Below are 57671 nucleotides of genomic sequence, written 5' to 3'. Positions count from 1 at the left end.
CGCAAGCGCCTCGACCTGGAGCGACCTGTTCCGATCGAGGTCGTCCGTGAAGCGCTCGAGGTTGCGATTCAGGCCCCGACGGGGTCGAACGCGCAGGGCTGGCATTGGATCGTCATCACCGACGCCGACCTCAAGCGCAAGGTGGCTGATTACTACGCGCGCTCGTTCGCCGACTACTCGGCGCAGCGCACATTGTCGACCGAGTCCGCCCGCCGCGTCGCCGCCAGCGCCCAGTACCTCGCCGACGTGATGGGCGAGGTGCCCGTGTTGATATTGGGTGCGATCAAGACGGGCGCTGACCTGCCGACGGGCAACCAGGCCGGGGTGTGGGGATCGTTGCTTCCGGGGGCTTGGAATCTGATGCTCGCCCTGCGCGCACGCGGGTTGGGTTCGGCGTGGACCACCTTGCACCTCGTGTACGAGCAGGAAGTGGCCGACCTGCTCGGGATTCCCGACGGCGTGCACCAGGGAGTGCTGCTGCCTGTCGCCTACACGCAGGGCACCGACTTCACCCCGGCACAACGCAAGCCGCTCGACGACGTCCTACACATCAACGGTTGGTGAATTAACGGCGCGAGCACCGCCGTACCGGCGGTAGATTCGATGACACCATGACGCCAGCAGACCCCGTTGAGACCGCGACGCTCGCCGCGTCTGTCACGCCGCCGCTCACCAAGCGAGGCGAGGCGAAAGCCGCTCGACGTCGAGAAATGCTCGACGCCGCCGCCCGGCAAATGGCCGCACGGGGATTCGCGGGCGTACGCCTCGAGGACATCGGCGGCGCCGTCGGCGTGAGTGGCCCCGCGATGTATCGACACTTCGCGTCGAAGACCGACCTGCTCGATCAGATGCTGCTCGACATCAGCCGCCGACTCCGCGACGGCGGTGCCGAGGTCGTCGACCGCGGCCTCGCGCCAGCGGAGACCCTCGAGGCGCTGATCCACTTCCACATCGACGTGCTCGTCACCAAGCCGGACCTGATCGTCGTGCAGGATCGCGACCTGCACAACCTGACTCCCGAGGCCAACCACGAGGTGCGCTCGCTGCAGCGCCGATACGTCGAGCAATGGGTCGACGTGCTGCTCGCACTGATGACCGAACGCGGCGCGACCCTCGCGCGGCCGGAAGCCCGCGTCCGGGTGCACGCGATGTTCGGCCTGCTCAACTCCTCGCCGCGACTGCCCTCACTCGACAGCGCCCGCCTCCGGACCGTCCTGACCGCCATGGCCACCGCCGCGCTGGAGTGCGCGGGGGTGTGACGGGGGCTCGGCGGCGTCGGGCCGTGCGGGGCGTGCAGCCCACGGGGCGTCGGGCCGTCGGGCCGTGCAGAAACTAGGGGAAGGGTTCTTTTCTCGGGTTGTGTGCGTTTCCGTGGGTTGTTTCGCGGGGAACGGTCGGAACCACGGGGAAGAGTTCGGCCGGCCCGGTGCGGGGCGGTCGGAGCGCTACGCAGAAAGTGGGCGAAGAACCCTTCCCCCGCTTTCCGCGTACCCAGTCTGGACGGCCGTCAGATCCCGAGCTCGGCGCGGCGGCGTGCGACCTCGGCGCGATACCGTGCGACGTTGTCCATCTTGATCTGCTCGTAGCCGCGGACCATGTCGGGCAGCGCCGCCAACTCGGCCAGCGCCGACAGACGTCCCGGATCGTGAGCGCCCGGATCGGTAGACCCTGAGCCGACGGTGCCGAGGATCGCGTCGACGAGTTCCCGATACTCGACGATGAGCTCGCGCTCGGTGCGTCGAATCTCGGTGTAGCCGAACGGATCGAGGCGCGTACCGCGCAACTTCTTCATCTTCGCGAGGCCGGCGAGCATCGGGGCTGTCCGCGCACCGAACGACATCTTCTCCTTGCGGCCAAGTGCGCGCAGCAGCGGGGGATGCAGTCGCACAGCGACTTTGGCGTCGTCGCCGTACTCGCCGGTGATCTGCGCGGCGAAGGTCGGATCGGCGGTGAGTCGCGCCACCTCGTACTCGTCCTTGTACGCCATGAGCTTGTACAGGTTGCGTGCCACCGCGTCGACGAGTTCGGGGCTGCCCGATTCGCGCGACACACGGTCGACGACGTCCAGATACTCAGCGGCATAACGCTCGTCGGCGTAGGCGACCAGTTCGTCGACGCGGATGCCGACGCTGTGGGCGAGATCGTCGTCGAGGTGTAGTCGCGCAACCTGCTCACGCGCATACGAACTCGGCTCCACCGCAACCGATTCGACGCCGGTCAGCTCTCGCGACACGGCATCCGGATCTGCGATCATCTGACGACCACGCCGGAACGCCTGCAGGTTTGCCGACACTGCGACGCCGTTGAGTTCGACGGCGCGCTCGATCGACTCGGCCGAGATCGGCAGTGCCCCGGTCTGATACGCCGCGCCGACCATCAGCATGTTGGCGAACTGCTCGTCGTCGAACAACTCCGTCGCGAGCGCGCCCGCGTCGAGGTATGCGGCTCGTGCGACACGCGCGTCGATCGAATCATGGACGGCGGTATCGGCGGGGAAGCCGACCGAGGTGTCGATGACCATGGCGCCGGTGGGAATCCGGGTCGTCGACACCACCGCGACGGTCCGATCCGGCGCGGTGACCTTGAGGTTCACCGGGTCGGTGCCGACGAGCGAATCGCACGCGAGGTACAGGTCGCACGTGTCGGCCGCTGCCTTGGCCGCCTGCTCGACGGGGCTGGGGAGGTGGTCTCGACAAGCTCGACCAGCGGAGTCAGCTCGACCAGCGGGATTAGCTCGACCAGCGGTGGGGTGGTCTCGACAAGCTCGACCAGCGGTGGAATCAGCTCGACCAGCGGGATCAGCTCGACTAGCGGAATCGGCTTGACCAGCGGCGTCAGCGGAGTGCAGCGCCGAGACCTTGATGTCGCTGACGACGGCGCCGCCCTTTTGGGCGAGGCCGGTCATGTCGACCGTGCGGGCAGCGTGGCCGTCCAAAAACGCTGCGGTGGCGAGGATCTGGGAGACGGTGACGACGCCGGTCCCGCCGATGCCCGTGATGCGCATCGTGAAGTCGGTGTCGGCTGTGACGGGTCGAGTGGTCGGGGGAGTGGGGACGGCGGCGGCGTCGATCTCGGTTGCACGTCGCGTCGCGGGTGTGTGGCCCGGCGTGACGGTGACAAACGACGGACAATCGCCCTTCAGGCACGAGAAGTCGAGGTTGCACGAGCTCTGGTCGATGCGTGTCTTGCGGCCGAACTCGGTCGAGACCGGGTGCACCGAAAGGCAATTCGACTTCTCGCCGCAGTCGCCGCAGCCCTCGCAGATGCGTTCGTTGATCACGACGCGCTGTGTGGGCGTGGGCATCTGGCCGCGCTTGCGCTTGCGGCGCTTCTCCGCGGCACAGTGCTGATCGTGGATGAGGACCGTGACCCCGGGGATCTCGGCGAGTTCACGCTGTACCTCGGCGAGGTCGCCGCGATCGCGCACGACGACGCCGTCGGCGAGGTCGGCGGAACGTGTGCGCGACGGGTCATCGGAGGTGACGACGATGCGCGAGACCCCTTCCGCGGCAAGCAGACGCGTCAACTGAGCGAGACTGAACTCGCCGACGGGGTCTTGTCCGCCGGTCATCGCCACCGTGCCGTTGTAGAGCAGCTTGTAGGTGATGTTCTCGCCCGAGGCGACCGCAGCGCGGAGGGCGAGAGATCCCGAATGCGTGAACGTGCCGTCGCCGATGTTCTGCACGAAGTGGTCCGCGGGTACGAACGGTGCCATGCCGAGCCACTGCGCGCCCTCGCCGCCCATCTGGGTGACCCCGGCGATGTCGCCGACCTGATCCGGGTCCATCAGCAACACCATTGCGTGACAGCCGATTCCGCCGCCGACGAGCGTGCCGGGGCTCACCTTGGTCGAGCTGTTGTGCGGACATCCCGAACAGAAATACGGCGTGCGCACGGCGAGGGGAAGGTCGATCCGGGTACTCGACCGGCGCGCGTTGTGCTCGTCGAGCCATGCCTGCGCGGCGTCGAGGTGATGGTGTCTTGCCAGGCGTGTCGCCAGGCCGAGAGTGACTGCGTCGACGTCGAGTTCGCCGAAACGCGAGAACAACGTCGAACCGTCTTCGTGGACCTTTCCGACGATGCGCGGGGCGCGCGGATGGCGATACAGCATGTCGCGCATCATGGTTTCGATGAAGTCGCGCTTCTCCTCGACGACTATCACCTCGTCGAGTCGACCGGCGGCGGCGTCGGTGATGAAGCGTTCGAGGATCTCGCGGTCGAGGGGGTACACCATGCCGAGTTTGAGGATGCGAATACCGGCCCGTTGCAGATCGGCGTCGTCGAGCCCCATGAGCCGCAACGCATTCCGGAGGTCGAGGTAGGTCTTTCCCGCGGCAACCAGACCGATCCTGTCGTCGCCACTGCGTACCGCGATCCGGTTGATGCCGTTGTGTCGTGCATATGCCAGCGCGCGGGGGATGCGCGTCGTCAACTGATTCTGTTCGAGTTCCATGAGGTTGGCGCCGAGCAGTTTGCCGCTGGGTACGTGCGGGCTGCGCCCCAGATCGCCGTAGACGGGCACGACTCGATCGGGATGCACCACCGCGGTCGACGACCCGTCTGCCACGTGTGCGGAGATCTTGAGCGAGGTCCACAGACCGCTGACCCGGCTCATCACTGCGGCATGCACGCCGAGGTCGAGGATGTCCTGGGAATCGGCCGGGTAGAGCGTCGGAATGTAGAGGTCGGCGAGCGCCATCTCCGACGTGCAGGGGACAGTCGAGCTCTTGGCGGCGGGATCGTCGCCGACGAGCGCCACGGCACCGCCGTCGGGATGCGTGCCGATCAGGTTGGCGTGCCGTATGGCGTCGGATGCGCGGTCGAGACCGGGTGCCTTGCCGTACCAGTAGCCGACGACTCCGTTGCGCTGCTGCCCGTCGTCGTCGGCCGCGAGTGGGCCGAGCGTCGGGGCGAGTTGCGAACCCATGACCGACGTCGCGGCGAGTTCTTCGTTGAGACCTGGGCGGTGTACGACGTCGAAGGGTGCGAGGAGCGACTGGCGTCGCATGAGTTCGAGGTCGAAGCCTGCGAGCGGCGAGCCCTCGTAGCCGGAGATGAACGACGCCGTGCGCAGATTCTGTCTCCGGTCGACGCGGGCGCGATCGGCGATCATCCGGACGAGCGCTGTGATCCCGCCGAGGAAGATCGGACCTTCTTCGCGGGTGTATCGGTCGTCGAGCGTGAAATCGGTGGGGCGTGTCGACGCACGCGCTCCTGCCTGCGTCGATGCTGAATTCTTCGCGGTTGCGTCGCGCCGGAATCGGTCGGCTCGATCATCTGCGAGGGTCACGGGTTCACCTGGCCTTCGTGGTGTGTCGGCGTCGGCACGGGGTACGGCCGACGACGTGTGGGCTGGGTCCGGGGGTGGTGGACCTCATCACCCACACTACGAAATTGCGTGACGCCCGTCACGTCAGAGACAGCAATGACAAGTAGATGACAGCCGCGCCGCGATCCGCTAGAGTCGCTTTCAGTTAATTGCAGCTAACTGAAAGCGCGTGGCTGCACGCATTCCCGCGAAGCGAAAGGTCTGCCTGTGACGAGGGTGGTCTCGACAAGCTCGACCAGCGATGACGGCTCGACCAGCGATGACGGCTCGACCAGGGTGGTCTCGACAAGCTCGACCGGCGGGAAGGGCTCGACCGGCGGTAAGGGCTCGACCAGCGAGAAGGGCTCGACGGCCCGGGAGGTGCACGAGGCCAACGTCGCGACGCTGAGGGAGCGCCTTGCGCGGGTCGCGGTCGGCGGCGGCGAGCGCGCTCGTGAGCGGCACATCTCCCGCGGCAAGCTGCTCCCGCGCGATCGCGTCGACGGCCTGCTCGACGTCGGGTCGCCGTTCCTCGAGGTCGGATCGCTCGCGGCGTTCGGGATGTACGACGACAAGGCGCCGTCGGCCGGTGTGATCGCCGGCGTCGGACGGGTGGCCGGGCGCGAGTGCATGATCGTCGCCAACGACGCCACGGTGTCGGGTGGCACCTACTACCCGATGACGGTCAAGAAGCATCTGCGCGCGCAGGAGATCGCCGCCGCCAACCGGCTGCCCTGCATCTACCTCGTCGATTCCGGTGGCGCGATGCTCCTCGCGCAGGACGAGGTCTTCCCCGACCGCGAACACTTCGGACGCATCTTCTACAACCAGGCGACGATGAGCGCGGCGGGTATTCCGCAGATCGCGGCGGTGCTGGGATCGTCGACGGCAGGCGGCGCCTATGTGCCGGCGATGAGCGACGAGACCGTCATCGTCCGCAATCAGGGCACCATCTTCCTCGCGGGACCCCCGCTGGTGAAGGCCGCGACCGGCGAGGACGTCAGCGCAGAGGACCTCGGCGGTGGTGCCATGCACTCGTCGGTCTCAGGGGTCACCGACCACCTCGTCGACAACGACCAGCAGGCACTGGCCAAGGTTCGCGAGATCATCGCGACCCTCGGACCGCGCGAACAACCGCAGTGGGACACGATCGCCCCGCGTGAACCCGCGCGCAGCCAGACCGACATCTACGACGTCGTGCCCACCGATCCGCGCACTCCCTACGACGTTCGACAGGTCATCGAGATCATCAGCGATGCAGGCGAATTCACCGAGTTCAAGGCGAACTACGGCACCACGCTGGTCACGGCGTTCGCGCACGTGCACGGCCATCCGGTCGGCTTCGTCGCCAACAATGGCGTGCTGTTCAGCGAATCAGCGCTTAAGGGAGCACATTTCATCGAACTGTGCGACCAGCGTCGAATTCCATTGGTGTTCTTGCAGAACATCACCGGATTCATGGTCGGGCGTGCCTACGAGGAAGGCGGTATCGCCAAGAACGGCGCCAAGATGGTCAATGCCGTTGCGTGCGCCCGCGTTCCGAAATTCACCGTGATGATCGGCGGCTCGTTCGGCGCGGGTAATTATTCGATGTGCGGCCGCGCGTACTCGCCGCGGTTCCTGTGGTCGTGGCCCAACGCGCGCATCTCCGTGATGGGCGGACCACAGGCCGCCGACACTCTTGCGACGGTGCGCCGCAACCAGATCGAACGATCCGGCAAGGAATGGTCGGCCGACGACGAGGAGGCGTTCAAGACGCCGATTCGAGAGCAATTCGACGAACAGTCCGATGCGTATTACTCGACGGCGCGCCTGTGGGACGACGGCATCGTCGATCCGGCGCACACTCGCACGTTGCTGGGGCTTGCGCTCGAAACGGCCCGTTACGCGCCGCTTGCCGATCAGCGCTACGGCGTCTTCCGGATGTGACACGAGACCGATGCGACATGAGATGGATGAGAACGTCATGACGACACCGACAGCCCGCCCGATTCGCAGCGTGCTCGTGGCCAACCGAGGCGAGATCGCGTGCCGCGTCATCGAGACGTTGCGCCGCATGGGGATTCGGAGCATCGCCGTCTACTCCGACGCTGACGCCGACGCACTGCATGTGCGGATGGCCGACGTCGCGGTACGTCTCGGGCCTGCATCCGCCGCACGCAGCTACCTCGACATCGACGCGGTGGTGCGCGCGGCTCAGCAGACCGGCGCCGACGCGGTGCACCCCGGTTACGGATTCCTCTCGGAGAACCAGAAATTCGCGGCCGCGCTCGACGCCGCGGGGATTGCCTTCATCGGACCTCCGGCGGACGCGATCGCGACGATGGGCGACAAGATCACCGCGCGCGCCGCCGTCGTCGAACGTGACGTCCCGGTGGTGCCCGGTCTGTCGCGGCCTGGGCTGACCGACGAGGATCTGATCGCGGCTGCGCCCGAGATCGGATTCCCGGTGCTGATCAAGCCGAGCGCCGGTGGCGGCGGCAAGGGTATGCATCGCGTCGAGAACGCCGACGAACTCCCGGCGGCGCTCCAGCGTGCACGACGAGAGGCCGGATCGGCATTCGGCGACGACTCGTTGTTCCTCGAGCACTTCGTCGACACCCCGCGCCATATCGAGGTGCAGGTCCTAGCCGACCAGTACGGCAACGTGATTCATCTCGGCGAGCGCGAGTGCTCGCTGCAGCGTCGACACCAGAAGGTCATCGAGGAGGCGCCCTCGGCGCTCCTCGACGAGGCGACGCGCGCACGTATCGGTGAGGCTGCCTGCGACGCCGCACGCAGTGTCGGCTACACCGGTGCGGGCACAGTCGAATTCATCGTCTCGGCCAAGCGTCCCGATCAGTTCTTCTTCATGGAGATGAACACCCGGCTGCAGGTCGAGCATCCCGTCACCGAGCTCGTCACCGGAGTCGACCTCGTCGAGCAGCAGATCCGGGTTGCGCGCGGTGAGAAGCTCGCGCTCACCCAGTCCGACATCGTCTTGTCGGGCCACGCGATCGAGGCGCGGGTGTACGCAGAAGATCCGGCACGGGGATTCCTGCCGACGGGCGGCACGATCGTCGCGCTCGAACAACCGGGTGGACACGGAGCGGATGCCGAATACAGCGGCATCCGTGTCGATTCCGCGATGTTCGAGGGCATGGTCGTCGGCAGTGACTACGACCCGATGCTCGCCAAGGTCATCGCGTACGGCAGCGATCGCGACGAGGCGATCGAACGTCTCGACCAGGCACTCGCGCACACCAGGGTGCTCGGTGTGGTGACCAACATCGACTTCTGTCGCTTCGTGTTGGCGCAGGATCGCGTACGCGACGCCGAACTCGACACCGAACTGCTCGACAGGCTTGTCGTCGACTATGCTGCGCCGCAACCGGTTCCGGAAGCATTGGTGCTCCTGGGGGCTGCCCGCACCGGGTTTCGGCAGACCGGCGACGTCTGGAATACCGAAGTCGGTTGGCGCATCGGCGTACCCGCACCGGTGGTGACCCGCATCGTCGACGGCGACAACAGGCACTGGACGGTCTCGTTCTGTGTCGACGCCGCCACCGACGATATTCTGCGCGGACGTGCGACGGTCTCCGGCGACGATGTCGACTCCTGGGAAGCCGACGTCGAGTACCGTCGAATCGACCAGGGCGGCAACGGAGATCACGTCGACCGTTTGATCGTCGACGGCGTCAGTCAGTCGTGGTCTCACTCCGAGATCGACGGATCGTGGTGGGTCGCGGGTCCCACGGGATCGTGGACTCTTGAACTCGCGCGACCGATCCTCGACGAGGCCGCAGACGAGAAGGCCGGAGAGATCACCTCGCCCATGCCCGGGACCATCGTTGCCGTGTCGGTCGACGACGGCGACGCCGTCGAGGCAGGCGTACCCGTGATCGTCGTCGAGGCGATGAAGATGGAGCACACGCTGACGGCGCCGACTGCAGGAGTCGTTGCGCTCGCGGCGAAGGTCGGCGACAAGGTCGCGGCCGGTCAGACACTTGCACACGTAACCGACGAGAACTCGATGGAGCAGGCCAACTGATGGAATTGACACAGGACTACACCGACCTGATCGACACCGTGCGCGACTTCGCGCAGTCGGTGGTGGCGCCGGTCGCTGCGAAACACGATGCGGAACACAGCTTTCCGTACGAGGTTGTCTCGCAGATGGGAAAGATGGGCCTCTTCGGGCTTCCGTTCTCCGAAGAGTACGGCGGCATGGGTGGCGACTACTTCGCACTGTCGCTCGCGCTCGAGGAACTCGGCAAGGTCGACCAGTCGGTCGCGATCACGCTCGAGGCGGGTGTGTCGCTGGGAGCGATGCCCATCTACAAGTTCGGCACCGAGGAACAGAAGCAGCGCTACCTGCCCGACCTGACATCTGGTGTCGCACTGGCCGGATTCGGCCTCACCGAGCCGGGAGCCGGCTCCGATGCCGGGGCAACCGCCACAACTGCGCGCGACGACGGCGACAGCTGGATCATCAACGGCGCGAAGCAGTTCATCACCAACTCCGGCACCGACATCACGTCGCTGGTGACGGTGACCGCGGTGACCGGTGTCAAAGACAATGGGCGCAAGGAGATCTCGACAATCATCGTGCCGTCGGACACGGTCGGGTTCACCGCGGAGCCGGCGTACAACAAGGTCGGCTGGAACGCTTCCGACACCCATCCGCTGACCTTCACCGACGCGCGGGTGCCGACCGAGAATCTCCTCGGAGAGCGCGGCCGCGGTTACGCGAACTTCCTGTCGATCCTCGACGAGGGGCGCATCGCCATCGCGGCACTCGCGACGGGCGTGGCGCAGGGGTGCGTCGACGAGAGCGTGAAGTACGCCAAGGAGCGGCAGTCCTTCGGGCAGCCCATCGGCAACTACCAATCGGTGTCGTTCGCTATCGCCCGCATGGAGGCGCGAGCGCACGTCGCTCGCACCGCGTACTACGACGCCGCGGCGAAGATGTTGGCGGGCAAGCCCTTCAAGAAGGAGGCGTCGATCGCCAAGATGATCGCCAGCGAAGCCGCGATGGACAACGCGCGGATGGCAACACAGATCCACGGCGGCTACGGGTTCATGAACGAGTACCCGGTGGCACGCCACTACCGGGACTCGAAGATCCTGGAGATCGGGGAGGGCACCACCGAGGTGCAACTCATGCTCATCGCACGAGAGCTGGGGTTCTCATGAGTGAGGGAGCCCAATCGCCCACATCGACGGCCCGCAGGGTGATACAACGCGGATTGTGGTTCGAGGAGTTCGTCGAGGGCACGGTGTACGAGCACCGGCCGGGACGGACCGTGACCGAGGCCGACAACGTGCTGTTCACCACGCTCACCATGAACACCCAGGCACTCCATCTCGACGCGGCGTGGTCGGCCCAGCAACCCGGCTTCGGCGGTCAGCGACTCATCAATTCGATGTTCACGCTGTCGACGATCGTCGGATTGTCGGTGTCGCAACTGACCCAGGGGACGCTCGTCGCAAACCTGGGTTTCAGCGAGGTCTCCTTTCCCGCACCGTTGTTCGCGGGCGACACGCTGTACGCGGAGACGGAGTGCACCGGCATCCGCGAGTCCCGGTCGCGGCCCGGCGAAGGGGTTGTCAACCTGCTCCACGTCGGTCGCAATCAGGACGGGGTGGTTGTCGCCCGAGCCGCGAGGGCCACACTGGTACGGAAGCGACCCGACGACTGACACCGCCGGAGACAACTCCGGCGACGTCTGAACGAACAGGAGTGAGAATCGTGACCACCGGCCCGATCGTGCCGCCCAATCAGTTCGGTATTTCCAGCCAGATCGGCAATGAACCGCAGATGTTGGTCAACGCCTGGCTGCCCTCGGGGCCGGCGATGCTGTTCTGTCCGGCGGACCGTCCCGATCGCTACCAGAAGGCGCTCGAGCGAGCCGACGTCGTCATCCTCGACCTCGAGGACGCCGTCGCACCGGAGAATCGCGTGGCAGCGCGGGAAGCGTTGATCGCCAACCCGATCGACCCCGACCGAACCGTCGTGCGTATCAACCCGGCAGGTACCGGCGACTATCGGCGTGATCTCGCAGCCTTGAGTGACACCAACTATCGGGTGGTCATGCAGGCGAAGGCCGAAACCGCGACGTCGATCATCGAGACGGCGTTTCAGACGATCGCACTCATCGAGACACCACTCGGGGTCGTCAACGTCAATGAGATCGCCCAAGCCGTCAACTGCATCGGATTGATGTGGGGCGCAGAGGATCTCGTTGCCGGTCTCGGCGGCAAGTCGAGCAGGTTCGGTCAGGGCGAGCGAGGTGCGGGTACCTATCGTGACGTTGCCCGCTACGCGCGCGCGATGGTGCGGATCTCCTCGGCAGCCGCCGGGATCTTCGCCGTCGACTCGGTGCACATCGACATTCCCGACACCGACGGTCTTGTTGCAGAGGTCCGCGACGCCGTCGCACTCGGATACGCCGCGACAGCATGTATCCACCCCTCGCAGGTGGAGATCATCCGCGCTGGCTACAGCCCGGATGCCGACGAGATCGACTGGGCCAAGCAGGTTCTCGAGAAGTCGGAGGAGTATCACGGTGGCGTCTTCAGCCTCGACGGGCAGATGATCGACGGCCCCGTGCTTCGTCAGGCCGAGGCTGTGCTGGCGCGTGCCGCCGCAGCCGAGAACCTCGACACCTAAATGACCGCATGATCAGGATATGAGTCCACGAGAAGAGAGTGATCCGAATGGCCGAGCCGACGGTCGAATTGGCCTATGCCCGTGGTGAAGACAACCCGCCGCTGCTGACGGAGACGATCGGGCAGACGCTCGCGCGAACGACCGAGGCGTACGGGGAGAACCTCGCACTGGTCGACGCGCCGAGCGGGCGCACCTGGACGTACCGAGAGTTCCGCACCGAGGTCCTCGCGCTCGCCGCCGGACTGCTGCGGCACGGCGTTCAGGCAGGCGATCGGGTCGGGCTGTGGGCCCCCAACCGACCCGAATGGGTGATGGTGCAATACGCGACCGCCGAGATCGGTGCCATTCTGGTCAATCTCAATCCCGCCTATCGCCAGAACGAACTCGACTACGCGCTCACGCAGTCGGGCACGAGCGTCGTGCTCGCCGCCGACCGCTACAAGGACTCCGACTACCGGGGAATGCTCGACGCCGCTCGGCCTTCGGCGCCGGAACTGCGTGAGGTGATCCTGTTCGAGACGCCCGAGTGGGATGAACTGCTCACCCGGCCGTCGGACGACGAGTTGGCTGCGGTGGCGCAACGTGCGTCGACGCTGCGGCCGGACGACTCGATCAATATCCAATACACCTCGGGTACAACGGGTTTCCCGAAGGGTGCGACACTCACGCACGCAAATATCAGCAACAACGGTTATCTCGTCGGTGAACTCCTCGCCTATACCGACGCAGACCGCATCTGCATCCCGGTGCCGTTCTACCACTGCTTCGGCATGGTGATGGGAAACCTGGCCGCGACGAGTCATGGTGCGGCCATGGTCATTCCGTCGCCGACATTCGATCCCGAAGCCGCGCTGCGCGCCGTCGCCGACTATCGCTGCACGAGCCTCTACGGTGTGCCGACGATGTTCATCGCCGAGCTGGCGCTCCTCGATCACGTCGAGCCCGGCCAGATCGATCTGTCGAGTCTGCGGACCGGGATCATGGCGGGTTCACCGTGCCCCGAACACGTGATGCGCCAGGTCGTTGATCGCATGCACATGGGCGAGGTCTCGATCTGTTACGGGATGACCGAGACATCGCCGGTGTCGTGTCAGACGAGAGTCGACGATCCGCTGGAACTGCGGGTCGGCACGGTCGGGCGCGTCGGCCCGCATCTGGAGATCAAGGTGATCGACCCGATTACGGGAGAGACACTGCCGCGCGGCGAGACCGGCGAATTCTGTACCCGCGGCTACAGCGTGATGAGTGGGTACTGGAACGAACCCGAGAAGACCGATGAGGCGCTCGACGCCGACGGCTGGATGCACACCGGCGATCTGGCCGTCATGGATCCGAACTCGTACGTACGGATCACGGGGCGCATCAAGGACATGGTGATCCGCGGGGGAGAGAACATCTATCCGCGTGAGATCGAGGAGTTCCTCTACACCCACCCGGACATCCTCGACGCACAGGTGATCGGAGTGCCCGACGAGCGCTACGGCGAAGAGCTGATGGCGTGGATTCAGTTGCGCGACGGCGTCGCCGACCTCACGGCCGACGACGTGCGCGAGTTCGCGACGGGCAAGATTGCACGCCACAAGATCCCGAGATACGTCCACGTGGTCAAGGAATTCCCGATGACCGTCACCGGCAAGGTGCGCAAGGTGGCGATGCGCGCTGAGTCCGTCGACCTTCTCGGGTTGGCGTAATGGCGTCGTCGACCGTCTCCGGATCGTCGGAGCGAGGCGAAACGACTACGCGTATCGATGATTTCGCGCGACAGGTCGCCGAGCGCTACGACGTCGATACGTCGTCATACGAGGCGCTGTGGTCGTGGTCGGTGGACAGTCCGGCGCAGTTCTGGCGTGCGGTGTGGGACTTCTACGATCTCGATGCCATTGCCGGTCCGCTCGCCGAGGGAGATGACGCCGTCCTCGCGTCGACGGAAATGCCGGGCGCGCAATGGTTTCCCGACGTCACCCTGAACTACGTCGATCAGGTCTTCCGGCATGCCGACGATCCCGACGCCGCTGCGCGGACCGCGATCGTCGGAGTCGACGAGAGCGGTACCCGTGTGTCGTTGACCTGGGCACAATTGCGTGACCAGTCGTTGTCGTTCGCGCACACGCTTCGCCGGCTCGGGGTCGGTGTCGGCGATGTGGTCGCTGCTTACCTGCCCGACATTCCCGAGGCGTTGGTGGCGTTCCTCGGAACCGCTGCGGTCGGTGCGATCTGGTCGGGTTGCGGACAGGACTACGCCCCGTCGGGCGCCGCGGGCCGCCTCGCCCAACTCGAGCCCAAGGTGCTGGTCACCGCCGACGGCTACCGATACAACGGCAAGGACATCGACAAGGCGGTCGACAGCGCGGAACTGGCAGGCCTTCTCGAAGGGCTGGGCTCCCACATCGTCGTAGGAGATCCGTCGCGACAGCCCGCGCGTGGCATCGAAATTCTGAGCTACGAGAGCGCCATTGCGTCGAGTTCGGAGACTCAGCCCGACGTTCCCGACGCCGACATCCCGGTGCGGGTCGGGTTCGACCATCCGCTGTGGGTGCTGTTCAGCTCGGGAACAACGGGGCGCCCCAAGGGAATTGTGCACGGGCACGGCGGCGTCGTCGTCGAACACCTGAAAGCCGCTGGGCTGCATGCCGATCTGTCGCGTGACGACGTTTTCTTCTGGCACACCGCACTGAGTTGGATGATGTGGAACTTTCAGGCAGCAGGATTGCTGGTCGGTGCCGAGATCGTCTGTTACAGCGGCTCACCGCTCTACCCCGACGCCGATCGACCCTGGGCACTCGTCGCCGACGAACGCGTCACCTACTTCGGCACCAGTCCCGGACAGTTGCAGGCAAGCCGCAAGGCAGGTCTGCGACCGGGCCGCGACCACGACCTGGCGGCGCTACGGGGAATCGGGAGTACCGGTTCGGCGTTGTCGGCAGACCTGTTCGACTGGATCGACGAAAACGTGCGCCCCGGAATCCCGGTGTCGTCGATCAGTGGCGGTACGGACGTGGTGACCGCGTTCGCGGGCGGATCGTCGGGGCAGCCGGTGGTGCCCGGTGAATTGTCGGTGCGGTACCTCGGTGTGGCGCTTGCCAGTTGGGCTCCGGACACCACGCCGCTGATCGGTGAGGTCGGCGAGATGGTCGTCACCGCACCGATGCCCTCGATGCCGGTGGGCTTTTGGAATGACCCGGACGGTGCTCGCTATCGGGCGGCATACTTTGCGCACGAGTGGTCGGGCACCGAGACCGACTCGGAACCCGTATGGCGACACGGCGATTGGGTCACGGTCACCGATCGGGGGTCGCTCATCATCCACGGCCGCAGCGACGCGACGCTCAACAAGCAGGGTGTGCGGATGGGCTCGGCCGACATCTATAAGGTCGTCGAAAGCCTCCCCGAGATCGCAGAGGGTTTCGTGCTCGGCGTCGACGGTCCCGACGGCAAGTACTGGATGCCGCTGTTTGTGACCCTGGTGCCCGGCGCCACGCTCGACGACGATCTGCGCTCGACGATCGCGTCGTCGATCCGCACACGACTGTCGCCACGACATGTGCCGGACGAGGTGATCGAGGCGCCCGGCATCCCGCACACCCGCACGGGCAAGAAGCTCGAGGTGCCGGTGACGGCGATCCTCGCGGGCCGCAGCGGCGTCGACGTCGACCCTCGGTCGATAGACGATCCGGGCCTCATCGACTGGTACTCGGAGCGCGGTCGCGAACATCAGTGGTGAGGGATCCGTCTCACACCGATGTACTAGCGTGGTCGGGGAACTGCCGTGCCATGTGTGCATGTGGGTGCGGCTCGCACGCTTCGACCAGGAGATATGACGTATGAGCTATCAGCCGGGAAGCTCCGGTTACGGCGCTTCCGACTCGGGCCAGGGTTATGGACAACAGGCCGGATATCCGCAGGCCGGGAGCGGGCAGCGCAGCTCTGACCAGCAGGGATCGTCGCAGCAGGGATCGTCCCTACAAGGATCGTCACAGCAGGGCTACGGACAGCAGGCGCCCGGTCAGTACGGCTACGGACAGCCTTCCGGCTATGGCCAGCAGGGTGCCGGGGGCTACGGACAAGCTCAGGGCTACGGGCAGCAGGGATATGGGCAACAGTCCGGATATCCCCAGTCCGGGTACTCGCAGCCGGGATACGGTCAGTCCGATTACAACCAATACGGGCAGGGGCAATACGGCTACGGTGCCGCGCCGAAGCCTGCGAGCCAGGGGCTTCCGGCGAACATTTCGTTCATCCTCGCCATCGCTCTGTGCGCGCTCGCGGCGCTGAACCTGTTCATCGGCTTCTGGAGCTATGGCTCCGGGCTGTCGTCCGGCATCATCGTGATCGCTCTGTCGCTGCTCGCGGCTTTGTTCCCGAACAAAGTCGCTGTCAACGCGCTCGTTCCGGTCTTGGCGGCTTGGACCAGCGCCGAAGCGGTGACTCGGATCTACTCGATCATTCGCTCCGCAGTGTCGGACGCTCAGAACTACGCGAACTACGGCGGCTACGTGCCCGCCTCCACCTCGTGGCAGGACTACGTGCAGTTGGTCCTGGCGTTGCTGATCGCGGGACTCGCGATCCTCTGGCTGCTCGTCGTGCTCGATGCGGTCAAGGTGGCACCAGCGCCGGGCGCTGCCGCGACGACAGGTTCGGTGCCCACCGGCGCGACCGTGACAGCCGTCGAGCAGACGACCATCGTGGCCGAGTCGACGCCCGCTACGCAGGCATACGGTCAGGCAACAACGACCGGCTACGGCGATGCACAGGCATCGGGCAAGGCGCAGGCGCCTGTCGCTTCGAGTCCCGCTGGCTCTCATTCCCCTGCGTCGGGTTCCTCTGCCGGTAGCTACGGACAGTCGGCGTACACCTACGGCCAGTCGCCCTCTCATCAGGCGGGCAGCTCAACCGCGTACGGCGCGGGCGCAGCGTCGGCACCGGAGTCGTCGCCCCAGGAATCGTCGCCCCACTCGTCGTCGTACTCGCCCTACTCGGCCTCGTCGTATTCGCAGTCGCAGCCGTCGGCGAGTCCGTCGGCCCAGCCCGGATACCCGGGCGGCACCGGAGCGTCAGAGTCGACAGGGCCGGGCTCGAAGGGAGGTTCGGGGTCCTCGCCGACCGCCGCGCCGTCGGCCGAGAGTGGATACGGGGAGCGCACCACGGCGTTCCACCGGCCCGAAGATCAGTCGGGTAGGGGCGGTTCGTCGTCGAGCTGACGACGCGGCCGACGCCCCTGGGCGGTGAATCCCCGGGGGAGCCATCCAGATAATTCGATATGCGCAGGGCCCCGCCACGTTGCGGGGCCCTGCGTGTATGCCGTGAGCGTCGTCTCTCGGCGCGTCTCCGACTCAACTGCAGTCACTCGTGTCACGCTCGTAACGATGTCGTCGATCAGGTCTGTGCCCAGAGAGAATCTTTCCGCGCGTCTGCGTCAGGTGCGGCGGGCGACCCGTGCCCAGCGTCTCGGCACCGAGGGCAGCGCGCGCGAGTTGATCCTCGTCGCGTTCGGGGTTCCGGTCATCACGCTGATGGTCCTCGTGGTCTGTGTGCTGGCAGTGCTCCTCATGTCCGGCGGAGATATGTCGGGCATCGCGAACGTGATTTCGGCGTGCTGGCTCGCGATCCACCAGGTGCCGTTGACGATGAACGGCGTCACGCTCGGCGTACTTCCCATGCTTCCGACCCTGCTCGTCGCAGCGGGAACCGCCGGATTCGCATCGTCGGCGAGCCGCGTCGGACGGTCTCCGTCAGAACTCGCGGCGATCGCGGCGGCTGCTATCGGCGGACCACTCGTGATCACCGCGATGGCATTGGCCGTGCTCATGGACGGATCGTCGGATATGCCCGTTGCCGCACCGAATGCGTTGTTGGCCTTCGGTTGCACGATCGCTCTGCACGGGCTGGCGACAGCCGCAGGTGTGGTCTGGAGACGACGTCGCGACCTCGCAGCACTGACCTCGGTGACCGCAGCCGACCGTCGAGGGTTTCGCTTCGGTCTCCTTGCCGCGGTTGCGCTCCTCGCGGCCGGGTCGGTGCTCGTTCTGGTGCGACTTCTACTGAGCTTCTCCGACGTCGGGCAGCTCCTCAGCGGCGGCTACCGCTTCGACGGTTACCTGGGGCTGACAGTGCTGTCGATCCTTTACCTTCCCAACGTGATCGTGGGCGCGACGGCAGTTCTCGTGGGCGCCGACGTCCACGTCGGGGCGATGTCGGTGGACCTGCTGTCCGTGCGCAGCGGCCCGCTGCCGCCCGTGCCGCTGCTCGCGGCGCTCCCCGATGCCGATTACGGCACGCTCGGCGTCGTCGGCTTCGTTGTCCCCGCTGCCATCGCCGGCTACGTCGGCTGGCGATGCCGATCGCTCGACCCGATCGCACACGTCCGCGCTGTCGGCGTGGCCGGAGCGGTCGCGGCGTCGATCATCGTGCTGCTTGCCTGGCCCGCGGGCGGCCAACTCGGCGAGATCGGCGCGACGGGCGTCAATGTCGCAGCGGCGGGAGTGTTCACGCTCGGTTGGGTTGTCGTCGTCGGCCTGATCGTCGCGCTCATCTACGGCTGCCTGCCATCGACTCGGCGCGCCAGGCTGCAGATCGAGTCCGGCGGTGAGGATTCCGACGATCTCGACACCTGGCTCGACGACTCCGGATACGACGACGACTACGTCGTCGACTCGCGGGACGAGGACGGCTCGTGGGACGACAACGACTCCTGGGACGAGGACGACTCCTGGGATGAGAACGACGACGCCGGCGGCGGCGCGGACTTGGACAGTGCTTCGGAGTACGAGGACAGCGACGTCGACGTGACCGACGACGTGAGTGCCGAGTCCGAAGGTGGCGCGGATGACAGCGCCACGGTGTTCGACGACGCCACGGTGTTCGACGACGCCACCGGGCTCGACGACGCCACTGGGTTCGACGACGCCACAGTGCTCGACGACGGCGCCGGGTTTGACGATGACGGAAGCGGCGTCGACTCCGTCAGCACCGCGGACGCAGCGACTCGCTCACGGGGCGCGAACAGCGATCCACTAGGCTCGCAGATGTGAACAGAACCCCCGTAGACGCTGCCGGTAGCCCGGTACGCGTCCCGATCGTCGTGATGGCGTCGGGTACGGGAACACTGCTCGAGTCACTCATCGACCGTGCCGACGGCCCCGATGCCGCCTTCGAGGTGACGGCAGTCGTCGTCGACCGTGATTGCCGCGCAGCGTCGATCGCGCAACGCCATGAGATCCCCGTCATCGTGTGTCGTGTCTCCGACCACGCCGACCGCGCCCGCTGGGACGAAGCGCTGGCCGAGCAGGTGGCAGCAGTTGCGCCCGCGTGGGTGGTGACCGCAGGTTTCATGAAGATCCTGGGCCCGGCGTTCCTGTCGCGATTCGGTGGCCGCATCGTCAACTCTCACCCAGCGTTGTTGCCGTCGTTTCCCGGCGCGCACGGCGTCGCCGACGCTCTCGAGCACGGCGTCAAGGTGACCGGCGCGACGATCCACCTCGTTGACGACGGTGTCGATACCGGCCCGATCCTCACGCAGGCGCCGGTGATGATCTCACCGAGCGACACGGAGGAGACCCTGCACGAACGCATCAAGTCGGTCGAGCGATTCCTGCTCGCCGACGTTGTGGCGAAACTCGTCACCCGAGGAGTTGTCATCGACGGACGAAAGGCCCGGATTCCGTGAACGCAGCCACCCCCGCAGACACAGGTCGACGCCCCATCAAGCGCGCGTTGGTCAGTGTGTACGACAAGACCGACCTCGCCGATCTCGCGTCGTCGTTGCACGAGGCGGGCGTCGAACTGGTCTCGACCGGGTCGACTGCGAAAACCATTGCGGCAGCAGGTATTCCGGTGACCGAGGTGTCGGAGGTTACGGGATTCCCAGAATGCCTCGACGGACGAGTCAAGACACTCCATCCCAAGGTGCACGCGGGCATCCTCGCCGATAGTCGCAAGGAATCGCACGTCGCGCAGCTCGAGGAATTGGGTGTCGCACCTTTCGATCTCGTCGTGGTCAACCTGTACCCGTTCACCGAGACCGTCGCGTCGGGTGCCACCCCCGACGAGTGCATCGAACAGATCGACATCGGCGGACCGTCGATGGTGCGCGGCGCGGCCAAGAACCATCCCACCGTTGCCGTCGTCGTCGACCCGATGGACTACGAGCAGGTCTCCGCTGCCGTTGCCGAGGGCGGATTCACGCTGACGCAGCGACGTGAGTTGGCCGCCAAGGCATTTCGGCACACCGCTGACTACGACGTCGCCGTCGCCTCCTGGATGTCGCAGGAGGTGGCGCCGGCAGCGGACGGTTCGACGTTCCCCGAATGGTCCGGATTCACCTGGGAGCGTTCCGCTGTGCTGCGCTACGGCGAGAATCCTCACCAGGCCGCGGCGCTCTACCTCTCCACCGCGGCTCCTGAGGGGCTCGCGTCGGCAGAACAGTTGCACGGCAAGGAGATGAGCTACAACAACTACACCGACTCCGACGCCGCCTGGCGCAGCGCCCATGACTTCGACGCACCCGCCGTCGCAATCATCAAGCACGCCAACCCCTGTGGCATCGCAATCGGCGAGACGATCGGCGAGGCACACCGTCTCGCCCACGCGTGCGACCCCGTCAGTGCATACGGCGGCGTGATCGCGGCCAATCGTGAGATCACCGTCGAGATGGCCGAACAGGTCGCCGAGATCTTCACCGAGGTGATCATCGCTCCGGGCTTCGCCGACGGCGCGCTCTCGGTGTTGCAGCGCAAGAAGAACATTCGCATCCTGCGCGCCGTCCCGCCGGTGCGTGCAGGACTCGAATTCCGTCCGGTGTCCGGTGGCCTGCTCATGCAGGATCGCGACATCCTCGACGCCGAGGGCGACAACCCGGAGAACTGGACACTCGTCGCAGGACCCCCCGCCGACCCCGACACCCTCGCCGACCTCGAATTCGCCTGGCGCGCATGCCGCTCGGTGAAGTCCAATGCCATCCTGCTCGCCAAGGACGGCGCCTCTGTCGGCGTCGGCATGGGGCAGGTCAACCGGGTCGACTCGGCGCACCTCGCCGTCACCCGCGCAGGCGAGCGGGCCAACGGGAGTGTCGGCGCATCGGACGCCTTCTTCCCGTTCCCCGACGGGCTGCAGGTCCTGATCAACGGTGGAGTATCGGCCGTCGTGCAGCCGGGCGGGTCGATCCGCGACAAAGAGGTCATCGAGGCCGCCGCCGAGGCCGGCATCACCCTGTACCTCACCGGTGCACGGCATTTCGCGCACTGACCTGATCTCGTCGACTGTGCGCTCCGTCGGGCCGAGTGGGCGTCGCGTTCTGCCGACTGGGCGCTCCGTCGCGCTGAGTGGGCGTGACCGATGAGCGTGCTCGACCTCGTGCTGCTGTTCGTCGCGGGGTTCGGCGCCGGGCTGATCGGATACGTCACCGGCTTGGCGTCGGTGGTCAGCTATCCCGCCCTTCTGGCAGTGGGACTCAGCCCGATCGCGGCGAACGTCACCAACACCGTGTCGCTCGTCGCGGTGGGGGCGGGGAGCCTCGGCCAGTCCGGCAAAGTACTGCTCGCGGGTGATCGTCGGCCGCTGTACGCCGGTGTGGTCGCATCGCTGATCGGCGGCACGATCGGCGCGATCATTCTCTTGATCACGCCCCCTGACAGCTTCAAGGTGATCGTGCCGTACCTCGTCGGTTTTGCGGCGATCGCTCTGCTCGTTCAACCACAGCTTCGACGACTCGCCTCACGCCATGCCGACCGTCCGTGGCTCTTCGTCGTCGGACTCGGCCTGATCTCCATCTACGGCGGCTACTTCGGTGCGGGCGCGGGCATCGTGCTTCTCGCCCTGACTCTCGTCGTGACGAGCGAACCACTTTGGCGCGCAACGCTGTTGAAGTCTCTGTTTCTGGGCGTCGCCAATCTTGTTGCGGCCGTGGGCTTCATCATCTGGGGCCCGGTTCATTGGCCGGCGGCGATCGCGATGGCGATCGGTTGCTTGATCGGCGGTTGGTTCGGTCCGCCTGTGGTCAAACGACTGCCCGCCGGGCCCCTGCGTATCGCGGTGGGACTCGGCGGGCTCGGTCTTGCTGTGTGGTTGGCGTTCAGCTGATACGCGTCGTCGAGTCGAGATCCCTTGCGCGAACGTACGCTTGGCGCACATAATCGTCGACGTCCCTAAAGAAGAGGCGACCACCGCGCCAATTCAGGGCGGCTTTTTCTCACGCTGAGGAAAAAGATGGTCGCGCGCTGCCCGGACCGGTACACATAGCCGGTGACTTTGTTCGTCGACATCTCGCCCGAAGAGCAGCAGGGCGGGCAACCAGGGGTCGAGAAGACCTCGACCGGCAGCAGGCTTCGTTCTGTTGCACTGCAATTCGGTCTCCCCGTGCTCTCCGTGGTTCTGTTCCTCGCTGTCTACCAAGCCGTCGCCGTCAGCGGCGTCTGGAGCGAGACATTCGTGCCGCGTCTCGGCACCGTATGGCACGCCTTCGTCGAAATGTCGACGACGCACAACGGTGTCGTCGGATATGCCGGTTACTACTGGTGGGAACACCTCTACATGACGCTGCGTCGTGTGTTCGTCGGTGTCGTGATCGGCGTTGCGGCGGGTGTTGTCCTCGGGCTGATCATGGGGTCGATCCCGTGGGTCCGTCGACTTCTCGAGCCGTGGCTGACATTCCTGCGCGCGCTGCCTCCGCTGGCGTACTTCTTCCTCCTGGTCATCTGGCTGGGAATCGACGAGGCGCCGAAGATCACGCTTCTCGCGTTGGCTGCTCTTCCACCGGCAGCGGTGGCGACCACCACCGCCGTCAGCGCCACCCCGGTGTCGCTGATCGAGGCCGCACGCGCGCTGGGAGCAAGCAGGCGTGAGGTGATCTCCGACGTCGTGATTCCGGCCGCACTGCCCGAAACATTCACGGGCATCAGGCTTTCGGTCGGCATCGCCTATTCGTCGGTGGTCGCGGCGGAGCTCTTCAACGGTATTCCCGGCATCGGAGGCGTCGTCAAGGACGCCAGCAACTACAACAACACTCCCGTCGTGCTTGTCGGCATTGTCCTCATCGGACTGTCGGGTCTTGTCATCGACGGAATACTTCGGATGATCGAGCACCGCCTGGTGCCGTGGCGCGGAAAGGCCTGAACAACAATGACATTCCTGACATCGAGCAAGGCTCGTCGATCGCGGCTGCGCTCGCTGGGGGTGACGGTCGGTGCTCTCGTCGCTTCGGCTGCGGTCGTGCTCACCGGTTGCTCTGTCGACAAGTCCGGCGGCGACAGCGACAAGCCGACGATTCGCCTTGCCTACCAGTCTTTCCCGAGCGGTGATCTGATCGTGAAGAACAACAAGTGGCTCGAGGACGCGCTACCGAACTACAACGTCAAGTGGACCAAGTTCGATTCAGGCGCCGACATCAACACGGCGTTCGTCGCGAAGCAGATCGACTTCGGCGCAATCGGTTCGAGCCCCGTGGCGCGCGGGCTCTCCGCGCCGTTGAACATCGCCTACCAGGTCGCGTTCATCCTCGACGTCGCGGGCGACAACGAGGCGCTGGTGGCGCGCAACGGAACCGGGATCAATTCGATCGCCGACCTCAAGGGCAAGCGCGTGGCGACGGCATTCGCGTCGACCTCGCACTACAGTCTGCTCGCCGCACTCAACCACGCCGGTGTGAACCCCAAAGACGTGAATCTGATCGATCTTCAGCCGCAGGCCTCGCTGGCCGCATGGCAGCGCGGAGATGTCGATGCCGTCTACACCTGGCTGCCGACACTCGACGAGTTGCGCAAGTCCGGTAAGACGATCGTGACCAGCCGTGAGGTGGCCACCTGGGGTAAGCCGACGCTCGACCTCGGCGTCGTGTCGTCGGACTTCGCGAAGGATCACCCCGACGTCGTCGACACCTGGCGCAAGGCGGAAGCGCGCGCTCTCAAGCAGATCCACGACGATCCGCAGGCGGCAGCCAAGGCTATTGCCGCACAGTTGAACACGACGCCCGAGGACGCGGCCAACCAGCTCAAGCAGGGCATCTACCTGACTGACGCCGAGCTGACCTCGCCGCAGTGGCTCGGCACCGAGGGTAAGCCGGGCAACGTCGCCGACAACCTGCACAGCGCCGCGGAATTCCTTGCGGAACAACAGCAGATCCCGTCGGCGCCCCCGCTGTCGACGTTCCAGAACGCGATCTACACCAAGGGGCTTCCCGGTGTCCTCACAGCACAGTGATACCAAGGTTGACGCCGGTAAGAAGGTCGACGTTGCGGTGACCGAAGGCGAAGCGTCGTCGACTCCCATTGCAGCGCAAGGCGAAGGCAGCATCAGCCTGCGCGCGGTGACCCAGCGGTACGGCAAAGGCAATGACGCTGTGACGGCCGTCGGGCCGGTCGACCTCGAGGTCGACCCCGGTGAAGTGCTCGTGCTCGTCGGGCCGTCGGGTTGTGGCAAGTCGACGCTCCTGAGGCTGATCGCCGGATTCGAGGACCCCGCGTCGGGCGTCGTAGAGGTTTCTGGGAGCAAGCCGGTGCCCGGCACCTCATCCGGTGTGGTCTTCCAGCAGCCGAGGCTGTTTCCGTGGCGCACCGTCGGAGGCAACGTCGACCTCGCCCTGAAGTACGCAGGCGTGCCGCGTTCGGATCGGCCGGCACGCCGGGAGGAACTCCTCGCGCGAGTCGGTCTGTCCGACACGGCGAATCGTCGAATCTGGGAGATCTCGGGTGGCCAGCAGCAGCGCGTCGCCATCGCGCGTGCGTTGGCGGGCGACACGTCGCTGCTCCTGCTCGACGAGCCGTTCGCGGCCCTCGACGCGCTGACGCGGGAGACGCTTCAGGAGGACGTGCGGACGGTGAGTGCCGAGCTGGGCCGCACGAATGTCTTTGTGACGCACAGCGCGGAGGAAGCGGCGTTCCTCGGATCGCGGATCGTCGTGTTGACCAGCCGTCCTGGTCGTGTCGCCCTCGACATCTCGTCGCCGATTCCGCGTACCGGTATCAGCGCCGACGACATCAGAGACTCCGCTGAGTACACCGTTCTGCGCACCGAGATCGCTAGCGCGGTCAAGAGCGCGGCGCGCGGCGAATCTGCTGGGAAGAAGTGAGCGTCGGGGTTTTTATCGCGCTGCGGTAAACCCTGTTCCGGCTGCTCGTCGGTGACTAAACAGGTGGTGTGAGCACAACCTCCCACCTCATCGCACCCGCCGGCACGCTTCGCGCTGCCGATCGGTGTCGACTGTGGGACTCTGTTGTCGACGGTGGGTCGGCGCGGACCACGGCCTTTCAGGAGCAGCAGGGGTACGCGCAGATGATTCACCGGATGACATGGGCAGACGGCAGCCACCACGGTTCGCCGCCGGTCTCTCTCGGACTCGCAACCACTTACGACTCCCCGAGAAGGACCCACCATGACCATTTCACTCCCTGATTCCTCACGTACCGGCGCACAAGCCCCACTCGATTCGACGCCAATTGATTCGGCGACGGTCGCATCGGGCGTCGAGTTCGACATCGACGAATTCGGCCCACGATTCGGCGCCGAGATCCGCGGCGTCGACGTCGCTTCGGCATCCGACGACGAGATCCGCGCCATCCGGGCCGCGCTGATCGAGTACAAGGTGATCGTGCTGCGCGACCAGCACCTCGACGACGCGTCGCACGTCGAATTCGGCCGTCGCGTAGGCGATCTCACCGCAGGACATCCCGTGTGGAACAGCGGCGACGTGCCTGCCGAGGTGTACTCGCTGGACAGCACTGACAACGGTTTCGCCGACGTCTGGCACACCGACGTCACGTTCATGCCCCGACCGCCGATGGGCTCGATCCTGCGCCCGGTTGTGTTGCCGCGCAACGGAGGCGACACCAACTGGGCCGACGCCGAGCTAGCGTACGAGTCGTTGTCGGCTCCGGTACAGCGGCTCGTCGAAGATCTTTCTGCCGTGCACGACGGTAATCGAGAGTTCGGCTACTACCTCAAGCAGCGTCGGGGTGGTCGCGGAAACGTCTGGGACGGAAAGGAAGTCACCGAGTTGGTACCGGTGACCCATCCCGTCGTGCGCGTGCATCCGGAGACCGGGCGCAAGTCGTTGTTCGTCAACCCGGGCTTCACGTCGCATATCGAGGGCGTGTCCGATGCTGAGAGCCGGGGCATTCTCGATCTGCTGTATGCGCACCTGACAAAGCCGGAACACATTGTGCGACACCGCTGGCGCCTCGGTGACCTGGTGCTGTGGGACAACCGCAACACCCTGCACTACGCCAACCGCGACTACGGCGACAACCGCCGGGTGATGCACCGCATCACGCTCCGCGGCGACGAGCCGGTGGCCCCGGCCGCCGCTGGCTGAGCGGGGCGGGCGTAGCGAGGACTCAGGTCAGTTCGACCGGCGGGCTGGGCCCGTTTTCCGCTGGTTGAGCGGGCGCGAGCGCAGCGAGCCCCCGAGTCGAAACCACTCTCGCGGGGGCAGTTCAGCCAGCGGGTGGTCTCGACAGGCTCGACCAGCGGGGTGCGCTCGGCCGGACCGGGCTGCGCCGCGGGGTACGCCCGATCCGTATGACAGTGGGCCTCGGTTTTCGGGCTGCGCGTCATACTGATCGGCGGTCCCGGCTGGCGAGGGGTGGTCTCGACAGGCTCGACCAGCGAGTTCAGCTCGACCAGCGGGCTGGGCCCGTTTCCGCTGGTTGAGCGGGCGCGAGCGCAGCGAGCACCCGAGTCGAAACCACCTTGGCGAGGGAAGCTCGCGCCAGCGACGGGTGCACCCGGCCAGCGGGTGGTCGCGACAAGCTTGACCACCTGGGCTCAGCTCGGCTGGCTGCGTCGAGCCCGATCAGTATGACGGTGGGCCCTGGGTTTCGGGCTGCGCGTCATACTGATCGGCGGTCCCGGCTGGCGAGGGGTGGTCTCGACAAGCTCGACCAGCGGCGCGCGGCTCGACCAGCGACGGGGTGGTCTCGACAAGCTCGACCAGCGGTGGCGGCTCGACCAGCGACGGGGTGGTCTCGACAGGCTCGACCAGCGGGTTCAGCTCGACCGGCGACGGGGTGGTCTCGACAAGCTCGACCAGCGGTGGTGGCTCGACCAGCGGTGGCGGCTCGACCGGCGACGAGGTGGTCTCGACAAGCTCGACCAGCGGCGCGCGGCTCGACCGGCGACGGGGTGGTCTCGACAAGCTCGACCAGCGGTGGCGGCTCGACCAGTGGCGGCTGCTCGACCACCAGCGCGCGGCGTATTCAACCAAAGGGTTGACAACCCGGCGGCGCCGTCGCACACTCGTATTCAACCAAACGGTTGAGGAGGGCGAGTGGCAGACGAGTTGTCCAAGGTGTTCGCCGCGCTGGCGGACCCGACCCGGCGTGACATGGTCGCGCGGCTCGCGGTTTCGGATGCGACGGTCAGTCAGCTCGCCGAGCCATATGACGTCAGCATTCAGGCGGTGTCGAAGCACTTGAAGGTGCTCGAAGACGCAGGCCTGGTGACCCGCACCCGGGAGGCGCAGACACGTCCTGTCCACCTGGAAGCCGAGGTGTTCGACCTCATGACCAAGTGGATCGAGCGGTACCGCCGGACGGCCGAGGAGCGCTATCAGCGTCTGGACGTCGTACTGGCAGAGATGAACAACGCAGAGATGCACGACGCGGTTCACCGCGGCAACGAGACACCGACGAAGAAAGGCAAGGCATCATGAGCACGCAGACGCGCTATCCGGAAGCCACCATCGAGGCCGACAAGGAGGTGCCGATCATTCGCATCACACGCGACTTCCGTGGCACCCCAGCACAATTGATGAGAGCGCACACCGATCCCGAGCTGTTCGTGCGCTGGGTTGGCCCAGACGTGATCTCCAGTCGAATCATCGAGTGGGACGCGCGAAACGGTGGAAGTTGGCGCTACGCCGCGACACATGGCGATCAAGACCACTACTTCCGCGGTTGCTTCCACACCGTTTCCGACGACACGATCGTGCAGACCTTCACCTGGGAGGGCATGCCCGATCAGGTGGCGCTGGAGACGCTGCACTTCGAGGATCTCGGCGACGGCACGACGCGCCTGCACGCCCAATCCCTTTGTGACAGCTTCGAAGCCCGCGATGGCTGGTTGTCGTCGGGCATGGAGGTCGGGGTCAACGAGGGCTACGCCAAACTCGACGGCCTGCTCGGAGAACTCTGACATGACGACGTCGCTCGCTGAACTCAGCGCCGCGGACCGTCATCGCATCATCGCGGACGGGTTCGCGGAAGAGGTTGCAGCAGTGCAAGACTGGGACGCTCCGACGCCGGTCGGCGGATGGGTGGCGCGCGACGTCGTCGCTCATCTCGTCGACTGGTTCGCGAGCTTCCTCGCCGCCGGGGGAGTGCAGCTACCCGACGGCCCGTCTGTCGCCGACGACCCGCTCGTCGCCTGGCAGGCGCGCAGTGCCGCGATCGGCGAACTGCTCGACGGCCCGTCGTCGAATTCGGTTTTCGTTCACCCGATGGTCGGTGAGCATCGTCTCGCCGACGCGATCGATCAGTTCTACACAGCCGACGTCTTCATGCACACCTGGGATCTCGCGGCGGCCGGGGGCAGGACCGCGGACCTCGACCCCGTCTTCGCGCAGCGCCTGCTCGACGGCATGACCGGTATCGAGGAGCTGCTGCGATCGTCGGGTCAGTACGGACCGGCGGTGCCTGTTGACGACGACGCCGATCCGGTCGCGAGGCTCGTCGGATTCATCGGGCGCGATCCCGCCTGGCGTCCCGAGCGCTAGCGGCGAACGGGCTCGCGAACCCGGCGCCCGCACGCTCGACGGGAGTACCGTGGAGAAGGTGCCAGAGGAGAACTTCACCACATCCAACTCCCAAACCACCGAAAGTCGCCCACCCTCACCAAGAACCGTCGGCGAGTTGCGTGCCAGCGGCCATGTGCAGCGCAGTGTGCGTGACGAGATCCGCCACAACCTGCTCACAGCGCTTCGCGAGGGCGACGACCCGTGGCCGGGAATCGTCGGGTTCGAGGCGACGGTCATACCGCAACTCGAGCGTGCGCTGATCGCGGGCCACGACGTGGTCATGCTCGGTGAACGCGGCCAGGGCAAAACGCGCATTTTGCGCACACTGGTCGGTCTGCTCGACGAGTGGACGCCGGTCATCGAGGGCTCTGAACTCGGCGAACATCCGTACGAGCCGATCACGCCGGCGTCGGTTCGACGCGCAGCCGCACTTCTCGACGAGCTCCCGATCGAGTGGCGTCATCGCAGCCAGCGCTACAGCGAGAAGCTCGCGACACCCGACACCTCCGTTGCCGACCTCGTCGGCGACATCGACCCGATGAAGGTGGCCGAGGGACGCAGCCTCGGCGATCCGGAGACGATTCACTTCGGACTCATTCCCCGCGCGCATCGCGGCATCGTCGCCATCAACGAGCTGCCCGACCTTGCCGAACGCATCCAGGTCTCCATGCTCAACGTGATGGAGGAGCGCGACATTCAGGTGCGCGGCTACACACTGCGACTCCCGCTCGACGTCCTGGTCATGGCGAGCGCGAACCCCGAGGACTACACCAACCGCGGCCGCATCATCACACCGCTCAAAGACCGCTTCGGCGCCGAGATCCGGACGCATTACCCACTAGAACTCGACGACGAGATCTCCGTCATCGAGCAGGAAGCCGACCTCACGGCGACGGTTCCGACATTCATCACCGAGATCCTCGCCCGCTTCACCCGCTATGCGCGCGACCATCCGTCGATCGATCAGCGTTCGGGTGTCTCGGCGCGATTCTCGATCGCGGCCGCAGAGACCGTGGCCGCCGCAGCGTTGCATCGCGCCACCGTGACCGGAGAGGACGTGCCCGTTGCGCGCGTCGTCGACCTTGAATCGGTCATCGAGGTGCTGCGCGGCAAGATCGAGTTCGAGTCGGGTGAAGAGGGGCGCGAGCTCGAGATCCTCGAGCACCTGCTCCGCAAGTCCGTCGCCGATACCGTTCGCGCACACCTCGGTGGCATCGACATGGCGCCGCTCGTCGACGCCCTGGAGAACGGGGAACCCGTTGTCACCGGCGACAGGGTCACAGCGTCGGACTTCTTGGCGTCGATCCCCTCACCCGAGACGACGGCCGGAGTCATCGACGGCATCGCCGAACGACTCGACGCCAAGGCGGACGGCGAGCGTGCGAGCGCACTCGAATTGGCGCTCGAGGGACTGTTTCTGGCCCGTCGCATCGGCAAGGAAGCCGACGACGAGGGGCAGACCATCTACGGCTGATCTACGCCGTTCGACATCGGGCTGGACGTATACACATGGCTCAGAAGAACTTTCACCGTTCCCGCTACCAGCGGTACACCGGTGGCCCCGACCCGCTCGCGCCGCCGGTCGATCTACGCGAAGCGCTCGAGGAGATCGGCGACGACGTGATGGCGGGAGCGTCGCCGCAGCGCGCGCTCCGCGAATTCCTGCGCCGCGGAACGTCGGACATGCGCGGCCTGGACAAGCTGCGCGAAGAGGTCAATCGTCGGCGGCAGGAGCTGTTGAAGCAACGGAACCTCGACGGAACGTTCAACGAGATCCGAGAACTCCTCGACCGCGCGGTACTCGAGGAGCGTAAACAACTCGCACGCGACCTCGACGACGACGCGCGTTTCGCCGAGATGCAGATCGGGAGTCTGCCGCCCTCGACTGCTCAGGCCGTCGAGGAACTGTCGGAGTACAACTGGCGGAGCCCGCAGGCGCGCGAGGACTTCGAGAAGATCAAGGATCTGCTGGGCCGGGAACTGCTCGACCAGCGTTTCGCGGGGATGAAGGAAGCGCTCGAGGGTGCCTCCGACCAGGACCGTGAGGCCATCTCCGAGATGCTCACAGACCTCAACAAGCTTCTCGACGCCCACAATCGTGGCGAGGACACCTCTGAGCAATTCGACGACTTCATGCGCAAGCACGGCGAGTACTTCCCCGAAAACCCGCGCAACACTGAGGAACTCATCGACTCGCTCGCACAACGTGCCGCGGCGGCGCAGCAGTTCTACAACTCGCTCACGCCCGAACAACGAGCAGAACTCGATCAGCTCGCTCAGCAGGCGTTCGGCTCACCCGATCTTATGAATCAACTCGCGCAAATGGATTCGGCGTTGCGGGAGGCCAGGCCGGGCCTCGATTGGGACGGCGGCGAGTCGTTCTCGGGTGATCAGCAGATGGGACTGGGGCAGGGTGCGGCGGCGCTGCACGACATCTCCGAACTCGACGCGCTCTCCGAGCAACTCTCGCAGCAGTACGCCGGTGCGCGCATGGACGACATCGACCTCGACGCCCTCGCACGACAACTCGGCGACCAGGCAGCCGTCGACGCCAGAACACTCGCCGAGCTCGAGAAGGCGTTGACCGAGCAGGGATTCTTCGACCGTACGTCCGACGGCACTCTGCGCCTGAGCCCCAAGGCGATGAGGCAGTTGGGGCAGACCATCTTTCGTGACATCGCCGACCAGATGTCGGGGCGTCGGGGCGACCGGCAGACCCGCAAATCGGGATTGCTCGGCGAGCCGACCGGGGCGACGCGCGAGTGGGAGTTCGGCGACACCGACCCGTGGGATGTCACGCGAACAGTCTCGAATGCGGTGCTGCGCACCATCACCGAGAGTTCCGACCCCGCGCACGCGCCGTCGGCGATGGCTCGCGACGGTGTGCACATCTCCGTCCGCGACGTCGAGGTAGCTGACACCGAGGCCCGGACACAGGCCGCCGTGGTGCTGCTCGTCGACACGTCGTTCTCGATGGAGATGGAGGGCCGCTGGACGCCCATGAAGCGGACCGCGATCGCGCTGAATCACCTGATCTCCACCAGGTTTCGCAGCGACGAGCTCGAAGTGATCGCCTTCGGACGGTATGCCCGGAGCATCGACATCGCCGAACTCACCGGGCTACAGCCACGGATGGAGCAGGGGACCAACCTGCATCACGCACTGCTGCTCGCCCAGCGGCACCTGCGCAGATTCCCCAACGCGCAGCCGGTTGTCCTCGTCGTCACCGATGGCGAGCCCACCGCGCACCTCGACCCAAGCGGCGAGCCGTTCTTCTTCTATCCGCCTCACCCGCAGACCATCGCGCTTACCGTGCGCGAACTCGACCACGTCGCACGGATGGGAGCGCAGGTCACGTTCTTCCGACTGGGAGAGGACCCCGGCCTCGCGCACTTCATGGACCAGATCGCCCGCAGGATCGGTGGTCGGGTTGTTGCTCCCGACGTCGACGGACTCGGTGCCGCAGTGGTCGGAGACTACCTGCGGTCACGACGTCCGCGCCGCGGCTGATCGCGGCCCGGGGCTGATCCAGGAGAAATCAGGGGACTAGTCAGGGTGTTTCAGGGTGTTGGGCGCAGGATGCGATCACTAACGTCGACGGTATGAGCGTTCCCGCCGAACTGCCAGAGCCTGAACTGCCAGAACCCGATTCGACCGGGCATGACCCGGCAGCTCCTGAATCGACCGGGCAGGATCTGACAAAGCCTGAGCCGGCCAACGCTGAGCCCGCCAAACCTGATCTGACCAAACCTGATCTGACCAAGCCCGGTCCCGCCCAGTACGAGACGGCCCAGTACGAGATCGCGGCCACCGGCGACACACCCGCGCCGGATCACCGACTCAGAGCAGCCGACGCCGACCGCGAACTCGTCCACCAAATCCTCTCCGCGGCGATGACGAGTGGCGCACTGACGCCGAGTGAGTACGAGGAGCGGGCGCTGAAGGCTTCTACCGCAAAGACTTTCGGCGATCTCGATGCGCTAACCGACGATCTTCCCGTCGGGCAACTCGGCGTGCCCCTGCCGCGGCCAGGCGATCCGTACCCGACAGGTGTGACGCGTCCCGGTACGGGATCGGGACGTAAGCCGGTGCGCCATCGCCTCGCCATCATGTCCGGCTCAGAGCTGAAAGGCCATGCGTCGGTTGCAGATCAGCTCGAGGCGACAGCGATCATGGGCGGGGTCGAGATCGACCTACGCGAAGTCGAGTTCACCGAACCGGTGCTGACTGTCCAGTGTGTGGCGATCATGGGTGGCGTCGACGTCATCGTGCCGCCGGATGTGACCCTCGAAGTCGGTGGTCTCGCCATCATGGGCGGATTCGAGAGCAAGGCCGATGGGCCCGGGCGTCCGGGGGCCCCGACGGTCCGTGTGACCGGATTCGCGTTGATGGGTGGCGTGGACGTGAAGCGCAAGGAGCGTCGTTGATCGCGCCCGCGCGGCGTCGCTGATCGCGCCCGCGCGGCGTCGTCAGTCGATGCGACCGTAGATCATCCGCAGGATCGCAATGGTGAGTGTGTCCAGCGCGGCGTCGTCGTCGGCAGTGGTGGCGGTTGAACTTTGTCCGTCGCCCGCCGGCGTAGTGGCCGTAGACGATGTCAGTTCACTCAGGCCCGCGTCGCGCATCACGGCCACGAGAAGTGCCAAGTCTGCTGCGGGCGGACCGTCGGGTGCCAGTCCTGCTGATCGATCGCGCTCGATCTTGGCCGCGAGTCGTTCGACGAATCGGGCGCGCGCTCTCGCGAGGAAGTCCTGGAGCGGCGCGTAACCGGAGGTGTATCCGGTCTGGGCTGCGCACGCCATGATCGATCCGTTCGTTTTCCAGATCGCGGCGACGGCGCCGAGTTGCTCGCGCAGGCCGTCGGCGTCGGGTCCGTCGGCGTCGAACCAGTCGTGAGTGCTGGCGAAGTCGTCCCAGATCCGTTCCATGAGCGTCGTGAGAACGGCCTGCTTCGACGGAAAGTAGAAGTAGAAGCTGGTTCGCGAAATGCCCGCCGCAGAAGAGATGTCGTCGATGGTGACGTCGTCGATCGGATGATCGGCGAGAAGCGAACGCATCGCGCTCAGTATCTGGTCTTCACGCTCGTCGCCTTTGGTGCGAGCACCTCTACGACGGGCCGGGTGGGCCTGCGGATCGTCGGGCGCCTTGGTCGTCATACATCCCATAGTAGGAAATCCGGACAATTTCGACTAGTCGTCGATAAAAATCGACGCAGCGTCGATTCTGTTCTAGATTGGCTTCTATGACACAAGCGGCAGCTCAGGAGCAGGCGCCCTCGAAGGTGCGCTCGTCGACATCACTGATCGTCGTTGCCGCGGCGGCGTCCGTGCTGTTGCTCTCGATGATTCAGACCCTCGCGGTGCCCGCCCTGCCGCAGATCGGGCAGCAACTCGGCGTCTCGCTGACGACGGTCGGGTGGGTGACGACGGCGACGATGCTTGCGGCGTCGGCATTCACTCCGCTGTTCGGTCGTCTCGGCGACGTCTACGGGCACAAGCGCGTGATCGTCGCGGTGCTGGTCATCACGCTGGTGGGCAGTCTCATTGCAGCTCTGGCGGATTCGATCGAGTGGCTGATCGTCGGTCGAGTGTTGCAGGGTGCGAGTTTCGGGCTCTTCCCGCTGGCGATCAGCGTGTTGCGGCAAGAGTTGCCCCGCGAACGTCTCACCGGCGCGATGGCGATCACCGCGTCGTCGTTGGGAGTGGGCAGCGGGCTGGCGCTTGTGGCAACAGGTCTGCTCACACAGGGAAATGCCGACTACCGTCGCATCTTCTGGCTGTGCGTCGCGATGGCGGTCGTCGTTCTGGCGCTGGTCATCTTCGCGATTCCGTCTCGACCGGGAGCGGGCGGACGCGTCGACTACTTCGGCGCGCTGGTGCTCGCGGTCGGCCTGGTGTGTCTGTTGCTGCCGACGTCGCAGGGCCACACCTGGGGCTGGGGGTCGGCACGAGTGATCGGGTTCTATATCGCCGCCGTCGTCGTGCTCATCGGTTTCTGGGCACTGCAGAGTCGACGCGGCGAGCCGCTGGTGTCCGTCGACTTGCTCAAGCAACGAGCGGTTCTCGCCACGAACGTTGCGTCGTTGTGTGTCGGGTTCGCGATGTTCAGCGTGTTCCTCGGCGCGACCTACTTTGTGCAGACGCCGGATGCGTTGGCGGGCTACGGGTTCGGTGCCTCGGTCCTACGGACGAGTGTTGCGTTCATGCTTCCCGGCGCGATCGTGTCGATCCTCGTCGGACCGGTGGCGGGAGGGCTGGTCGGACGGGTGGGTCCTCGAGTCGTGCTGCTTGGCGCGACCGTGATCGGTGTCGTCGGGATGCTCATGCTGACTTTCTTGCACGAGAACACCGGTGAGATGATCGCGGGACTCATCGTTGCGAATGTGGCTGTGGCCGCGGCATATTCGGCTATGCCGGCACTCCTGGTCGAGAACGTCGAACCGCACGAGACCGGCATCGCCAATTCGATCAACTCCATCATGCGCACCGTCGGTGGCGCGATCGGCAGCGCGGTCATCATCACCGTGCTCGCTGCCGAGGTCGCGATTCACTTCGTCGGAGGCACCGCGGTCTCGCTTCCGACGGAGAATGCCTACCGCGTGGCGTTCCTGCTCGGCGCGGGTGCGTTCGCGCTCGCTGCCCTGCTTGCGCTCTTCGGGATTCCACGTCGAAGCCGGCACCACCTCACGGCGCATCAGCGTGAAGAAGAGATCGCGCTCGGTGCTGCGGGTGAGTTCGCGACCGGGTCGGTCGACGTCGACTGACCTGTTCGCGGCCGCGTTGCGGGGGACCCGGCCCAAGTTGTGTGGGACGTAGAGGTACAAAAATGCACCCGAGGATCCCACGCAACCAGAACTGTCAGGCCAGCAACCAGGCGATCACCGCGATAACAGGGATCGACACCAGGGTGGTGAGCAGCGCGGTGTCGCGTGCGAGCACCTGCCCCCGCCGGTAGCGCGTCGCGTAGACCAGCACGTTCTGGGCGGTCGGCAATGCTGCGATCACGACCTGCGCGAACAATGTGTGTCCCGACTCGCCGAAGCCCCATCGCGCGACCACGTACACCAGTGCGGGCATGAACAGCATCTTGAGCACGGTCGCGAGCGCGACCTCGCGCCGTGGACTCTGTCCTTTCTTGAACAGTGGCACGCCTGTCAGCGACATTCCGAAGGCCAGGAGCGCTGCGGGCACCGACGCGCTGCCGAGCATTTTCATCGGTTCGAGGATCGCGGTCGGCGGATGCCACCCGATCAGCGAGACGACCACTCCGATCAGCCCTCCGATGACGATCGGGTTGGTCAGCGGGAGTCGCACGGTGTCGCGCAGCACCGACTTTCCCGCGGTGCGGTCGAGCGCCGTGACGTCGAGTACGCCCAACGCCAGCGGCGAATAGATCAGGATCTGAAACAGCAGCAGCGGTGCGATGAACGAGGCGTCGTCGAGAACGAAGATCGCTATCGGCAGACCGAGATTGACGCTGTTGACGTACGACGACGAGAGTGCGCCGATGGTCAGCTCGGGTATGTCGCGACGCCGCAGTAGCCCGCGTGCGAGCACGATGTAGAGCGTTCCGGTGGCAAACGCCGAGACTCCCGCGATGACGAGCGTCGACGAGAAGATGACCGAGAGATCGGAAGTCGCCAACGATGTGAACAGCAGTGCTGGCGTGCAGACGAAGAACACGAGTCGTGACAGCACGTCATGTGCGTGTTCACCGAGGACCTGCGTCCGCCCCAGGGCGAATCCGATGGCCACCAGGATGAAGATGACGGTGAAACCGGAGACGACGCCTGACACTCGGATGAGTGTATGCAGCCGCACTTTGTGTGCTTTCACTAAGCTGGCGTCAGGTTTGGAGTGGCCTGGCCCTTTTGGGCGTGCACGGTCCCTCTAGCAGTACGGTCGGCGCGGCGATGACGCCGACGGCGAATCCCACAGAGGCGAACCCAGAGAGGTGAACGCAGATGTCCACTCCGCACGGAGGTTCGAACGCATCGGATCCAGAGCGTCCCGACAAGACCCCGACCGGCTCCGACGGCGCCGGTTCACCAAGTGCTGACGCACCACGGGCGACTTCGAGCGACGATGCCACCTCGCTGATCAAGCGGCCCAACCCCGCCGACTCTTCGGGATCGGGTTCGGCGGCATCGGGTTCAGCAGGACCGGGTTCGACGCCGAGCGCAGGTACGCCTGAGTCTCCGACAACCAAGTTCGACCCGTCCGCCTACGGCCAGCCCCCACAGGGCGAGCCGACCTATCAACCGCCCCAGTACGGTTCGACGCCGGACTACGGCTCGGGCGCGCAGGCTCCTCAGTACGGTTCGACGCCCGACTATGGCTCGGGCGCGCAGGCTCCTCAGTACGGTCAGACACCCGACTACGGCCAGGCTCCCCAGTACGGTCAGACACCCGACTACGGCCAGACACCCCAGTACGGCCAGCCCTCGGCGCAGCCCGACTATGGCACCCCGCAGGGTTTTGGTCAGCCGTCCGCCGAGCAATCCCCGTACGGTCAGCCGGGCTACGGCCAGTCCCCGTACGGTCAGCCCGGCTACGGTCAGCAGGCGTATGGCCAGCCCGCCTATGGTCAGCCCGGCTACGGTCAGCAGGCGTACGGGCAACCCGCGTACGGTCAGCCGGGCTACCCGGCAGCGGGACAGACGACGAACGGCATGGCGATCGCGTCGCTGATCGTGTCGGTCGTCGGAACCCTTGCGTGTTGCTTCACTATCGTCGTTCCGGCAGTCGGCCTCGTGCTGGGCTTTGTCGCTCGTAAACAGATCAGTGACTCCAACGGAACCCAGACGGGTGACGGCATGGCGCTGGCGGGCATCATCGTCGGCGCGATCGGCGTGATCATCGGCGTGCTCTACTGGATTCTGGTCGGCGTGAACGCGATCAACCTGGATCTGAGCGACACCTCGACGTACTGACGGTGACAGTTCGCACCCGACGTCGGCGCCGGTCAGCTCGGTCGTTTTGGAGGTTGACCGCGCGACCGGTAGTCTAGAGAGGTTGCGTGCTGCGCCCGAGGGTTGCGTGGCACGTCCACCACGCCGGTCGACGCTCCACTCTGTGGAGAACGGACGACCTGAGGGCACGGTCCGCGAGGGCCGCGGTTGCAGGTCTGCGAGGACCACAGTGACCTGTCCGCGAGGACCACAGTGACACACAGTCCGTAAGGACACAGTAGAGAAGGGCACAACCATGGCTGTACCGAAGCGCCGGATGTCGCGGGCCAACACCCGCAGCCGTCGTTCGCAGTGGAAAGCGGACAACCCCGCGCTGCAGGAGGTCAAGGTGAACGGTGTCGCTCAGCGCATCCCGCGTCGTCTGGTCAAGGCTGCGCGCGCTGGCATCATCGATCTCGACCGCCGCTGATCGCGACATAACCTCAGCGACTTAAATCCAGCACAACTGCCGCAACGTCCCAGACGTTGCGGCAGTTGTGCTGTTCTGTGAAGTACGCCGCTAGAGAAGTACGCCGTGAAAGCGAGGTGCCGATGCTGCTCGCGATCTTGAACATCGTGGGTATCGGGGTGTTCGCTGCGTCGGGAGCGCTGGTCGGAATCCGCAAGGACTTCGACATCTGGGGGATCGCGACGGTCGCCGTGCTGACCGGAGTCGGCGGCGGCATACTGCGCGATCTTCTGCTCGGCATCACGCCGCCCTCGGCGCTGGACAATTGGGTCCCTGTCACGACAGCCCTGATCGCCGCACTGGTGACGGTGATCTTCCACCCGTCGTTTGCGCTGCTGCGTCGAACGATTGTCGTCCTCGACGCGATAGGTATGGGATTGTTCGCGGCCACCGGTGCGAGTATCGCGATCGATCATCACGCGCACGCCTTCGCCGCAACCCTCATCGGGATGCTGGCAGCGATCGGCGGCGGCGTGCTGCGTGACGTGCTCGCCAACGAGATTCCGTTGCTGCTGCAACCAGCCGATCTCTACGCAGTGCCCGCAATCGTCGCTGCGGCCGTGGTCGCGATCGGCAGGACGTACTCCGATCTGCCGTCGCAGGTCTGGGTCGTCGCAGGACTCGTCGTCGGCGCGTTGCTACGTCTGGTTGCGCTCATTCTCGGTTGGCGACTGCCGATGGCGCCACGCGGCGTTGGCTACAACTGGCGTCGTCGCGGATGACGGGCGGCGATATACCTTCCTCACCGCCCGTCTCGCGGTGACTACTGAGCGATGACCTTGTTCACCAGTCGGTTGAGCGAGTTGGGGATGAATTTCGCCGCGTTGCCCAGCACGAGCGTCTGGGTGCCGACGGAGTAGCTCGTGCGGTGCAGCCGCAGATCGTTCTTGGTGGGATGGACCGACTCCCAGATCTTGTCGGCGACCTGCTCGGGCGTGATCCGCACGCCGAGCGTCTTGGTCGACTTGGCGTCGTTGGCCGCCAGCGCGGTCTTGGCCCACAGCGGCCAGATGCTCACGACGCGGATGCCGTCGGGTTCCCACTCGAGTTCGAGCGCCTCGGTGAGACCCGCGACGTAGAACTTGCTGGCGCTGTAGGTGGCGATGCCCGGCTGCCCGTAGATCGCCGACGCCGACGCGATGTTCACCAGGTGCGATCCCGGCGTCTTCTTGAGGTACTTGTGCGCGGCCTGAGCGCCCAGTGTGACGCCAAGGGCGTCGATGTCGATCTGGCGGCGCACGGCGTCGGGGGAGATGTCGGCGAGTTTGCCCTCTGTGAGTACACCGGCGTTGTTGTCGAGGACGTCGAGGGTTCCGCCGGTGTGTGCGGTGAAGTCGGCGAGGGCGTCGTCCCATTCCTTGGGGTCGCGGACGTCGATCTTGCCGGTAATGAAATCGGGGTGGTTCGCCTTCACCTTCTCGAGCGCGTCGTTGTCGACGTCGTACACGCCGACGGTCCACCCCTCACGTGCGAAACGCTCCGCCGTGGCCAGGCCGATACCCGCGGCCCCGCCGGTGATGAAGATCGATGACATGAGGTTCCTGCCCTTCTGAACTGCGACGACGTTCCGCTTCCGTAACTTACTCGCCAGTATAGATGTCCGAGTTGTTTACTACGTCACACCGGGGTGCTATCTTGACAACAAGCGTTGATATGACATCGGTTGTTGATATGACACTGGTTGTTGATACGAAACAGATCGTCATCACCTTACTGCTGTGCCAGTGAATCCAGGTCGCCAAGTTCCGCCGAGGGCGGAGATGGGAAGTCGAGCATCATGACTGCTGCAATGGACCGCACCGAGCCCACCGGCGACGTCGTCGGCAATGTCGTGAGTATTCGTGACGAGGGTGCCGACGCCGTGTCCGAGCGTCTCCTTGCTTCGGCGGCGCGGCTGTCGCGCAACGCCATGACGGAGATCGACTGGAGCCTCCCGATGGACCCGACCAAGTACGGGTGCAGCCCGGAGTGGTCGTCGCTCTACGGCACGGACTATTGGGACGAGATGACCGAGGAACAGCGGATCTCGGTGACCCGTCACGAGTTCGCGTCGATCATGAACATCGGCATCTGGTTCGAGATGATCCTGCAGGAGATGGTCATCCGCGACCAGTACCTCGGTGCCTATCACAGCAATGAGTTCCAGTTCGCGCTCACGGAGATCGCCGACGAGTGCCGTCACTCGATCATGTTCGCCAAGGCGTCGGAGAAGATGGTCGGCACGTCGTACAAGCCGACCAAATGGGTTGGCCGCGCGGGCAAGCTGTTCAAGCGGACCGCCAAGAACGAGGTCGCGTTCGCAGGCATCCTGGTCGCCGAAGAGGTTCTCGACGTCTTCCAGCGCGGCTGCATGCGCGACGAGCGGGTGCTCCCGTTCATCCGTACCGTCAACGAGATTCACGTCCTCGAAGAGTCGCGCCACATGAAGTTCGCGCGTGAAGAGGTCCGCGATTCGATGAAGGGTGTCGGCTGGTTCCGCCGTCAGTTCAGCGCCCTCTACGTCGCGCTCGGTGGATACTTCATCGTGTCGAGCCTCGTGCAGCGTCAGGCCTTCGTCGACGCCGGGCTCGACGCCGATCGTGCTGTCGCAGAGATGAATACCAACTCGCACTTCCACTCGATGATCCGCGGTAGCTGTGCGCACCTCATGGAGTTCCTCGACGAGGTCGGCCTGCTGACCAAGCCCGCCGCGTACTACTACCGGAAAGTGCACATGCTCTGATGTTCGTCATCACTCAGTCCTGCTGCAGCGACGCAGCATGTGTATCCGTGTGTCCGGTCAACTGCATCCATCCGACGCCGGAGGAGCGCGGTTTCGGCACCTCAGACATCCTGCACATTGACCCGCAGGCATGCATCGACTGTGGTGCGTGTGCGGATGCGTGCCCCGTCGACGCGATCTTCCCGGCCGAGAACCTCGGCACCAGGGACAAGGTCTTCATCGAGATCAACGCCGACTACTACAAGAACAACCCGGACGTGAAGTCGGGCTGGTCCGACGTGGTCTACCCGGAGATTCCGAAATTGCCTGCGGGACTTCGGGTTGCGCTGGTCGGAACCGGACCGTCGGGCGGCTACGCGCTGCGTACCCTGCTCGACCGCACCGAGGCGTCGGTCACCGTCATCGACAAACTGCCGACCCCCGGCGGCCTGGTTCGTGCGGGCGTCGCCCCCGACCATCCCGGCACCAAGGGGGTCTTGCGCGGATTCGATCTGCTCTACCGCGATCCGCGCGTCACGATGGCGACCAACGTCGAGGTCGGCGAGTCGGACGGTCAGATCACGCCCGCCGAACTTGCCGAGCACTTCGACGCGGTGTTCTACGCGGTCGGCGCGAGCGAGTCACGGCGCCTTGGTATTTCGGGTGAGGATCTACCCGGCTCGACGTCGGCGACCGAACTCGTCGCCTGGTACAACGCGGTTCCGGGTGCCGACGCGGCTCCGCCGATCCGACGCTCGACCGACGCCGATCCAGCGAGTGGCCGCGCCGTCATCGTCGGAACCGGAAACGTGGCTCTCGACGTCGCGCGAATCCTCGTGTCGCCACCGGAACTGTTGGCCACCACCGACATTGCCGACCGCGCGCTGGGCATCCTGGAGGAGCAGAACGTCCACGAGGTTGTCCTGCTCGGTCGTCGAGATCAGGCGCACGCCGCCTACACATCGGCCGAATACCGTGCGCTGTCGACGATTCCGGGTGTCGAGGTGCTCGTCGTCGACGACGCCGACGGAGCCGGAGTTCCCGACCTCACCGGCCCCGCGGACCCCGACCACCGACGAATTGTGTTCCTGTTCCACAGCACTCCCGACGAGATCCTCGGTGACGAGCGTGTCGAAGGCGTGACCGTCACGACCGGCGGGCAGACACATCGGATCGACGCCGACCTCGCGGTGCGCAGCATCGGATACCGCTCGGTTCCCATCGCGGGACTTCCCTTCGACGACGCTCGTGGACTGTTCCCCAACGTCGACGGACGGATGCTCGACGACTCGGGCGAGATCATTCCCGGTTCGTACGTGCTCGGCTGGGCCAAGCGTGGTCCGAGTGGCGGCATCGGGGCCAACAAGAAGTGCGCCCAGCTGACTGTCGAGGACTTCATCCGCGACGCGGTCGACGGCAAGTTGACTCGCACCAAGCGACAGCGCGGCGAGTTCACCTCGTTGCTGCGCAAGCGAACTCGACACGTGATCGGCTATCGAGGTATGCGCGCAATCGACCGGATCGAACGTCGACGCGGCTCCGAACAGGGCCGTCCGCGGGTGAAGTTCACCCGCGTGGGCGACATGGTCGGCGCCGCCGGCTGGCGTAAGCGGTAGCAGCCCTGGGCATTCGACCTGCCCCGCCTAGTCCTGCTTGGCTTCGGACTCGACGGTGTGCAGGCCGAGTCCCTCCTCCTCGGGGAGTAGTTGCTTCTCGCCGGTGAGCGGGTTGGCTTCCTCGAGCGGGGGAACCGGCTGGCCGTCGAGCACGAGTGTCATTCTCTCCTTGTCGAGTTCGCCTTCCCACGCGGCCACGACGAAGGTGGCAACGCAGTTGCCGATCAGGTTCACCGACACCCGCATCGAGTCCATGATGCGGTCGGCGCCGAGCAGAAGGGCAACGGCCGCAACGGGAATCGATCCGTGACCGATGGCCGAGATCGTGGCCGACAATGCCAGAAACGACGAACCCGGTACGCCTGCCATGCCTTTCGACGTCAGCATCAGCACCAGCACCGCGGTCAACTGCTCGCCGAGGCTGAGGTGCACGCCCATCGCCTGTGAGAGGAACAGCACACAGATCGAGAGATACAGGGTTGCGCCGTCGAGGTTGAACGAATAGCCGGTCGGGACAACGAGTCCCGTGACGGACCGCGAACACCCCGCGTACGTCAGCTTGGTCATGATGCGCGGCAGCACCACTTCCGTCGACGCGGTGCCGAGTGCGACGAACAGCTCGTCCTTGATGTAGACGATGAACTTCCACAGGTTGACGCCTGCGAAAACCCGGACGATCACCCCGAGAACCAGGATGAACAGCACCGCCGCGAGGTAGCAGCATGCGATGAGTTTGCCGTAGCTGCCCAGCGACGAGATGCCGTATTGGCCGATGATGTACGCCATCGCGCCGAACGCTCCGAGCGGAGCCAGCTTCATGATCCAGCCGATCATGGTGAAGAAGACGTGGCTGGACTGGTCGACAAACCCGAGCACGATGGGCGCCTTCGCGCCGACCTTGGCCAACGCGAGTCCGAAGAGGACCGCGAAGAACAGCACCTGCAGTAGCTCGTTCTCGGCGAAGGCCGAGATCGCCGACGTCGGGATGATGTTCATCAAGAACTCGACGGTGTGGGGGAGTTCGCCGTCGCTGGTCTTCTTCGCGACGGCTTCGGCTCCGGTCGCCAGGGTTTCGGGATTCACGTTGAAACCGGCGCCGGGTTTGACGATGTTGCCGATCACGAGCCCGAAGATCAGGGCGAACGTGGTGACGACCTCGAAGTAGATGAGTGCCTTGATCCCGATCCGCCCGACGGCCTTCATATCGCCGACGTGTGCGATACCGAGCACGACCGTGCAGAAGATGATCGGCGCGATCAGCATCTTGATCAGCTTGATGAAACCGTCTGCCAGCGGTTTGAGAGCAGAGCCGAAGTCCGGCCAGACCGCGCCGACGACGATGCCCGCGACGATCGCCACCAGCAACCAGGTGAACATCGATCGGTACCACGGTGTTTTCGACGACTCGACCGGACCTTCCGAGAGAGCGATGTCTGTTGTCATCGCGCAAGTGTCCGACGCCTCGGGTGCGGCACCGTGAGCGAGCTGTTGCGCACAGGTAACAACCCATCCGAGTGCCCGACGTCGTACGTCGACGGCCCGCCCGGCGTCACGAAGTTAGGGGTAATCCGCGAGTTGCTCAGCGGGTTCTCAGTCGAAGTGGATAAGACTATCTACATGCGCATTCTTGTTGTCGACGACGACCGGGCGGTCCGCGAGTCGCTGCGCCGCTCGCTGACGTTCAACGGATACACCGTCGACACGGCGGGTGATGGCATCGAAGCGCTGGAGAAGATCGTGGCCGAACGGCCCGATGTGGCGATTCTCGATGTGATGATGCCCCGGCTCGACGGTCTCGAAGTGTGTCGTCGACTCCGGTCGACCGGCGACGACCTGCCGATCCTGGTGCTCACCGCCCGCGACACCGTCTCCGAGCGGGTGTCCGGCCTCGATGCGGGCGCCGACGACTACCTGCCCAAGCCATTTGCCCTCGAGGAACTGCTCGCGCGGCTGCGCGCACTCCTGCGCCGCGCGGCACCCGAGGAAGACGCCGACTCGGAGGCGCTCACCTTCGCCGACCTCTCGCTCGACCCGGTGACCCGCGATGTGTCACGCGGCGAACGCCAGATCAGTCTCACCCGCACGGAGTTCGCGCTGCTGGAGATGCTGATGGCCAATCCGCGCCGAGTGCTCTCGCGCAGCCGCATCCTCGAGGAAGTGTGGGGATACGACTTCCCGACCTCGGGCAACGCGCTCGAGGTCTACGTCGGCTACCTGCGTCGTAAGACCGAAGCCGACGGCGAGTCGCGGCTGATCCACACCGTGCGCGGCGTCGGCTACGTGCTACGTGAGACGCCGCCGTAGTGCCGTCTGTGCTTCGACTCCGCCTCGCACGGCTGTGGTTGCGGGTGCGTCCGAAGGGCAAGTCAGGCGAGATGCGCGACCCGATGCCCTTGACCCGGTTGGTCTCGCTGCGTCTACGCGTCACGCTGTTGTCGGCGACGGTCGTTCTGGTCTCGGTGAGTTTGATGGCCGCTGCCGCGTATTTCGTGGTGTATCGCGCGATGTACAACGAGGTCGACAACCAACTCGAGTCCCGCGCCGACGGCATGACCGCGCTCGCGAAGATGGGGACACTCAACGACAGGCCCGAGTCGCTGGTGGCGGGAACGGTGTTCTCCACCAACATTTCTCTCGCGCTGGTGAAACCGAGCGGCCAGACCTACCTCGTCGGCTCGGTGCCGTTCGAGGACGTGGAACGCAAAGTCGCGCGCTCGCCGTCGAATCCGGGAAACAACCTGCAGAGTCTGCGGACGGTCAACAATCAGCGGGTGCTCGCGCGCAAGCTCGATGACGGCAACACCCTCATCCTCGCGCAGAGTCTGTTGCACACCGATCGTGTCCTCAAACGACTGGCGTGGGTGCTCTTCGTCGTCGGTTGCGGTGGTGTCGCGCTCGCGGCGGTTGCCGGCACGACAGTCGCGCGCGCGGGTCTTCGACCGGTCGCCCGTCTCACGCGCGCTACCGAACGGGTCGCCCGCACGCAGGATCTCACTCCGATTCCTGTTGCGGGAAACGACGAACTTGCCCGTCTCACCGAGAGTTTCAACACCATGCTGCACGCGCTGGCACAGTCACGCGACCAGCAGGCGCGTCTCGTTGCCGACGCAGGTCACGAATTGCGTACTCCGCTCACGTCATTGCGTACGAATCTCGAATTGCTCATGGCCGCAAGCGAACCCGGCGCACCCGCGGTGCCTGCGGCCGACATGATCGAACTCCGCTCCGACATCGTGGCGCAGATCGAGGAACTGTCGACTCTGGTGGGCGACCTCGTCGACCTCGCGCGCGAGGACACCCCGGAGGTGGTCTTCGAGGAGGTCGACCTCGACGAACTCGTCGAAACAGCGCTCGAACGAGTGCGTCGACGCCGCGTCGACGTCGAATTCGAGGTGCATCTCGAGCCGTGGTTCGTGTTCGGTGAGCAGCACGGGCTCTCGCGTGCGGTGGTCAACGTGCTCGACAACGCAGCCAAGTGGAGTCCGCGTGGGCGTTCGGTGCTTGTGACGCTGCGACAACTCGACACCGGTACGGCCGAATTCGCCGTCTCCGACGCAGGCCCTGGTATCCCACCGGAGGACCGCGAGCTGGTGTTCGAACGTTTCTATCGGTCGACGCAGTCGCGGTCGATGCCGGGTTCCGGGCTCGGCCTCGCAATCGTGCGGCAGGTCGTCGACCGGATGGGTGGGACCGTCCGCGCTGATCAATCGAGTCTCGGTGGCGCGATGATCACGATGACGCTGCCCGGCCGACCGACGCCCGTGGAACCTTCGCCGAAGGTGATTCGTCAATAGTTTCGGGAGACGACACGTAGGCCTATCGCTTACCTACCCGAGCAGCGGGTCCCATAGTGTTGAGCCACAAGTGAGCGCTGGACGAGAACGCTGTCCGGCGTCGAATATCGGTCGATCGGTCCGCCGTCTGGCAAGGCGCGGTCCGAACAAGGCGAGGAAAGAAGCGCGACGATGACAGGTGGAGGCCCGCACGGGGGGAATCCGTACGGAAACGACCCGCAGACCGGTGGATTTCCCGCGTACGGCTCGGCCCACGGCGATGGTCAGCAGAGTCCCGGCGGCCAGCAGGGTTTCGGTGGGCAGCAAGGTTTCGGCGCACCTCCGACGCAGCAGTACTACGGACCGCCCGCCGGTCAGCAGCCCAACCAGTGGAGCGCGCCGGGGTCGACGACTCCGCAGGACCAGACGTTCGGTGGTTTCCAGCCCGGGTCTCCGTCGGGATTCGACACGTCGGACGCAGGCCAGTCGACGCCACCCAAGAAGTCGCGCGGCGGCCTCCTCGCAGCACTCATCGGTGGAGCGCTCGTGATCGGTTTGGTCGCAGGAGGAATCGGCGGCGTCGTCGGAGCAAAGGTCTCCGACGATGATTCGACGTCGAGCAGTTCGGCGCCGCTTGGCGGCGATCCGAACACCAACAGCGAAAGCGTTGCTGCCGCGCCCGCGGGGTCGGTGCAAGAGGTCGCCGCCAAGACGCTCCCGTCCGTGGTGTCGATCGACGTTGTCAGCGGGTCGGAGGCGGGCGAGGGCTCGGGCGTCATCCTCTCCGAAGACGGATACATCATGACCAACAACCACGTGGTCGCCGGTTCATCCGGCAGCGGTAAGCCGTCGGCGATCCAGGTGAACTTCCAAGACGGCACGCGCGCAGCGGCGAAACTGATCGGCGCCGACTCGATCTCCGACATCGCGGTGATCAAGGTGGAGAAGAACGACCTGCTACCCATCAATGTCGGAACGTCGAAGAACCTGGCAGTCGGGCAGTCGGTCATCGCGATCGGCGCACCCCTAGGGCTTCAGGGAACCGTCACCACGGGCATCATCAGCGCGTTGAACCGTCCCGTATCAACGTCGCGCGACGGCGGCACGACGTCGGTGATCGACGCCATTCAGACCGATGCCGCGATCAATCCGGGCAACTCGGGTGGCGCTCTGGTCAACGCCAGGGGCGCCCTGATCGGTATCAACACCGCGATTGCGTCGCTCGGAGCGTCCGAACAGCAGCAGAGCGGCAGCATCGGGCTCGGCTTCGCCATCCCGATCGACCAGGCCATCCGAGTCGCCAACGAACTACGGAACAACAACGGTAGGGCGACGCACGCCAGCCTCGGGGTGTCGGTGCGCCCGAACAGTCCCGCGAGCACGCCGGGCGCCGTGGTCTCCGATGTCACGGCCGGTGGCCCAGCTGCGCAGGCGGGTATCCCCAAGGATGCGGTCGTCACCAAGCTCGATGACAGGACCATCGCGTCGGGTGACGCGTTGGTCGCCGCGGTGCGCTCCCACGCACCCGGCGAGAAGGTGACGGTCACCTATGTGGCGAACGGACAGACCCGAACAGCGTCGGTGACGCTGGGAACGCTCACCACCAATTGACGGCGCCGGCGGCCGACCGCTCGAGCATCTGCCCCCGAGCGATCTGTCGCCGACTGATCATCGAAGCCCCTGATCTGAGACCATGATCAAGGGGCGAGAACAGGCGAGAACGAGAAAGAGGCGAGCATGATCGAATCCAGCCGCAGTCCGCAGGGCTCAACCCTTACCGACGACGCGTCGAGCGTGATCGATCCGATCGCGCTGGAGGCCTCCGAGGTCGATCCCGCCGACGTGGTTGCCGCGGACGCTGCCGCGCGCGAGTTCGTTGCCCGCCATAGCAATGAGGCGGCCGGGACCTTGGGCGACGAGATCGGTAGAGCACTGGTTGTGGTCGTCGACGACCAGATTGCGCACGGTGAGGTTGCCGATTCACTCGGCCCGCTGGTCGGCGAGTTGCTCAACGAGGCGGGCTTCCACGTCGACGCGACGCTTGCTGTGTCCGGCGACGAGATCGAGATCCGCAACGCGCTCAACACCGCGGTCATCGGTGGCGTCGACCTGGTTGTTTCGGTCGGTGGCGTAGGTGTCGGTGCTCGCGACGTGGCTCCTGAGGCCACCGAGCCGCTGCTCGACCGCCGACTTCGCGGTATCGAAGAAGCGGTCCGAAGCTCCGGTCTCGCTGCGGGGGCAACAGACGGCGGACTGTCACGAGGGCTCGCGGGCATCTCGGGGCAGACGCTCGTGGTCAACATCGCCGAGTCGCGTGCGGCCGTTCGTGACGGAATGGCTACCGTTGCGCCTCTCGCGAAGCACGTAATCGAGTCGATCAGCGAGTTCTGAGTCGGGCTAATCGAATAGTGCGCAAATATCAGGAAATGCGCACGTGTGCATAACTTCGGTTCACATTGTGTTCACGGAGAATTCGAAAGCATGCCACCCTCTCGCTGAGACGGAATAGTCGATATGTCGCAAGAAGGCTCGAATCGTGAGACGCCGGACGGTTCACGACGGAAATCGAGGCATCGCCGCAGGATCGATGACGTTTTCGGCGACGACCTCCCCGAGACCACGTCGGACGAGAGTGACGAAGGTCACATAGGCGATTCTCAGGAGTGGTACCGGGCCCAGCGGCCGCCGCATTACGAGTGAAATGTCGCTTCCGGCATAGCGGGCGCAGGGTGTTTTCCATTTGTTAACACTTTTCCTGACGCTGACGTGAATTCTCCCTGTGTAATCGTGTAAGAGAATCTTGAGATCGCGCTGAGCGTTGCTGTTGCCCGTCTTGATATCGCTCGGATAACGTTCGCTGCGACAACACTCGGTCCCTGCGGGAGGCCGGGGCCGTGGTCCTGCAGTCCGATCAACGTCGGCCAGCAGCAGTGGAACGAGGGGGCAGGGACTTTAACGCCTCGGAGAGCACGATGAAACACCGTGTTAACCGGAGTGGACGATGATTCCCGCGAGCCGCCAAGGTCAACCCGAGGGAACGAGTTCGTCTCCCTCGGATAACAGCCGAATCCTGTGAGAGGGAACGAATGAGCAAGTTCAGCAAGCTTGGGCGCCGCGGAGCTGCTGCGGTCGCCGTCGCCGCTGCCGCGGTGATTGGCGCAACCAGCATGGGTGCGGGACACGCCGAGGCGCAGAAGCTCGCGCCCGGGTACAAGAAGGCCGTCGCGAGCGACGGTACGACTGTTGAGACCTGGCGCAACGGTGAGTACTTCACTCGAGTCGGAACAGTGGCCAACAACCCGCTGTCGCGGGGGCTGGCGATTTCCGGCACCTACACCGTGAAGACCGCTGCCGGTGTCGGCGGCCAGGTAAACGTCGGCTACATCATCGGTTGCCAGGTCGACATCTCCGGCATCAGCCTCGACCTTGGTGGCACTTTTGACATCGTTGGTGGCGGACTAACCGGCAGCGGCAGCGTCACTCTGCCGATCAAGCCGGGCCAGATCGCGAACTACGCGCTCTCCGACATGAGCATCTCGGACAAGGGCGTGGCATCGCTCCAGGTTTCCGATCTCCAGGTGATTCTCGACAAGTGCGGCGGCTACGCGTCGGCACGCTCGTACGTCTCCGTCTACGCGGCCAAGGGATTCGATGCCAAGGGCGGCACGCTGAACGTCGACGGACCTTTGGTGAAGTCCACTCTGTACGGCCAGCCTTTCAACGTCAGTTAAGCCGCAGCAGGTAATTCAACAACTCACTCTGAGATTTATCTGCTCGTAGGCAGATTGACATTCCACGAAGGGGAATCATGAAGAAGAGCAACACTCGCCGCCTGGCGGCTGTCGCCGCCGTCGCGGGTGCCGCCGCGATGGGTCTGAGCAGTGTCAGTGCAGGACACGCTGACGCTGGGCCACTGCCCGGCGGCAAGGTCACCAAGACGCTTGTCGACGGAACTCCGGTCAGCATCGCGCTTTCGAACGAGAGCATCAGCGTCCAGCGTTCGATCAACCAGAGTGCGCTGAGCCGCGAAGCCTGGGGATCGGGAACGGTCAGCGTCAACGTGGGCGGCAAGGCCAAGGGCGGCACCATCAAGGTCGGCTATGAGCTGGGATGCCAGGTTGACTTCGGCGTGTCCGGCGGTCTCGGAGCCGGCGGCGGGTTCAAGCCGGGGGCTGCCAACCCGAATGCCATCGGTGGGACCGACGCCGACTGGAGTCGCTCCGCGGGTGGCGACGGGTCGGTGACCCTCGGGCCCGGTGGCGTGACCAAGTACTGGCTCATCAGCGGTGACAGCCTCGGAAACAGCATTCAGTCGTCGGACGTGACGAACAAGGATGATGACAACTACACCGCCAGCAATCTGACCTTCACCGGTTCCACCGGTGGAGTCACCTACAGCCAGGAGCACTTCGTTCTGAACGGCTGCGCGGGATACGCGTCAGCCCGGACGATCGTCCAGGTGACCGTCAAGACGGACTCCGTCAAGGGCATCGTCACCTACACGGGTAAGCCCTTCAGCCTCGGCTGATCGCGCCTGTCGCACAACAAAACACAACCGCGGGGCGGGAACCGATATGGTTCCCGCCCCGCGGTCTTTTTTGCTTAGCGCAGCCAGTGCCGCTGTGCCGATGGCCTCGGGGATTGACCATCGACGTAGCGGAATCCGTCTGCGCGGTGACGTCTGGGACGCCACGAGCGGTCAGCTACCGATCGACTCGGCTACTGGGTTCAGCTCCCGAAGAAGGGGAACGGGAACCACGGACGCGGACGTGGGCGCGGCTGGGGCTGCGGCCGGCCGTGGTTGTTCTGGCCCGGTCGCTGGTTGCCGTGAGGCTGAGGCATCGTTGCTCCTCCGTTGGGTTGATGTGACGTTGCCGTCGGTTGACGTGACGTTCGTCGACGCCTTCTGAATCAAGATCAGCGCCAACGGATTTCAACCTAGGAACCGAACCTTGGGATGCGATGGTCAAGTCGCTGTCAAACCGCTGGACATAGCGAAACGGCCACGCCCGAGATGGGCGTGGCCGATTCGATGCGGCTTCTGATCAGCGGGAGTGGCGTCCCGAGTCGCCGGGATTGTCGCCGGGGAACTGCGATCCCGGCGGCGGGTAACTGCTCGGCGGGTAGTTGCCGGGCGGGGGATAGTTGCCCGGAGCCGGGCTCGGCGTCGGGTAGCCGGTTTGCGGTGCACCTGGGCCGCCTGCCGGGTAGGTCGGCGGGTTCTGCTGCGGCTGCCCGGAGGGCGCCTGGTACGACGGTGGGTTGCCGTAGGTCGACGGCGCCTCGTAAGGGGCCTGAGATGCCGGTGGCGGCGTCGTGAGGCGCTGTGTGGGCGGTGCAGCGTCAAGTCGACCGGAGGGATAGGCGTCGGAGGACGGCGAATACGTGTCGGGCGAATCGGAAGCTCCCGAACCTGATGAGGAATCGCCGCCTCCGCCTGAGTCGCTCAGGTGGTCGGGCAGATCCTTCTCGGCCTCGGCCTTGGCCTTCGACACGCCATCTGGATCCATGAGGTCGCGGATCTCGGTGAGCAGTGCAACCTCGGTGACCTCGGCCTTCTTGCCGAAGCCGCCGAGCTCTGCGAGCTTGTTGTACGGAACGATGATCAGGAAGTAGACGACAGCGGCGATGATCAGGAAGTTGATGACCGCCGTCAGCACTCCACCGATATTGACGAACGTCGACGACTTGCCGCTGACCAGCTCGAATCCGAGGCCGTCGGCTTCGTTCGGGCTCCACGGGATGGTGTTGATGATCGGCTTGATGATGCCGTCGGTGAAAGCCGTGACGATCGCGGTGAAGGCCGTGGCGATGATGACCGCTGTGGCCAGATCGACCACGTTGCCCTTCATGATGAAATCCCTGAAACCCTTGAGCACTTTCCGGTCCTCTCGTTCGGTCGGTGGTACGTGCCTGTGGTGAGGTGTTGACGGAATCTGCTCAGTGGTGCACAGCCCGTTCTCCGTGATGTTAGTAGAGATAGGCATGTGCGTTGCGGAACCAAACGATGTTGTGTCCTGTGCAATGAATCTTCGATGCTGTGCAAGGAATCGCGAAAGCACAGTTCAATGCACTATTACGGCGAGGGCGATGTCGAGTCCGGCTGCGGCTACGCGGAGCGCTGATTTCTGGTCCATCGCGAGTACAACCGGCGCCGACGCCTGATTCCGCGCCGACAACCCACTCGACACCGGACGCTCGGTGCCCAGCGCGACTACGGCACGTGTGGCGAGTACATCCGCCTGAGGCCCGACGACGTCGACCACATCGCCCGCTCGCAACAGCGCCGACACGGCGTCGTCGGAGAGACGCACCGGGACGAGACGGGCGTCGGCCGACCCGGTCAGCTGTTGTGGCAGCCGGGGTGAGAGAAGTCGTGCGTCGGTGAGAATCTCGCCGGTTCGAACCATGCTCGTCACCGTCTTACCCGCGCCGTCGCGCGACATACGTAGTGCTCCCGCCGGGACCATTCCGGCGCCAACCCTACGCACGACGAGATCAGTTGCTGCCAGTTCGGTGCCCGGCAGCAGGTCGTGCGCGGCGACCATGACCGCTTCGTCGTCGTGTTCCGCCCCGCCGAGGGTCGCAAAACCCAGTGCGGCCACAACGAGTAGCGCTGCGGCGCATCGTCGAATCAACAACGACCTCGCCCAACCCGGACGCACGGCAGCTCCCAGACGGTCGACGAGGCGCGGGCTGAGACTGTCTCCACGGGCTGTTCGCATGCGCGCAAGGTAGCCGCCAGGAGGTCGCGGAAACCGACGCCACGGCAGGTTGTGGACAACCCCTCTATTCGTGGTCGTCGGTGGATAACTCGACGCGGTACACGCACGACCTGCGACCGGTGGCGACGCGCCGCCTGACCAGCACGAGTGGTGCCACAGCCGGTCGTCGGGGAGAATGGAGGACGGTGTGCCGGGAAGTCTGGTCGGCAACCCGGACCTCGATCCGGGTTTGTATTCGACCCATCTCGGCCTTGGCGCCGGGATCGCCCGACAGGATCATTTATGCCCGCAGAGAGCTCGTTCGATGGGCGCCCACCCGCCCGTGAGCGCTTGCGCCGCTATCTCTCCCTCGACACCACCAGTGGCATGCTGCTGCTCGTCAGCGCGGCCGTGGCGGTCATCCTGGCGAATTCGCCGTGGCGAGAGGCCTATCACGAGATTCTGGCCTACGAGATCGGCCCGGAGTCGTTGCACCTGCACCTGTCGCTGAGTGAGTGGGCGGCCGACGGTCTGCTCGCAATCTTCTTCTTCGTCGTCGGCGTCGAATTGAAGCAGGAGTTCGTTGCCGGAAGCCTGCGCGATATGCGTCTGGCAGGTGTGCCGATCGCCGCTGCTGTGGCCGGAATGGTCGTTCCCGCACTGTGTTACGTGGCAGTCGTCGCAACGCTCGACCCAGAAGCTTTGCGCGGCTGGGCAATTCCAACCGCCACCGACATCGCGTTCGCGCTCGCCGTCCTGGCGATCTTCGGACGTGGTCTGCCGCTGGCGTTGCGGACGTTTCTGCTCACCCTCGCGGTTGTCGACGACCTCCTCGGCATCACCGTGATCGCAGTGTTCTACACGGACTCCATCAACTTCATGATGCTCGGCTGCGCACTGTTGGCCATCGCGGTGTTCGGGGTCGTCGTCCGTCTGTCACGCGCGTACCGGTGGTTGTTGTTGCCACTGGCGCTGATCGCATGGGGCTGCATGCACGCCTCCGGTGTGCATTCAACGGTCGCCGGTGTCTTGCTTGGCCTCGTCGTTCCGGCATTGACGATCCGCGGTGAAGAGCTTCCGCGTACCGAACAGCTCGACGAGGCGGTTCGTCCCTGGTCGTCGGCGGTGGCCCTGCCGCTATTCGCCCTCGCCGCAGCCGGCGTCTCGCTGGTGGGAGCCGACGAACCGCTGCTCCAGCCGGTCTCGATAGGGATTGTGCTCGGGTTGTGCGTCGGCAAGGTGGTCGGTGTACTCGGAGCCACCGCGCTCATGACCCGGTTCACGCCGCTACGGCTTCCCGATGCGATCGGTATGCGCGACCTCATCCCGGTGGGGATGCTCACCGGGATCGGCTTCACGGTTGCGCTGCTCATCGCCGAGCTCTCCTTCGAAGAGGGCCAGCACGCCGCACCGGCGAAGGGGGCAATACTCGTCGGATCGGTGATCGCGGCGTGCGCGGCCGCTGTCCTGCTGCGCTGGAATGCGCGCAAAGCACGCGATCCGGACATGAATCGCGACGGCGTCGTCGACTCCGATCTCGACGTCATCGGCGGTTGAGCGGACCCGTCGCGGAACGGGGAGGCGTCCGGTTTGGCACTCGGAATGTAGGAGTGCCAGAGTTGGTTAGAATCAGTGGCGAATCACTCAAGTCTTCGGAGGTACCGGTGCCCACTTACTCGTATGCGTGCACGGAGTGCGACAACAAGTTCGACATTGTTCAGTCGTTCTCCGATGACTCGTTGACCGAATGCCCGCAGTGCTCAGGGCGTCTGCGCAAGCTCTTCAACTCGGTCGGCATCGTGTTCAAGGGCAGCGGCTTCTATCGGACCGACTCCCGCTCGGGCTCGTCGAGCTCCGAAACGGCGTCGTCGAGCAGCAAGTCCGACGGCGGTTCGTCGTCGGAGAGTTCGTCGAGCAGCTCGTCGTCGGACAGTTCGTCGTCGAGTAGCAGCAGTTCGAGTACGTCGTCGAAGAGTGAGTCGAAGAGCAGCGCCGCTGCGTCTTCGTGATTGCTGCGTCCTCGTGATTGCTGGGCGCCGCTGATTCCAGGCTCGGACCCTAGCTGAGTTTCCGAAATCCCCCGGCGGGCGTGAGAGCCCACCCGACCGGGACGTCGTAATTGCCCGACGGCAGTGCGTCGACGACCTCGTCGTCGTAGACGACGGCGACGAGCTCAGCAGAGCTTCCGATGAGTGTTCGGTCGTAGTAGCCCGCGCCGCGGCCCAGGCGAACACCCGTCTTGTCGACCGCGAGAGCGGGCACAAGCACCACCGACGCCGCGTGTACGGCGTCGACGCCGAGTCGTTCGCCCGAGGGCTCGAGCAGTCCCCAGCGTCCGGGTTGCAGGGTGGTCGCGCCGTCGTAGCGGACCCAGTCCAGGGGGGCGGGGTCGCCGTCGGGGACGATCGGGACCAAGACGCTCACCCCACGGTCGATGAGTGCATCGAGCATCGCCGGTGATCCCGGCTCGGTCCCGACCGGGACGTAGGCGGCGACGGTGACGTCGTATTCGAGTCGGAACGGCGCGGCGTAGATCCAATCGGCGAGGTCGCCCGCGGCTTGTTCGCGCGCGAACGGCGACATGTCGCGTCGCTTTGCCGCTATCTCCTCGCGCAACTGATTTTTGAGGGTAGGCACCGCGACCTCCGCCTTTCTGCGTACCTGCACTCGCCCCGACATACACTCGTCCCGATCCGCACTCGCACTGTAGCGCTCGAAAGTGACGTATTACGCACGCGCGCGTCCGTCAGTCGGGTGATCCGCAACTCTTCACAAGGACGCCGTCAGACTCCGACATTAGGGTGTCGGTATGACGTCCAGCGTGAGCAAGGCGAGCACCGACGAATTCAGCGAGTACTCGTCTGTACCGAACACCCCGCCTATCCCGCGAACCGCGGTCGTGCCCGCGGCAGGCTTGGGAACGAGATTCCTGCCCGCGACCAAGACCGTCCCCAAAGAGCTGCTGCCCGTCGTCGACACACCCGGCATCGAGCTCGTGGCAGAAGAGGCGAAGTCGGCGGGCGCTGAGCGTCTCCTGATCATCACGTCGCCGGGCAAAGACGGAGTCGTCGCGCACTTCGTCGAAGACCTTGTCCTCGAGAACACGCTGGCCACACGGGGCAAGGCGGCGATGCTCGCCAAGGTGCGCAAGGCGCCGTCGCTGCTCGAGGTCGCATCGGTCATCCAGGAGAAGCCCCTCGGTCTCGGGCACGCGGTCGGGTGCGTCGAGCCGTATCTCGACGACGATGAAGACGCCATCGCGGTACTCCTTCCCGACGATCTCGTCCTGCCGGGCGGCGTTCTCGAGGTGATGGCCCGCACGCGTCAGCGTCGCGGTGGTTCGGTGCTGTGCGCGATCGAGGTGCCGGAAGACCGGATCAGCGCCTACGGCGTGTTCGACGTCGAGGCGTTGCCCGACGCCAACAACCCCAATGTGATGAAGCTCAAAGGCATGGTCGAGAAGCCGGAGCCGAAGGACGCCCCGTCGAATCTCGCGGCCGCCGGACGCTACATCCTCGACCGCAAGATCTTCGACGCTCTGCGCCGCATCAAGCCGGGTGCAGGCGGCGAGCTGCAGCTCACCGATGCCATCGCGCTGCTGATCGAAGAGGGCGAACCGGTGCACGTCGTCGTACACAAGGGCACCCGACACGACCTGGGCAACCCCGGTGGCTATTTGAAGGCGGCTGTCGATTTCGCTCTCGACCGCGACGACTACGGACCCGACCTTCGCGAATGGCTCGTGGGCAGACTGTCGGTGGACTGAACGGCGGCGCGTTCGACTCGACTTCGCGGTCCGACTCGACGTTGCCTCAGCGCGCCTGCGTCGCAGACGCGGGCACGGCCGCTAACGTCATTGCCTGACGTGTGTCCGGCGAGGCGATGAGGTGAGATGCGGTCCGTCGAAGATCATCTGACGCTGGTGACCGCTGCGGCGGTGGCTCCGCGGCCGGTACGGGTGGCAATTTCCGAGGCGCAGGGTTTGATGTGCGCCGAGGAGGTCGTCACCGAGCGACCAATGCCCGGTTTCGACCAGGCTGCGATCGACGGCTACGCCGTGCGGGCAGTCGACGTTGCGCTCGCCGGAGCGTCGGCACCGAGCGATCCCGACGAGTTCGAGGAATTCGACGCCGGCGGTGCCGAACTGGTCGATCTCGAGCCCGGCGAGCCGATGATCGTGTCGCTTCCCGTGGTCGGCGAGGTCGCGCCGGGTGCGCGTACCCCGACCAGGCTTCAGCCGCGGCAGGCGGTACGCGTCGAGACTGGCGCCCCGATGCCGACGCTCGCCGACGCCGTGGTGCCCCTCCGCTGGACCGACGGCGGCGATCAGAAGGTCAAGGTCGGGCACGGCGTCGACAGTGGTGATTACGTTCGACGAGTCGGCGACGACGTACAGCCCGGCGACGTCGCGGTTCGTGCCGGATCGATCATCGGCCCGGCGCAGGTCGGATTGCTCGCCGCGGTCGGTCAGTCGCGCGTGCTGGTGCACCCCAAACCGCGGCTCTCGGTGATCTCGGTGGGCAGCGAACTCGTCGACATCGACCGCACTCCTGGCCCCGGCCAGATCTACGACGTGAACAGCTACTCCCTCGCCGCCGCCGCACGTGATGCTGGTGCGGACGTGAACAGGGTCGGACTCGCCGAGCGCGAGTCGTCGCGTCTGCGCGAAGTGGTTGAGGCGCAACTCATTCGATCCGAGATCGTCGTGATCTGCGGAGCGGTGGGTGGAACGGCGTCGCGGGCGATCGCCGACGCACTGGCCGACCTCGGCGACCTCG

The 57671-nt window shown here is 65.4% G+C and carries 49 protein-coding genes (2 of these 49 running past the window's edge); 40 read left to right on the top strand and 9 right to left on the bottom strand.

All coding sequences use genetic code 11. The features are described 5' to 3' along the window. Both ACRVY7_RS02575 and ACRVY7_RS02570 read left to right on the top strand, forming a co-directional pair. Window positions 1-564: the 3' portion of a nitroreductase family protein gene (locus ACRVY7_RS02575; RefSeq protein ID WP_049697893.1), read on the top strand. It extends 57 nt beyond the left edge of the window; the window shows 564 of its 621 coding nt (coding positions 58-621); its start codon lies beyond the left edge, outside the window; the stop codon is at window positions 562-564. A gap of 47 nt (window positions 565-611) precedes the next feature. After that, window positions 612-1259, top strand: coding sequence for a TetR/AcrR family transcriptional regulator (locus tag ACRVY7_RS02570; RefSeq protein ID WP_431815875.1), 648 nt, complete (start codon window positions 612-614; stop codon window positions 1257-1259). Between the two features lie 248 nt (window positions 1260-1507). Here ACRVY7_RS02570 and ACRVY7_RS02565 read toward each other — a convergent pair whose 3' ends face one another. Further along, window positions 1508-5290 (bottom strand): indolepyruvate ferredoxin oxidoreductase family protein, encoded by a 3783-nt coding sequence (locus ACRVY7_RS02565; RefSeq protein ID WP_431815874.1) that lies wholly within the window; start codon window positions 5288-5290, stop codon window positions 1508-1510. Window positions 5291-5689: 399 nt separating this feature from the next. Here ACRVY7_RS02565 and ACRVY7_RS02560 point away from each other — a divergent pair, with 399 nt between their 5' ends. The 16 genes from ACRVY7_RS02560 (at window position 5690) to ACRVY7_RS02485 (ending at window position 26259) form a co-directional block, all read left to right on the top strand. Next, window positions 5690-7237, top strand: coding sequence for a carboxyl transferase domain-containing protein (locus ACRVY7_RS02560; RefSeq protein ID WP_431816378.1), 1548 nt, complete (start codon window positions 5690-5692; stop codon window positions 7235-7237). Window positions 7238-7274: 37 nt separating this feature from the next. Continuing rightward, window positions 7275-9338, top strand: a complete 2064-nt coding sequence (locus ACRVY7_RS02555) for an acetyl/propionyl/methylcrotonyl-CoA carboxylase subunit alpha (protein ID WP_431815873.1) — start codon at window positions 7275-7277, stop codon at window positions 9336-9338. After that, window positions 9338-10483: an acyl-CoA dehydrogenase family protein gene (locus ACRVY7_RS02550; RefSeq protein ID WP_431815872.1), complete on the top strand. Its 1146-nt coding sequence runs from the start codon at window positions 9338-9340 to the stop codon at window positions 10481-10483. Before ACRVY7_RS02555 ends, ACRVY7_RS02550 begins: the two co-directional genes overlap by 1 nt. Continuing rightward, complete coding sequence (locus ACRVY7_RS02545) at window positions 10480-10989, top strand: MaoC family dehydratase (RefSeq protein WP_431815871.1); 510 nt, start codon at window positions 10480-10482, stop codon at window positions 10987-10989. Before ACRVY7_RS02550 ends, ACRVY7_RS02545 begins: the two co-directional genes overlap by 4 nt. 119 nt (window positions 10990-11108) lie before the next feature. Next, a complete protein-coding gene (locus tag ACRVY7_RS02540) occupies window positions 11109-11960 on the top strand; it encodes an HpcH/HpaI aldolase/citrate lyase family protein (RefSeq protein ID WP_049698089.1) in 852 nt (283 codons plus the stop codon). A 47-nt stretch (window positions 11961-12007) separates the two neighbouring features. Then, window positions 12008-13651, top strand: a complete 1644-nt coding sequence (locus ACRVY7_RS02535; RefSeq protein ID WP_431815870.1) for an AMP-binding protein — start codon at window positions 12008-12010, stop codon at window positions 13649-13651. Beyond that, complete coding sequence (locus ACRVY7_RS02530; RefSeq protein WP_431815869.1) at window positions 13651-15681, top strand: acetoacetate--CoA ligase; 2031 nt, start codon at window positions 13651-13653, stop codon at window positions 15679-15681. The genes ACRVY7_RS02535 and ACRVY7_RS02530 overlap by 1 nt, the downstream gene beginning before the upstream one ends. 100 nt (window positions 15682-15781) lie before the next feature. Continuing rightward, a complete protein-coding gene (locus tag ACRVY7_RS02525) occupies window positions 15782-17158 on the top strand; it encodes a hypothetical protein (RefSeq protein ID WP_431815868.1) in 1377 nt (458 codons plus the stop codon). A 165-nt stretch (window positions 17159-17323) separates the two neighbouring features. After that, the gene (locus ACRVY7_RS02520; protein ID WP_431815867.1) at window positions 17324-18988 is read left to right on the top strand and encodes a cell division protein PerM; all 1665 of its coding nucleotides are present in this window, start codon (window positions 17324-17326) and stop codon (window positions 18986-18988) included. Window positions 18989-19041: 53 nt separating this feature from the next. Continuing rightward, window positions 19042-19623, top strand: coding sequence for a phosphoribosylglycinamide formyltransferase (gene purN / locus ACRVY7_RS02515; RefSeq protein WP_431816377.1), 582 nt, complete (start codon window positions 19042-19044; stop codon window positions 19621-19623). Then, window positions 19620-21200 (top strand): bifunctional phosphoribosylaminoimidazolecarboxamide formyltransferase/IMP cyclohydrolase, encoded by a 1581-nt coding sequence (gene purH, locus ACRVY7_RS02510; protein WP_290724705.1) that lies wholly within the window; start codon window positions 19620-19622, stop codon window positions 21198-21200. Before purN ends, purH begins: the two co-directional genes overlap by 4 nt. A 90-nt stretch (window positions 21201-21290) precedes the next feature. Further along, a complete protein-coding gene (locus ACRVY7_RS02505) occupies window positions 21291-22034 on the top strand; it encodes a sulfite exporter TauE/SafE family protein (protein WP_431815866.1) in 744 nt (247 codons plus the stop codon). 162 nt (window positions 22035-22196) lie between these two features. After that, on the top strand, window positions 22197-23066 hold the full coding sequence (locus ACRVY7_RS02500; protein ID WP_064870027.1) for an ABC transporter permease: 870 nt from the start codon (window positions 22197-22199) through the stop codon (window positions 23064-23066). A 6-nt stretch (window positions 23067-23072) separates the two neighbouring features. Next, window positions 23073-24149: a taurine ABC transporter substrate-binding protein gene (locus ACRVY7_RS02495; RefSeq protein ID WP_431815865.1), complete on the top strand. Its 1077-nt coding sequence runs from the start codon at window positions 23073-23075 to the stop codon at window positions 24147-24149. A 37-nt stretch (window positions 24150-24186) separates the two neighbouring features. Next, on the top strand, window positions 24187-25017 hold the full coding sequence (locus tag ACRVY7_RS02490; RefSeq protein WP_331436647.1) for an ABC transporter ATP-binding protein: 831 nt from the start codon (window positions 24187-24189) through the stop codon (window positions 25015-25017). 303 nt (window positions 25018-25320) lie between these two features. Then, window positions 25321-26259: a TauD/TfdA dioxygenase family protein gene (locus ACRVY7_RS02485; protein ID WP_431815864.1), complete on the top strand. Its 939-nt coding sequence runs from the start codon at window positions 25321-25323 to the stop codon at window positions 26257-26259. Window positions 26260-26739: 480 nt separating this feature from the next. On the opposite strand, the gene ACRVY7_RS02480 is transcribed toward ACRVY7_RS02485, so the two are convergent. Beyond that, window positions 26740-27150 carry a hypothetical protein gene (locus ACRVY7_RS02480; protein WP_431815863.1) on the bottom strand — a complete coding sequence of 137 codons (411 nt, stop codon included), beginning with the start codon at window positions 27148-27150 and terminating at the stop codon, window positions 26740-26742. A 63-nt stretch (window positions 27151-27213) separates the two neighbouring features. Between ACRVY7_RS02480 and ACRVY7_RS02475 the strand changes: the two genes are divergently transcribed. From ACRVY7_RS02475 to ACRVY7_RS02450, 6 genes are all read left to right on the top strand, one after another. Beyond that, window positions 27214-27597, top strand: a complete 384-nt coding sequence (locus tag ACRVY7_RS02475) for an ArsR/SmtB family transcription factor (protein ID WP_431815862.1) — start codon at window positions 27214-27216, stop codon at window positions 27595-27597. Beyond that, on the top strand, window positions 27591-28079 hold the full coding sequence (locus tag ACRVY7_RS02470; RefSeq protein WP_331436648.1) for an SRPBCC domain-containing protein: 489 nt from the start codon (window positions 27591-27593) through the stop codon (window positions 28077-28079). Before ACRVY7_RS02475 ends, ACRVY7_RS02470 begins: the two co-directional genes overlap by 7 nt. Window position 28080: 1 nt before the next feature. After that, entirely contained in the window at window positions 28081-28659 is a 579-nt protein-coding gene (locus ACRVY7_RS02465; protein ID WP_431815861.1) for a maleylpyruvate isomerase family mycothiol-dependent enzyme, read from the top strand. 49 nt (window positions 28660-28708) lie between these two features. Continuing rightward, window positions 28709-30154: a sigma 54-interacting transcriptional regulator gene (locus ACRVY7_RS02460; RefSeq protein ID WP_431815860.1), complete on the top strand. Its 1446-nt coding sequence runs from the start codon at window positions 28709-28711 to the stop codon at window positions 30152-30154. A gap of 35 nt (window positions 30155-30189) precedes the next feature. Beyond that, the gene (locus tag ACRVY7_RS02455) at window positions 30190-32190 is read left to right on the top strand and encodes a vWA domain-containing protein (RefSeq protein ID WP_431815859.1); all 2001 of its coding nucleotides are present in this window, start codon (window positions 30190-30192) and stop codon (window positions 32188-32190) included. Window positions 32191-32480: 290 nt separating this feature from the next. Then, complete coding sequence (locus tag ACRVY7_RS02450; protein ID WP_049698094.1) at window positions 32481-33107, top strand: DUF1707 SHOCT-like domain-containing protein; 627 nt, start codon at window positions 32481-32483, stop codon at window positions 33105-33107. A gap of 42 nt (window positions 33108-33149) precedes the next feature. On the opposite strand, the gene ACRVY7_RS02445 is transcribed toward ACRVY7_RS02450, so the two are convergent. Next, window positions 33150-33836: a TetR/AcrR family transcriptional regulator gene (locus ACRVY7_RS02445; protein WP_431815858.1), complete on the bottom strand. Its 687-nt coding sequence runs from the start codon at window positions 33834-33836 to the stop codon at window positions 33150-33152. Window positions 33837-33922: 86 nt separating this feature from the next. Between ACRVY7_RS02445 and ACRVY7_RS02440 the strand changes: the two genes are divergently transcribed. Continuing rightward, window positions 33923-35443, top strand: a complete 1521-nt coding sequence (locus ACRVY7_RS02440) for an MFS transporter (protein WP_331436472.1) — start codon at window positions 33923-33925, stop codon at window positions 35441-35443. A gap of 94 nt (window positions 35444-35537) precedes the next feature. On the opposite strand, the gene ACRVY7_RS02435 is transcribed toward ACRVY7_RS02440, so the two are convergent. Continuing rightward, window positions 35538-36476: an AEC family transporter gene (locus ACRVY7_RS02435; protein ID WP_049698096.1), complete on the bottom strand. Its 939-nt coding sequence runs from the start codon at window positions 36474-36476 to the stop codon at window positions 35538-35540. 167 nt (window positions 36477-36643) lie between these two features. Here ACRVY7_RS02435 and ACRVY7_RS02430 point away from each other — a divergent pair, with 167 nt between their 5' ends. The 3 genes from ACRVY7_RS02430 to ACRVY7_RS02420 all read left to right on the top strand — a co-directional run bounded on the left by ACRVY7_RS02430 (window position 36644) and on the right by ACRVY7_RS02420 (window position 38821). Further along, on the top strand, window positions 36644-37612 hold the full coding sequence (locus tag ACRVY7_RS02430; RefSeq protein ID WP_431815857.1) for a DUF4190 domain-containing protein: 969 nt from the start codon (window positions 36644-36646) through the stop codon (window positions 37610-37612). A gap of 274 nt (window positions 37613-37886) precedes the next feature. Then, a complete protein-coding gene (gene rpmF, locus ACRVY7_RS02425) occupies window positions 37887-38060 on the top strand; it encodes a 50S ribosomal protein L32 (RefSeq protein ID WP_005174583.1) in 174 nt (57 codons plus the stop codon). 122 nt (window positions 38061-38182) lie between these two features. After that, window positions 38183-38821: a trimeric intracellular cation channel family protein gene (locus tag ACRVY7_RS02420; protein WP_431815856.1), complete on the top strand. Its 639-nt coding sequence runs from the start codon at window positions 38183-38185 to the stop codon at window positions 38819-38821. 41 nt (window positions 38822-38862) lie between these two features. Here the strand turns inward: ACRVY7_RS02420 and ACRVY7_RS02415 are convergent, their stop codons facing one another. Further along, window positions 38863-39633 carry an SDR family oxidoreductase gene (locus ACRVY7_RS02415; RefSeq protein ID WP_431815855.1) on the bottom strand — a complete coding sequence of 257 codons (771 nt, stop codon included), beginning with the start codon at window positions 39631-39633 and terminating at the stop codon, window positions 38863-38865. A 243-nt stretch (window positions 39634-39876) separates the two neighbouring features. On the opposite strand from ACRVY7_RS02415, the gene ACRVY7_RS02410 reads away from it, so the two are divergent. Continuing rightward, window positions 39877-40821, top strand: coding sequence for an AurF N-oxygenase family protein (locus ACRVY7_RS02410; protein ID WP_431815854.1), 945 nt, complete (start codon window positions 39877-39879; stop codon window positions 40819-40821). Further along, window positions 40821-42416, top strand: coding sequence for a 4Fe-4S binding protein (locus tag ACRVY7_RS02405; RefSeq protein WP_431815853.1), 1596 nt, complete (start codon window positions 40821-40823; stop codon window positions 42414-42416). The genes ACRVY7_RS02410 and ACRVY7_RS02405 overlap by 1 nt, the downstream gene beginning before the upstream one ends. 27 nt (window positions 42417-42443) lie before the next feature. Here the strand turns inward: ACRVY7_RS02405 and dctA are convergent, their stop codons facing one another. Then, window positions 42444-43859 (bottom strand): C4-dicarboxylate transporter DctA, encoded by a 1416-nt coding sequence (gene dctA, locus ACRVY7_RS02400; protein ID WP_431815852.1) that lies wholly within the window; start codon window positions 43857-43859, stop codon window positions 42444-42446. Window positions 43860-44033: 174 nt separating this feature from the next. On the opposite strand from dctA, the gene ACRVY7_RS02395 reads away from it, so the two are divergent. The 6 genes from ACRVY7_RS02395 (at window position 44034) to ACRVY7_RS02370 (ending at window position 50717) form a co-directional block, all read left to right on the top strand. Then, window positions 44034-44720, top strand: a complete 687-nt coding sequence (locus ACRVY7_RS02395) for a response regulator transcription factor (protein WP_005207267.1) — start codon at window positions 44034-44036, stop codon at window positions 44718-44720. Further along, entirely contained in the window at window positions 44720-46210 is a 1491-nt protein-coding gene (locus tag ACRVY7_RS02390; protein WP_270483191.1) for a sensor histidine kinase, read from the top strand. The genes ACRVY7_RS02395 and ACRVY7_RS02390 overlap by 1 nt, the downstream gene beginning before the upstream one ends. Window positions 46211-46381: 171 nt before the next feature. Beyond that, window positions 46382-47800 (top strand): S1C family serine protease, encoded by a 1419-nt coding sequence (locus ACRVY7_RS02385; protein WP_431815851.1) that lies wholly within the window; start codon window positions 46382-46384, stop codon window positions 47798-47800. A gap of 126 nt (window positions 47801-47926) precedes the next feature. Then, entirely contained in the window at window positions 47927-48580 is a 654-nt protein-coding gene (locus ACRVY7_RS02380; RefSeq protein ID WP_431815850.1) for a MogA/MoaB family molybdenum cofactor biosynthesis protein, read from the top strand. 695 nt (window positions 48581-49275) lie between these two features. After that, the gene (locus tag ACRVY7_RS02375) at window positions 49276-49920 is read left to right on the top strand and encodes an MspA family porin (RefSeq protein ID WP_049697921.1); all 645 of its coding nucleotides are present in this window, start codon (window positions 49276-49278) and stop codon (window positions 49918-49920) included. A 77-nt stretch (window positions 49921-49997) separates the two neighbouring features. Continuing rightward, window positions 49998-50717 (top strand): MspA family porin, encoded by a 720-nt coding sequence (locus tag ACRVY7_RS02370; RefSeq protein ID WP_431815849.1) that lies wholly within the window; start codon window positions 49998-50000, stop codon window positions 50715-50717. 517 nt (window positions 50718-51234) lie between these two features. Here the strand turns inward: ACRVY7_RS02370 and mscL are convergent. After that, window positions 51235-52068, bottom strand: coding sequence for a large conductance mechanosensitive channel protein MscL (mscL, locus tag ACRVY7_RS02365; protein WP_431815848.1), 834 nt, complete (start codon window positions 52066-52068; stop codon window positions 51235-51237). Between the two features lie 186 nt (window positions 52069-52254). Further along, the gene (locus ACRVY7_RS02360; protein ID WP_431815847.1) at window positions 52255-52914 is read right to left on the bottom strand and encodes an SAF domain-containing protein; all 660 of its coding nucleotides are present in this window, start codon (window positions 52912-52914) and stop codon (window positions 52255-52257) included. Window positions 52915-53196: 282 nt separating this feature from the next. Here ACRVY7_RS02360 and nhaA point away from each other — a divergent pair, with 282 nt between their 5' ends. Both nhaA and ACRVY7_RS02350 read left to right on the top strand, forming a co-directional pair. Next, complete coding sequence (gene nhaA / locus ACRVY7_RS02355) at window positions 53197-54450, top strand: Na+/H+ antiporter NhaA (protein WP_431815846.1); 1254 nt, start codon at window positions 53197-53199, stop codon at window positions 54448-54450. A gap of 107 nt (window positions 54451-54557) precedes the next feature. Beyond that, a complete protein-coding gene (locus tag ACRVY7_RS02350) occupies window positions 54558-54902 on the top strand; it encodes an FmdB family zinc ribbon protein (RefSeq protein WP_082933545.1) in 345 nt (114 codons plus the stop codon). A 49-nt stretch (window positions 54903-54951) separates the two neighbouring features. Here ACRVY7_RS02350 and ACRVY7_RS02345 read toward each other — a convergent pair whose 3' ends face one another. Beyond that, window positions 54952-55530 carry a 5-formyltetrahydrofolate cyclo-ligase gene (locus ACRVY7_RS02345; RefSeq protein WP_049698099.1) on the bottom strand — a complete coding sequence of 193 codons (579 nt, stop codon included), beginning with the start codon at window positions 55528-55530 and terminating at the stop codon, window positions 54952-54954. Window positions 55531-55702: 172 nt separating this feature from the next. Between ACRVY7_RS02345 and ACRVY7_RS02340 the strand changes: the two genes are divergently transcribed. Together ACRVY7_RS02340 and glp are read left to right on the top strand one after the other, a co-directional pair. Next, window positions 55703-56659, top strand: a complete 957-nt coding sequence (locus tag ACRVY7_RS02340; RefSeq protein ID WP_431815845.1) for a UTP--glucose-1-phosphate uridylyltransferase — start codon at window positions 55703-55705, stop codon at window positions 56657-56659. 126 nt (window positions 56660-56785) lie between these two features. Then, window positions 56786-57671 carry the 5' portion of a molybdotransferase-like divisome protein Glp gene (gene glp, locus ACRVY7_RS02335; protein ID WP_049697926.1) on the top strand. Its footprint extends 428 nt past the window's final position, so 886 of the gene's 1314 nt are visible here — the first part of the coding sequence; it begins with the start codon at window positions 56786-56788; the stop codon falls past the right edge of the window.

Origin of the sequence: Gordonia jacobaea (assembly GCF_965344965.1) — a bacterium.
GTDB lineage: Bacteria > Actinomycetota > Actinomycetes > Mycobacteriales > Mycobacteriaceae > Gordonia > Gordonia jacobaea.
The sequence above is the reverse complement of the archived record's forward strand: the minus strand, read 5'-3'. Positions and strand labels throughout refer to the sequence as shown.

Excerpts from the sequence above, each read along its gene's own strand:
- ACRVY7_RS02570 (WP_431815875.1), top strand. The coding sequence starts at position 612 with ATGACGCCAGCAGACCCCGTTGAGACCGCGACGCTCGCCGCGTCTGTC.
- ACRVY7_RS02555 (WP_431815873.1), top strand. The coding sequence starts at position 7,275 with ATGACGACACCGACAGCCCGCCCGATTCGCAGCGTGCTCGTGGCCAAC.
- ACRVY7_RS02550 (WP_431815872.1), top strand. The coding sequence starts at position 9,338 with ATGGAATTGACACAGGACTACACCGACCTGATCGACACCGTGCGCGAC.
- ACRVY7_RS02545 (WP_431815871.1), top strand. The coding sequence starts at position 10,480 with ATGAGTGAGGGAGCCCAATCGCCCACATCGACGGCCCGCAGGGTGATA.
- ACRVY7_RS02540 (WP_049698089.1), top strand. The coding sequence starts at position 11,109 with ATGTTGGTCAACGCCTGGCTGCCCTCGGGGCCGGCGATGCTGTTCTGT.
- ACRVY7_RS02535 (WP_431815870.1), top strand. The coding sequence starts at position 12,008 with ATGGCCGAGCCGACGGTCGAATTGGCCTATGCCCGTGGTGAAGACAAC.
- ACRVY7_RS02530 (WP_431815869.1), top strand. The coding sequence starts at position 13,651 with ATGGCGTCGTCGACCGTCTCCGGATCGTCGGAGCGAGGCGAAACGACT.
- ACRVY7_RS02525 (WP_431815868.1), top strand. The coding sequence starts at position 15,782 with ATGAGCTATCAGCCGGGAAGCTCCGGTTACGGCGCTTCCGACTCGGGC.
- ACRVY7_RS02520 (WP_431815867.1), top strand. The coding sequence starts at position 17,324 with ATGTCGTCGATCAGGTCTGTGCCCAGAGAGAATCTTTCCGCGCGTCTG.
- purN (WP_431816377.1), top strand. The coding sequence starts at position 19,042 with ATGGCGTCGGGTACGGGAACACTGCTCGAGTCACTCATCGACCGTGCC.
- ACRVY7_RS02505 (WP_431815866.1), top strand. The coding sequence starts at position 21,291 with ATGAGCGTGCTCGACCTCGTGCTGCTGTTCGTCGCGGGGTTCGGCGCC.
- ACRVY7_RS02495 (WP_431815865.1), top strand. The coding sequence starts at position 23,073 with ATGACATTCCTGACATCGAGCAAGGCTCGTCGATCGCGGCTGCGCTCG.
- ACRVY7_RS02485 (WP_431815864.1), top strand. The coding sequence starts at position 25,321 with ATGACCATTTCACTCCCTGATTCCTCACGTACCGGCGCACAAGCCCCA.
- ACRVY7_RS02465 (WP_431815861.1), top strand. The coding sequence starts at position 28,081 with ATGACGACGTCGCTCGCTGAACTCAGCGCCGCGGACCGTCATCGCATC.
- ACRVY7_RS02455 (WP_431815859.1), top strand. The coding sequence starts at position 30,190 with ATGGCTCAGAAGAACTTTCACCGTTCCCGCTACCAGCGGTACACCGGT.
- ACRVY7_RS02445 (WP_431815858.1), bottom strand. The coding sequence starts at position 33,836 with ATGACGACCAAGGCGCCCGACGATCCGCAGGCCCACCCGGCCCGTCGT.
- ACRVY7_RS02440 (WP_331436472.1), top strand. The coding sequence starts at position 33,923 with ATGACACAAGCGGCAGCTCAGGAGCAGGCGCCCTCGAAGGTGCGCTCG.
- ACRVY7_RS02430 (WP_431815857.1), top strand. The coding sequence starts at position 36,644 with ATGTCCACTCCGCACGGAGGTTCGAACGCATCGGATCCAGAGCGTCCC.
- rpmF (WP_005174583.1), top strand. The coding sequence starts at position 37,887 with ATGGCTGTACCGAAGCGCCGGATGTCGCGGGCCAACACCCGCAGCCGT.
- ACRVY7_RS02420 (WP_431815856.1), top strand. The coding sequence starts at position 38,183 with ATGCTGCTCGCGATCTTGAACATCGTGGGTATCGGGGTGTTCGCTGCG.
- ACRVY7_RS02415 (WP_431815855.1), bottom strand. The coding sequence starts at position 39,633 with ATGTCATCGATCTTCATCACCGGCGGGGCCGCGGGTATCGGCCTGGCC.
- ACRVY7_RS02410 (WP_431815854.1), top strand. The coding sequence starts at position 39,877 with ATGACTGCTGCAATGGACCGCACCGAGCCCACCGGCGACGTCGTCGGC.
- ACRVY7_RS02405 (WP_431815853.1), top strand. The coding sequence starts at position 40,821 with ATGTTCGTCATCACTCAGTCCTGCTGCAGCGACGCAGCATGTGTATCC.
- dctA (WP_431815852.1), bottom strand. The coding sequence starts at position 43,859 with ATGACAACAGACATCGCTCTCTCGGAAGGTCCGGTCGAGTCGTCGAAA.
- ACRVY7_RS02395 (WP_005207267.1), top strand. The coding sequence starts at position 44,034 with ATGCGCATTCTTGTTGTCGACGACGACCGGGCGGTCCGCGAGTCGCTG.
- ACRVY7_RS02385 (WP_431815851.1), top strand. The coding sequence starts at position 46,382 with ATGACAGGTGGAGGCCCGCACGGGGGGAATCCGTACGGAAACGACCCG.
- ACRVY7_RS02380 (WP_431815850.1), top strand. The coding sequence starts at position 47,927 with ATGATCGAATCCAGCCGCAGTCCGCAGGGCTCAACCCTTACCGACGAC.
- ACRVY7_RS02375 (WP_049697921.1), top strand. The coding sequence starts at position 49,276 with ATGAGCAAGTTCAGCAAGCTTGGGCGCCGCGGAGCTGCTGCGGTCGCC.
- ACRVY7_RS02370 (WP_431815849.1), top strand. The coding sequence starts at position 49,998 with ATGAAGAAGAGCAACACTCGCCGCCTGGCGGCTGTCGCCGCCGTCGCG.
- ACRVY7_RS02360 (WP_431815847.1), bottom strand. The coding sequence starts at position 52,914 with ATGCGAACAGCCCGTGGAGACAGTCTCAGCCCGCGCCTCGTCGACCGT.
- nhaA (WP_431815846.1), top strand. The coding sequence starts at position 53,197 with ATGCCCGCAGAGAGCTCGTTCGATGGGCGCCCACCCGCCCGTGAGCGC.
- ACRVY7_RS02340 (WP_431815845.1), top strand. The coding sequence starts at position 55,703 with ATGACGTCCAGCGTGAGCAAGGCGAGCACCGACGAATTCAGCGAGTAC.